Source organism: uncultured Faecalibacterium sp. (assembly GCF_900066275.1).
Taxonomy (GTDB): domain Bacteria; phylum Bacillota; class Clostridia; order Oscillospirales; family Ruminococcaceae; genus Faecalibacterium; species Faecalibacterium taiwanense.
In genome coordinates this window covers 1-57,299 of the sequence record NZ_FMFG01000015.1, presented here as the reverse complement: position 1 = coordinate 57,299, position 57,299 = coordinate 1, and the positions used below count along the sequence as shown (strand labels likewise).

The following is a 57,299-nucleotide window of genomic DNA, read 5'->3' as shown; positions in this document are numbered from 1 at the left end:
CTGTTGCCCGAAGGGCAATAGGGCGGGCGATGGAATGGCCCGATTCGTGTCTGAGGAGAAAGCTACCGGCACACCGCCCTTTTGCATCACTGCAGTGCATCCCGCAGCTTGTTCAGCAGCCGCAGCAGCTCGGTATTTTCCTCCGCTGTCAGCAGCCCAGCCACATAGTCGTCGGTCTGGTGGAAGCAGAGCATCGTCTTTTCGTGGAAGCAGATGCCCTCTTCGGTGAGCACCAGCTGCTTGAGCCGGGCGTCCTGCGGCACGCTGCGCCGCTCAATATACCCCTTGCGCTCCATCAACTGCAGGATGTTGGTCACGGTGGAGCGGGTGATAGAGAACTCCCGCTCAATGTCCCGCTGGAACACGGGGGTGTCCCGGTGGCGGTAGAGATACCCAATGATCCACCCGTGCATGGGGGTGGCCTGCTCCACGTCATTTTCGCGGGCAAACTGGTTGATCTTGCGGAAGATCAGGTTGTCCACCCGGCGGATCTGCGCCGGGATGACCTGTGGGCCTTCCCAAGGGGGATCGGCGTGATTGCAGCACTCGTTTTTGGTTTCGTCACACATCATGGTTTTGTCCTTCATGGTTGTTTTGGCATTGAACAGTTTCAAATAAAACTGTTTGATAGCATACATATTATACAGCAGTCAAAGTGAATGTCAAGGGGAAGGAAACGATTTTAAATGCCCTCCGCTTTGCTCTGGGCATAAAATAATGAAATATTATTTTTTATATTGCAAACCAGCCAAGCCTGCGGGCTTGGCTGGTTTGCTTTTTCACGGAAGGGGCCGTAGTTGCAAGCGGCATATTTTCCGGTTGCGCGGTCATTTCCGAAGGAAATAAGCGCAACAGGTGGAGTTTACCTTTTGGGCCATTCCTGTGAAAATGCAACAGCAGACAGCCTGCAGGCTGTCTGCTGTTGCCCTATTATAAAAATATTTTTCCGCTAAATATGCCCAGAGCGAAGCGGAGGGCATTCTAAATTATTATTCCAGATTGTGTTTTTTGCAGAACTGTTTGCTCACCCAGTACATCCCGCCCCACAGCAGAACGGCCAGCACCAGATACAACGGGTTCTTCATGGAACTGACCAGCGACTGCCCAAACACTGCCATCATGGCAATCATCACGCCTTTGCCCAGCAGCATGGTAATGAGATAGCGCTTTTCGTCAAAGTCCGAGATGCCAAAGGCCAGATGCATAAAGGAGCTTGGCGCGAAGGGCAGCAGCGCGAGCATGAACAGCGACGAAGTGTCAAAGCGGTTCACCCACTGCTGAGCCTTTTCCAGCTTGGGCGAGCGGGAGGCAAACTTCCAGAAGAAGCACTTGACCACCCGCCGCCAGAACAGGAACATGATGCTGCCACCCAGCGCCACACCGGCCCAGCTGTACAGAAAACCCAGAATGCCGCCGTGAGCCGCTACATTCAGCGCCACAATGGCAATGAGCGGAAGCGGCGGAAAAAACGACTCCACCATGGCCAGCGTGATGGGGGCAATGGGGCCAAGGTTGCCAAAACTGTCCAGCAGAGTTTCCCAGAACTCCAGCGTTCCCAGCTGGCTCAGCCAAAAGTTCATTGTGCACATCCATCCCTTCCGCCTGCGCTTTCCCATCCGCAGGTTCCTCTATCCGTAGTATATCCATATTGTATGACACAAGCATGAACACAAAGCGACATTTTTTTTGCCCTGTGCACAGCCTCCTTGGGATACTACGAAGCTGCCGGTGCTGTTTTACTCCGCAGCCTGCTTTTCTGCGCGGGCCTTCATGCGCTCCAGCTGGGCGGTGCGCTGCTTTTCCCACCGGGCAAGAGAAGCGTCGTCCGGGATCTGGAGACAGCGGGCATAGCTCCAGTGCAGGCCGTCGCGGCGGGCCAGCTTGTAGCGCTGGAACACACCCTTGCCTGCGGCATTGCTGCTGCCGGCGCAGTGGGGGCACTGGCTCAGGGTATACCAGCTGTTGCTGCCCTTTTTCAACCATACATCATCGGGCTTGAGCGGTGCGCCGCACTCCGGGCAGCTCATGGTGTAAATTTTGGGGTCGGTGCGCCAGGTGTACTGCTCCACATAGCCGCGGAAGACCTCAAAATCCCGGTAGTCGCCGGGGGTGGGGCACAGGCTGGCCCGCAGGGATTCCTCCTCAGTGGGGTAGGCCGCAAGACCGGCCCGCAGGTCGAGCATCCGGCAGACATCGGCGGTGTACAGCGTGTCGGAAAGGGCATCGTGGAACTGCCGCTCCATGGGCAGCCCTAAGCGGGTGACGACGCTTTCCAGCGTCATGCCCTCGCCCTCTTTGCGGGGATGCTCCCGCAGGAACACCTGCTGCAGGTCGTACCAGACGGTGGGCTTTGATTCGTCGATGTTGCACAGGTACAGGTTCTGCTTGAGCACCGGTACGTCATCCATGCCCCACTCGGCAAATTCGGCATCCGGGCCGCACCACTGCATAAAGCGGCGCAGGCCCTGCACGATGGGCTCACCCTTGTCCAGATCGGCCTGCGTCAGGCCGGTGACTTTAGCAATGTGATGCTGCAGCTTACGGAAGATGCGGGGCCGCAGATGGATGGAAAAGGTGTCCAGCACGTTGGCATCCTCGTCGATCTTCACGGCACCGATCTCCACGATCTCGCCCCGGAAGGTCTGCTGCACGCCATGGTAATTAAAGGTATACGGCTGGTAGCCGATATTCCATTCCAGATCAAATAAAACCAGATTGCGCGGCATTGTTTTGTGTTCCTCTCGTTACTTTAAAATAAACTTCTCCACGGCCTCGGCCACACCGTCGTGGTCGTTGTCGGCGGCAGTCACATAGTCGGCTACGGCCTTTACCGGCTCTTCGGCGTTCTGCATGGCCACGCCCACACCGGCGTACTCGATCATGGAGCGGTCGTTCAGGCCGTCGCCGCAGGCCATCAGGTTTTCGCGGCCAAGGCCCATGTGCTCCAAAAGGGCGGCAAGGCTGCCGTCCTTGGCAACGCCCAGCGGCACGGCTTCAATAAAGAACGGGCTGGAGGGGTACAGGTCGATGCGGCCGTCAAACTGTTTTTTGCCGGCGGCCCACACCTCGTCCCGGCGGGCGGGGTCCAGCGTGATGAGCATTTTGCAGATGGGGTAATCCACATACTTTGCCAGATCGTCCACGCCGGTCATGGGCAGCTTGCAGGTAAAGCACTCGCGCAGTGCCCACTTGTCATCCGGGTGCTCGGTGACAACGCCCTCTTTATTATAGGTGATAATGGTCACGTTCTGTGCGGCGGCAAAGGCGCACAGCTCGGGTACGTACTGGGCATCCAGCTGTTTCTGGTACAAAGTCTCGCCGGTGCGGCAGTCGATGATCTTGCTGCCGTTGTAAGAAAGGATGCAGCCGCCCTTTTTATCCAGCCCCAGTTCCTTTGCCAGCGGCAGCACGCCCGCGGTGGGACGGCCGGATGCCAGCACGATGGTGACACCCTTTGCAATTGCGGCATCCAGTGCGGCGCGGGTGCGGGGTGTAACTTCCTTCTGGCTGTTGGTCAGGGTGCCATCCAGATCCAGTGCCAGAACTTTGATCTCTGCCATATAAAATCCTCTCAATTTATATAAAGGTAAAAAAGCACTTACTCTCTTATTGTACAATGAAATGCCATCATCTTTCAACCCTTGCAGAGACGTTTGTGGAAAAAGTGGTGGCACTTGAGCAGGATTTTACATCCCTTTCCGGCTTTTTACGTTGGCGCGGATGCAGCCGCACCGGTTTTACCAAAGCTTTGCGGCGGCATGGTTTTTCCCCGCAAGGCGGTGCGCTACAATAAAAGCGTTCCCACAAGAAGAAAAACGGGGCCTGAGGCAGGCCCGCAATGTTTGATTGAATGAAAAGAGAGGATCACGTCATGAAAGAAAACAAGATCTCCCGCCGCAGCTTTCTCAAGTTTGGCGCAGCTGCTTCTGCCGTCGGCATGATGGCTGCTGCACCCGTTGCCGCAAACGCAGCACAGCCGGATGCGGATGCCGCAGCCGACGAGGAGAACTGCCTGCTGGGCCTGTTCCAGAAACCCAAGTACATCTTCCTGTTCATCGGTGACGGCATGGGCACTGCCCAGATCCAGTCTGCCCGCTTCTACAAGGGCACCGTGGACAACAACGGCGCTGTGACCGAGGCCGACCTGAGCTTCACCAGCTTCCCCACCGTGGGCAGCGTGACCACCTACGACAGCACTTCTTTCTGCCCGGACTCCGCTTCCACCGCAACCTCCATCGCCACTGGCCACAAGACCGAGAGCGGTGTCATCAATATGTGCCCGTGGACCCGCGATGTGCCCTATGAGACCATTGCCGAAAAGCTGCACGCCCAGAAGGGCTACAAGGTGGGCGTCATCTCCTCGGTCAATATCGACCACGCCACTCCCGCCGCCTTCTACGCTCATCAGAAGACCCGCAAGAACTACTACCAGATCGGTGTAGAACTGGCAAACTCCGGCTTTGAATACTTTGCCGGCGGCGAGTTCCAGAAGGTGAACGGCGACGGCACCGGCCCCAACAACCACGAGGTGGCTGCTCAGGCCGGATACAATGTGGTCACCACGCAGGCAGGCGCTGCCGCCCTGACCGCAGGCGCAGGCAAGACCCTGATCATTGCCGAAAATCTGGCAGACGGCAAGGCCATGAACTACGCCATGGACGCTGCTGCAGGCGAGTGGCAGCTGACCGACTACGTGAAAAAGGGCATCGAGCTGCTGGATAACCCCAAGGGTTTCTTCCTGATGACCGAGAGCGGTAAGATCGACTGGGCCTGCCATGCAAACGATGCTGCTGCTTCCATCCACGATGTGCTGGAGATGAGCAACGCCGTGCAGGCTGCCGTGGAGTTCCAGCAGAAGCACCCCAACGAGACCCTGATCCTCGTCACCGCCGACCACGAGACCGGCGGCATGGCCATCGGCTACAAGACCACCAACTACGACACCTTCCTGACGAACCTGACCCACCAGAAGATGTCCTACGCAAAGTTTGATTCTACCTATGTGCAGAACTACATCGCCAACAAGACTCCTTTTGAAGCTGCCATGCAGGATGTGAAGGCAAACTTCGGCCTGACCCTGCCCACCGACCCGGATGCCGCCAACGCCGGCAAGCTGCTGCTGACCGACTACGAGGTGCAGAACCTGCGCACCGCCTACGAGCGCACCCTGAAGGTCGGCTCTGCCAGCCAGAAGGACATGTCTCAGCAGGACTATGAGCTGTACGGTACCTATATCCCCTTCAGCATGGCAATCTGCCATACCATCAACCACAAGTCCGGCATGGATCATACCACCTACGCCCACACCGGTGCCATGGTGAACGTCTACGCCAACGGCGTGGGTGCGGAGAAGTTCGGCGGCGTGTTCGACAACACCGAGATCTTCCACAAGCTGGCCGACCTGACCAAGGTCAAGTAAAGCTTCACCAGACTGATTTTCCACATTTTTCCCGGATAAAATAAAACCTCCCCGTTCTGGAACCGCAGCGACTGCGGCCGGGCAGGGAGGTTTTGCGTTGATTATGCTGTTTGCCTTTGCGGCTCCGCGGGTGAAAAAACAAATCGGGAAAGTCCGCAGACTTTCCCGATTTGTAATTTAGAAAATGATTCCGCTGAATATGGCCAGAGCAAAGCGGAGGCCATTCAAAATTTAATTGTTGATCTCCGGGAAGCCCTCCAGCTTGCTGGTGCAGTGGGGGCAGCGCACTGCCTTGATGGAGATCTCGCTCTGGCAGTAGGGGCACACCTTGGTGGTGGGGGCTGCCGGTGCAGCAGGCTCTGCGGGCTTCTTGTGCAGGGCGTTGATGGTCTTGATGACCACAAACAGCACAAAGGCCACGATCAGGAAGTTGATGATGGCATTGATGAAGGAACCAATGCCGATCATCACGTCACCCACATGGATGCCGACGTCCGAGAAATCGGCGTTAAAGAACAGGCCGATGGCAGGGTTGATGATGTCGTTCACCAGTGAGTTGACGATCGAGGTGAAGGCACCGCCGATCACAACACCGACTGCCATATCCAGCACGTTGCCGCGCATGGCGAAGGCCTTGAATTCTTCAAAAAACTTTTTGATGCCCTTGATCTCTTTTTCTGCCATAAGAAAATCCACTCCTTTACTCCCTTTATGCCGCAAGGGAACGTATTTGCGTCTATGATAGCGGATTTTTGGCGTGATTGCAAGGGAAAATGACAGCCTCAGCCCTCTTTTGGCAAAAAATAAAACGGGAAAGCCCGCAGACTTTCCCGTTTTGCAAGGATGAAACAGTTTTTACTTTTCCGGTGCAGCAAAAGCGATGGGGGTAGCACCTGCAGCGGCATCCACACTCAGCAGGGAGATGGGAGCGACCTCGTAGTGCAGGGTCTCAAAGCTCTGGGTCTGGCCGTCCTCGGTGGTGAACTCCAGAATGTAGGTCACGTCGGACTGCTTGTCGGCCTCCACATCGCGGGTGATGACGATGTTCTCACCGTCAGCCAGACCGTTCTCGCCGGCCAGATTGTCGCCCTTCTCGTCGCTGCCTGCATCGTACAGGTACAGCTCGGTGACGGTAGAACCGGTGGTGTTGTACACGGTGTACTCAGCGGTGGTGGGCTCAGCTGCTTCGCTGGCTGCAGCCTCAGAGCTTGCAGCCTCGGAAGAAGCGGCAGCAGAAGAAGCTACAGAAGAGGAAGCGGCGGTGGAGGATGCAGAAGAACCGCAGGCGGTCATGCCAACAGCCAGTGCTGCAGCGGCAGCAACGATCGCAATGTTCTTGAGTTTCATGTGAAATATACTCCTTTGAAATTTCTTCGTATTCAGATCAACCAACAGGGTGTGATGGATGATGAAGACGATTATACGGGAATTTCGACAAAAAATCAAGACGCCTATGTGCATTTTGAACGATGAAACAGGAATTGTTACCAATTTGACATGAAATTGGAACATTTTAACATGAGCTGACATGAAGCAAAGTTTTGTAGGAAAGGCCGCTTGCCGCTTTGTAAAAAACAGCCCCATGCAGACTTTGGCCTGCACAGAGCTGTCTGGTCGGAAGGTTGAAGAAGACGCAGTGCCCAAATGGCTTTACTTGGGCTGGCGGCCGATGTAAGCCAGAATGCCGCCGTCGGCGTACAGGATCTGGCCGTTCACAAAGTCGGAAGCGTGGCTTGCAAGGAACACGCAGGGGCCCACCATGTCGTCCGGCTCACCCCAGCGGCCTGCGGGGGTCTTGGCGGTGATGAACTGGTCGAAAGGGTGGCGGCTGCCGTCCGGCTGCACCTCCCGCAGAGGTGCGGTCTGGGCGGTGGCAATGTAGCCGGGGCCCATGCCGTTGCACTGGATGTTGTACTCGCCGTACTCGGAAGCGATGTTCTTGGTGAGCATCTTCAGTGCACCCTTGGCGGCAGCGTAGGCGGAGACGGTCTCGCGGCCCAGTTCGCTCATCATGGAGCAGATGTTGATGATCTTGCCCTCGCGCTTTTCCATCATGTCCGGCAGAACGGCCTTGGAGCAGTTGAAGGCACCGCCTACATGCACATCGATGACCCGCATAAAGTCGGCGTGGCTCATCTCGATCATGGGCACGCGCTTCATCAGGCCGGCATTGTTTACCAGAATGTCCACAGGGCCGACCTCGGCCTTGATCTTTGCAACCATGGCGTTCACAGCGTCCTCATCGGACACGTCGGCCACATAGCCGTGTGCGTCGATGCCGGCTGCCTTGTATGCTGCAAGGCCCTTTTCAAGGCTTGCTTCGGAAGAGCAGTTGAAGCAGATGGCGGCACCGCACTTGGCCATGCCTTCGGCGATGGAAAAACCGATGCCGTGGGCACCGCCAGTGATCAGAGCCACCTTGCCCTGCAGGTTGAAAGCGGAAAGATCCATGATTTTCTCCTTCTCAAGTTAAATTTTTAGCAAAAAGCCCCGTACCGGTGGACCCGGTACGGGGCTTGTGTATGGTGCTTTTTAGCGCAGGTCAGTGGTAGCGATGTTGTCCATGTCGTCAAACTCCATGTTCTCGCCGCCCATTGCCCAGATAAACGTATAGTTCGAGGTGCCTACGCCGCTGTGAATGCTCCAAGAAGGGCTGATGACAGCATCCTCGTTGTGCATCACGATGTGGCGGGTCTGGGTAGGCTCGCCGCACATGTGGAACACCACCTGCCCCTCGGGCAGTTCAAAGTAGGTATAAATTTCCATGCGCCGCTCGTGGGTGTGGCTGGGCATCGTGTTCCAGTTGGAACCGGATTCCAGTTCGGTCATACCCATGCTCAGCTGGCAGGTCTTCAGCACATCCGGGTGGATGAACTGATTGATGGTGCGCTTATTGCAGGTCTCGACGCTGCCCAGAGGACGGTGATTTGCATCGGCCATCTTGATCAGGCGGGTCTCGTAAGAGCAATGTGCGGGAGCGGATACCATGTAGAATTTGGCGGGATGCTCCGGGTCGGCGGAAGCAAAGGTGACTTCCTTGGTGCCCTTGGTGATGTACAGGCAGTCCTTGTAGCCCAGCTCGTACTTCACGCCGTCGGCCACCACGATACCGGTGGAATCCTTGCCGATGTTGAACATGCCGATCTCGCGGCGCTCCAGAAAGTAGTGGGTGCCGAAGTTTGCCCACACATCGATGCCCTTGTCGATGGACACGGTCTCGTGCACCGGCATGCAGCCCAGCGTGACCATACGGTCCACATGGCTGTACACAGCAACGACCTCATCGGCCTTGTACAGGCCGGTGATGAGCATTTCGTCCCGCATTTCTTCAGTGGTATAGCGCTTGAAATCCTTCTGGTTGCAGGAGTAGCGGATATCCATTGTGGACTCCTTCCTGCAATTAGCGCTGGATACGGCCGGAACCGTCGCCGCCAGCCAGCTTCTCGACCTCGGACACGGTCATCATGTTGTAGTCGCCCTCGATGGAGTGCTTCAGAGCAGAAGCAGCAACAGCGAACTCAACAGCTTCCTGAGTGGTCTTGCCGGTCAGCAGGCTGTAGATCAGGCCGCCGCCGAAGGAGTCACCGCCGCCAACGCGGTCGATGATCTTCAGCTCGTACTTCTTGGAGAAGCAGTACTCATTGGAAGCAACATCATACAGCATTGCGCTCCAGCCGTTCTCGGAAGCGTTGTGGCTCTCACGCAGGGTGATAGCGACCTTCTCGAAGTGGAACTTGTCAGCCAGCTGCTTAGCCACGCTCTTGTAGCCCTCAGCATTCAGCTTGCCGCCGTAGATATCGGTAGCCTCGGCCTCAATGCCGAACACGTCCTTTGCGTCCTCCTCGTTGGAGATGCACACGTCAACATACTGGCACAGATCGGTCATGGCAGCGCGGGCCTGCTCACGGGTCCACAGCTTGCCGCGATAGTTCAGGTCGCAGCTGATCTTCACGCCGTGAGCCTTAGCAGCCTTGCAGGCCTCGCGGCAGATCTCGACGACATTCTCGCCCAGAGCCGGGGTGATGCCGGTGAAGTGGAACCAGTCCACGCCCTCGAAGATCTTATCCCAATCAAAGTCGGAGGGCTGAGCCAGCTGGATGGCACTGTTGGCACGGTCGTAGATGCAGACGGAACCACGCTGAGAAGCACCCTTCTCGTTGTAGTAGATGCCAACGCGATCGCCGCCGCGGGTGATCATGCTGGTGTCAACGCCGTAACGGCGCAGGCTGTTGACAGCGGCCTGACCGATTGCGTGTGCGGGGAGCTTAGTGACGAAAGCTGCGTCCAGACCGTAGTTGGCCAGAGAAACAGCAACGTTTGCCTCGCCGCCGCCGAAGCTGAACTCCAGGCTGTTAGCCTGAACGAAACGCTCGTAGTTGAACGGCTGCAGACGAACCATCAGTTCGCCAAAAGTAACGACTTTCATTGGTTATTCTCCTTTTATTTACAGGTGTTTATGACCTTCTGCTGCGGGGCATCCCCGGCGCAGCAGGGCTTTCACGGATAGGGGAGCCGGAGCTCAGGCCTGAACCAGGTGGAATGCGAAGCCGCCGATCTCGTCTGCAAAGTAGCAGGCGATGGTCTTGCCGTTCTTCACGACCTTGCTGTCCAGATCGAACTTGGCGCCGCGCTGAGACAGGTGATAGATGGCACGATCCACGTTGTTGCAGCCGATGGCGATGTGGCCATTGGTGCCGCGGCCGACCTTCTTCATGATCTCGAACTCCTTGTTGCCGACAAAGATGCTGGAGTTGCCGGGAGCGACCTTCATGTTCAGCAGGCTGCCGATGAGGTTTGCCAACTTCATGGCCTCTTCCTCGTTCTCGGTGTTGATGCCAATGTGCATCAGCTTCAGGCCCAGCATGGTGTCAACAGCTTCCTTGCTCTGAGCGGTGATCTTAGCCCAGTCGCCAGCCTTGATCACGTCGCTCTTGCACATCCAGGTACCGCCCACAGCGAAGATCTGGTCATAGCCCAGATAATCGTTGACGTTCTTTGCGTTGACACCGCCGGTGCACATCCAGCGTGCGCTCTTCAGGGCAGCGCCGATGTTCTTCAGCATGCCGACACCGCCGTTTGCCTCAGCGGGGAAGAACTTCAGGGCCTCGCAGCCCATGTTCATAGCCTGCTGCATCTCGCCTGCAGAGCAGGTGCCGGGCATCATGATGCCGCCCTTGTCGATAACGTGCTTGCAGACCTCGGGGTCAAAGCCGGGAGCAACGATGAAGGAAGCACCAGCTGCCATTGCACGGTCAGCCTGCTCGGTGGTCAGGACAGTGCCTGCGCCCAGCAGCATCTCGGGCATCTCCTCGTGGATCTTGCGGATGCACTCCTCAGCGCATGCGGTACGGAAGGTGACCTCAGCTGCGGGCAGACCGCCGTCAGCCAGAGCCTTGCACAGGGGCAGGGCTTCATCAACGCTGTTAAAAGCGATAACAGGGATAATGCCGATCTGATAGACCTTTTCTACGATGGGATTCATAAATGCATTTCTCCTTTTAGTTTGAACTCTCTTGGTGCGCGTGGGCTGCCGTTTGGGCATGGTGCACCCACTGTGCGCTCATATTATTAGTATAAACGACGGAAATGAGTTTGGAAATGCTCAACAAGCACAATGTTTTGCATAATAGCTTGTATACATTGCACAAAAATGACGAATGACCTGAAAATTGGGGCTGTTTTGACCCTGTTTGCTCAAATACCAAGCCTGCCGAACAGCTCTGCAACGCCGTCGTGGTCGCAGTCGGCTTCGCTCACAATGCTGCCAATGGCCTTGATCTGGGGCATTCCGTTGGCCATAACAGCGGCGATCCCTGCCTTTTCCAGCATGGCGCGGTCGTTCTCGCTGTCGCCCACGGCAAGGGTGTTCTCGTGGGGGATGCCCAGCAGGTCGGCCAGAGCCAGCAGGGCACTGCCCTTATCCACACCGGCAGCGGTCACTTCAATGTTATCCGGCGAACCCTGCACCACGGCCACGCCCGGGATAGCCTGAAACTTTGGCAGGGCAGCGGCGGTCTTTTCGGTGCTGTCGAAGAACATGCACAGTTTTTCAATCTCGTGCGCATGGCGGGACATCCAGCTCTCGATGCCGGGAATGACGGTAAAGCGGCCGTCGGTCAGGTTCTGCCGCGCCTCGGAGGAGAGAAAGTGGGCGGTGCGGGAGGTGAGCTTTGCAATGCCCTCCGGAGTCTTGATGGCAAGGCCGTCGCTGAATACGCTCAGCTCGCCATCGTACTGCTGGAACAGGTCAAAAGCTTCCCGTGCCACTTCTGTCGGCATCAGGCGGTGCAGCAGGCAGGCGGGTTCGCTGGTGTGGCGTTGGGCAGCGTTGGCATAGCGGCTGTGCACAGCACCCATGGGGTCATCGCCAAGGTCCCACACGGCGGCACCGTTGGAGGTGATGGCATACCGGATGCCGGGCAGCTTTGCCACAACAGGCGGCAGACTGGCCAGTGGGCGGCCTGTGGCGGGCACCACCACCACGCCATGCTCTACAGCGCGGGCAATGGCTTGACGGGTGGCAAGGGTGACCTCGTTGTTCCGGTTCAGCAGGGTGCCGTCCAGATCCAGCGCGGCAAGGCGGACAAGGGGAAAGCTTTGCAACATAATGACTCCTTTTATAATAGGTACGCTCAAAAACAGAGCGCAAGTTTACAACACTCTTTTTATTTTATCGCACCGGAAAGGTTTGCGCAAGATGGCGTGATGTGGTATAATCATATCTTATCACATTGAAAATATAGGAGAAATACCATGAATCCCAAACAATTGTGGAGCCGGCGCCGTCCGCACCTGTGGTTCCAGCTGTACTGGGTGGTGTATCTGATCTGGTTCTTCTGGCTGGATCTGACCATCAAAGATCCCAAATATATCATCCACGCCCCGCTTGATGACCGGATTCCCTTCAATGAGTGGTTCATCTTTCCGTATTGCAGCTGGTTTGTGCTGCTGGCTGGTGTGACGGCCCTGCTGTGGTGGTGCGACACCCAAAGCTACGATAAGCTCTGCCTGACCATGTTTTCCGGCATGACCTTCTGCCTGATCCTGTACATGCTGCTGCCCAACGGTCTGGATATCCGCCCCACAGTGGATGCGGTGGGCCGCAGCAACATTGCAATGAGCATCATGCAGCTGATCTGGAGGGCGGACGCCTCGGTCAATGTGTGCCCGTCCATCCATTGCCAAAGCTCGGCCTGCATGGCACTGGCGTTCAGCCACAGCAAGCTGGCAAAGGAGCGCCCGGCCCTGAAAATTCTGGCCTGGGTGTGGGCTGCACTGATCTGTGCGTCCACCGTGTTCACCAAGCAGCACTCCATCATTGATGTGGTGTGCGGTCTGGCCGTGGCCTTTGTGTGGGTGCCGGTGGTGTACCGTTCCGCTAAAAAGTAAACGCAGCAAAAGCCCTTCACCCGGAGGGCTTTTGTGCTGCCATGGGGCCTGTCTTGACAAAACAGAGAAAAATGTTGGCGATTTTTAGTTGCAGCCACACTTGACAGCCGCCCTGTGGTTGGGTAATATGGTCTTGATAACTTCAATACTAGTATATCAATTTTTGCTTTACACCGGAGGTTGAAGGGAGAGAGACCACATGTCATTACTGAGTGCGCGCGAAACGGCATACCAGACGATCCGCAGCCGGATCATCACGATGGAGCTGAAGCCCGGTGATCCGCTGAATGACCGGGAGCTGGCCGAAGAGCTGGGCATCAGCCGCACGCCCATGCGGGAGGCTTTGCTGATGCTCAATCTGGCCCGCATGGTGGACATCAAACCGCAGAGCGGCACCCATGTGGCACCCATCAACCTGAAGTTGATGGAGATGGAGCAGTTTGCCCGCTATACACTGGAAAAAGAGATCCTGAACCGGCTGCGCGGCCGTGTGACACCCCGGCAGGAGGAAGAATACCGCAGCAACATTGAGACATACCGTGTGCTGGAAGCGGATATGAGCCAGCCGGACCGCACTGCCCGTATGCTGGAGCTGGATAATGCATTCCACCGCAAATCCTTTGAGTTGTGCGGCATGGAAGCTCACTACGACCACATGCTGGCCAGCCTGCAGCATGTGGAGCGCATCCGCAAGTTCAGCCTGCAGACCGAGGAAAACAAGTCGGTCTGCTCCTCGCACACGGCAATTCTGGAAGCACTGCTGCACGGCAGCGCGGACGACGTGAGCGAAGCGCTGGAAAGCCACCTGAGCCGGTATAAGCAGTCGGTGGCGCAGGCCCGCAGCGTCCACCCGGAATATTTTATTGATGAATGAACTTGAGGGAGAAACCACTGGAAGAGGGCAGGTTCCTCTTTTTTGCATAAAATATAAAAAAATTGAATTACTTGAATCACGTTATTGACCAAAACAGCGTTTTGCGGTAAAATCGAGGTGCAACAGGCATGGTATCATGCCGGTTCCCGACGCAGTGTGCCGTGGGGCGCGGCTGTGCGATCCCTTTACAGAATAAGGAGGTCTTAAGCAATGAAGGCCAAACGATTGATAGCTCTTGCACTGGCAGCAGTGTTCATGCTCAGCGCGGCAGCAACGCCGGTGTTTGCCGCAGCAGCTCTGCCGCAGGAAAATGCAACGCTGGAGCAGCAGAATGATATGGTTTCCATCCGGCTCAAAGCCACGGGCGACCTTGTTTATGGCTCCAACTACAAGCTGGAGGTGCAGACCAACCCTGCCGATACCCAGTATATCGGTGTTGTGGTGGGCGTTGGCGGCGAAGCGAATGGCTATGTGACGCTGGTGCTGTCGGATAAGATCCGCACGCTGCTCAAGATGATCCCGCTGCCCAAGAAGATGTCCAAGACACCGGATCAGGCAGAGGAGTTCAATGTGTACAGCTACCTCAAGCAGCTGATCGACGGCAACGATGTCAGCGTGCTGCTGCGGGTGGCCGATGAGGCCGTCTCGGTGATGGATGTACTGCACTTCTATGTGCCTACCATCGATCAGGTGTCCAACGGCCTGCGCCTTGCGCTGAACCTGATCCGCAAGTATCTGCCGGAGGGCGCGTTCAGCCGCATTTATCTGGACGAGCAGCCGGTGGATGCCGGCAACTATGTGGCCGGTGCACTGGCGCTGGAAAGCAGCGATATGAACACCGCAGGCTTTGCCATGTTCAAGATCAAGCCCAAGACAAACGGCGTGCGCATGTACTGGGCACAGCAGGCCGAAAAGCCCATGACCGCCGAAGAGCTGCAAAGCTTCAATGAAGCGGCTGTGCTGGAAGTGGATGGTCAGGTGGTGCCCACCGATAAGATCCGCTACAGCTACAAGAAGTCCGGCTGGGGCTGTGATGCCACCAGCGAGCTGCCCACAGAGCCGGGCACCTATGTGCAGACGGCAGAGATCGGCGGCAATTACTCCTGCAGCAAGATCAGCCGCAACATCACCGTAAAGTGATGCCATAAAGCAAAAACAAGACCCCGCACCAGAAGGTGCGGGGTCTTGCTGTATCTTATGAGAAAAACGGGATCACATGCGGAACCGGAAGCCCCAGCCGCCGCAGCAGCAGTTGCAAAGCAGGTTCAGCAGGATCATGCTCCAGCACCACTGCATCAGGCCGCCGGGGCTGGTGTAGGTGGCCTGTGTGGTGCGGTAGGTCTGGCCGGGGTTCTGCATCCGGCGCAGGTGCATCTGGTACTCGGTGTTGCCCGGGTCCAGCTGCACGGCACGGCGGGCATCCTGCAGCGCATCGATGCGGTTGCCCAAGCCCTGATTTGCGAGGGAGGAAAGATAATACCACCGGGCATTGCGGCCGGTCATGCCGTCCAGCACGCGGCGGGCCTCCGCATAGCGGCCATTGGCCACAAAGTTGCGGGCGGCCTGCATCTCCGGGCTGTCGGAGCCGGAATAGCTTGCGCCCTGCTGGCCGTAACCCTGCTGGTAGCCGCCAAAGCCAAACCCGAAACCGAACGGGTCAAAGCCATCGAATCCGTCAAAACCGCCGTAACCGTTCTGATAACCCTGCTGCTGGTAGTTCTGCTGGCCGTAACCCTGTTGTTGGTAGCTGCCGTAGGGATTTCCGCCCATCTGGGGGCCGGTCTCGCCCTTGGTAATGGCATCGTAAGCCGCCTGCACTTCCTTGAAGTGCTCCTCGGCGGTAGGATCGTTGGGGTTCAGGTCCGGGTGCCAGCGCTTGCACTTGGCGCGGTATGCTTTTTTGATCTCGTCATCGCTTGCGCCGCGCGAAACGCCCAGCACCTCATAGGGGTCTCTCATGGATATACTTCCTCACGTCTCATTTCGCGCAGCCACAGTGCCGCGCAATGTTTATAGTCTACCGTATTGCCGTGGAAAAATCAAGACAAAGCCGCCATTCAGCCACGGCTGCGGGCCTGCTTGGCTGTTTTGCAGTTGTATTTGAGCCATACGCCGGAGTAAAGGATGTTGCGCAGCAGGTCTGCGTCCTCCACGCAGGGCAGGCGTTCAAAGCTCTGGGCACACTGCGCCAGCAGCAGCTCAAAGATCTCTTTCATTTCTTCCTCATAGCCGGGCTGCTGACTGAGTGCTTTCAGCGGATTGTAGGCCCCCTTGCGCTGGTCGTGCTCCAGATCGTCATAGGCATCCAGCAGGTAGATGAACTTGCCCAGATGGAAGCCGATGCTGCGCAGCTCCGGCGACCAGTGATCCTGCCGGTAGTCGAACAGCTCTGCCATCAGCTCGCCAAAGCAGCCGGACACGGCATCCAGATCTTCGCTCCCGGCAGCTTCATATTCTGCCAGCCTGTCCAGACAGGTGCGGATGGCGCTGCACTGACGGGGCCAGCGGCTCTCGGCAGCCTGCTTACAGCCGGTAAGCAGCTTTTCATATCCAAGGCCCAGCAGGCTGCGGTCGTCCTTCCACTTATCCTCGGCGTTGTAGTAGTGCAAGGCTACGCTCAGATCTGCACAGTAATCGGTGGGGGAGGCCGCCCGCCATTCCACACCGCCCAAGGGGTGGATGGGGCACCGGTCGTGGCCGGAAGAAGCTTCGGTCTCACCCTCGTACAGGCTGCACAGCAGCAGGTTCAGGAAGGTGAGGTCATAGCTCAGCGTAAAGCGGCCCCGCAGGCCGTGCAGTGCGTCGATGCGGCGGCACAGCCCGCAGTAGGCGGTGCGGTATCGCTTTTGTGCTTCGTCCGAAAGCGCGGCCTGATTGGGCACAACATAACCAAACATGGCCGCTCAGCTCTTTTTGATGAACTGGGTGCCGCAGCGCGGGCAGGAGATCTGGATGCGGCCGCGGCCACGGGGCACACGCAGCTTCTGGCGGCACTTGGGGCAGCGGTAGTAGTGGTAGAGCTTGCGGTTGGCCCACTGATCCTTCAGACCGCGGAACTTACGGTCTACGCGGTCCTTCAGGGCATAGTACTGGTAGTTCTCCTCCGTGCGCTTGGAAATGTTGCGGCTGAGCGAGCGGTAGTAGCACAGCACCAGCAGCACCAGACCCAGCCATGTGAACAGGCTGAAGCGGGTGAGCAGCGAGATCAGCAGCAGCACGATGGACGCGATGCTCAAAAACTGGTTCAGGCCATCGGTACCGTAGCGGCCGATCATAAACTGACGGAATTTTTCTCTCATAACTCCTGCATCCTTTGTTTTGGAATCAAAGCGGGCGCGCCCGCCGTTATTTTACAGTTCTTAGGATACCAGTCAACCATGATGAAATTTTGAACAGAGTGCAAATCTATCATGAAGGGACGGAAATTAAGCTTCCCGGCAACGGATGGTCACCACGGCATCGGTATCCAGCGCACCTTCCATGCGGCAGTGCAGCACGGCGCGGCCCGCTTCGCCGGTGGTGGCAAGGTAGGTGCCCGCCATGCCGCCGCGCAGCGGCACCACGCTGGGACCAATGATCTTCAGCGGGCCGTCCACGCTCAGCTGAACGGCTTCGCCGCAGTAGGGCAGCAGGCTGCCGTTCTGGTCGATGGCGCGCAGGCTGACAGCGGCGCAGTCCCAGGTGGGGCCGTCAGTGAGGATGGGGTTGTGCACGGTGCATTCCAGCCGGACGCTCTGCACCGGTTCCCGCACCACGGTGCGCACGGTGCGGCCATGCCACACGGCTTCAAAACGGTAGGCTGCGCACGGTGTGCCCAGCACGCCGATGTATTTGTAATACATGCGGGCTACCTCGTTCCAGCTCAGCCGCAGCGAAAGCATCCGCGCCTTGGAAAGCGGCGAAAGCTCCATGGCATCCCGGCGCATCTCGTTCAGGATAGCGGCTGTCATCTGGGCGGAGGCCGGGTCCATGCCCTCGTACTTTTCCAACAAAGAACCCACAAAATCGTTGATCTCAATGGGCGGATGCGTCATGGCGGCAAAACGGCCGTGCCGGTCAGGCGTGAACTCGGCAATGTAGTCGTTGCCGCGGTACAGCCGCACGCTTTCGGCGTTGGTGAACACCCAGCAGGCTGTGGGAACGCCGCCGGGCAGGTCGCCCAGTGCCATGCCGGAAGAGACTTCCAGCACGATGTCCGAGGGGGAACGCGGCGTTTTCTGGCTTGCATATACCGCCGCCGAAAGCTTCGGGTTGCGGAACATATCCATCACACCGTGGTAGCAGATGCGGTCGCCGCTGCCAAATTCCCGGTGGGTGTTGTAATCGGCCATGCACCAGCCAAAGCTGCCGGCCACGCCCTGCTGCGCAATGGAATCGTTGATCCCGGCGGCATAGCGCAGAGCCTGCACCAGCCGGTGGGTCTCGTCGTCAAAGGGCTTGGTGGGCAGCTGCTGCCCGCCGAACTCGCTGATGAGGTAGCCTTTGCGGGGGTCGGAAGTCACCGCGGCGCGGGCTTCGCAGGCGGCACCGCGCCCACGGTAAGAGTAATCGTTGTAGGCGTAAACATCCTCCAGCAGCTGGCTCTTGCGGTGGTTCCGCGCGCCTGCCGTGGGGCGGGTGGGGTCCAGCCGGTGGATGGCCTCGTTGGTGCGCTTATAAAACGCTTCGTCGTCGGCGCTGCCGTTCACACGGGCACCCCACAAAAAGATGCTGGGGTGGTTGCGGCACTGGCATACCATTTCGCGGCAGTTCTGCAAGGCCTGCGCCTTCCAGCTCTCGTCGCCGATGTACCGCCAGCCGGGCATCTCGGTGAACACCAGCAGGCCCAGCTCATCGCAGGCATCCAGAAACGCAGGGCTCTGGGGGGAATGGCTGGTGCGCACTGCGTTGCAGCCAAGGTCTTTTTTCAGGATCTGAGCATCCAGCCGCTGGATGCTGTCCGGCATGGCATAGCCCTGATAGGCGTAGCTCTGGTGGCGGTTCAGGCCCCGCAGCTCCACGCGCTGACCGTTCAGGTACAGTCCGCCTGCCACGAACTGCACGGTGCGGAAACCGAAGCGGATGGTCTTTTCGTCCAGCACACGGTCCGGCAGACCGGCAGAGCCGGGACGGATCAGCTGTACGGTGAGGGTGTACAGGGTGGGATGCTCGATGCTCCACGGGTGCACACCGTTCAGCACGCCGGTGATGGGCAGGGAAAGCTCGCCGCTGTAGGCGGCGCGGCTGCCGGAAGGGCTGCAGATCTCGGCCTGCAGTGTGCAGCCTACCGTCTCACCCACGGTGGAGGTATAGATGCGGAAATCGCCCTCGGCCTTTGCCTCGATGAACACATCCCGCAGGTAAGCGGGCTCCTTGATGTCCAGACTGACGGCACGGTAGATGCCGCCGTAGGTCAGGTGATCGATCTGCCCGCCAAAGGGAGGAATGTTCAGATCCTCGCGGCTGTCGCAGCGCACAGCCACCACGTTTTTCTGACCCAGATGCAAAGCGCTGGTCAGATCTACCGTGAAGGCGGTGTAGCCGCAGGCGTGGTGGAACAGCCGCCGCCCGTTGCAGAACACGGTCGCGTCATGGGCAACAGCACCAAAGGTGAGCAGAACAGTGCGGCCTGCCCACTCTCTGGGTGCAAAAAACTCCCGCCGGTAGCCGCACAGGTACTGGTATTCATTTTCGTTGCAGTAATTGTAGGGCAGCACCCGCACAGTGTGGGGGATGCGCACCGGTTCCAGTTCCAGTCCGCACTCCGGCCGCACCAGTGCCGGGTCGAACCGGGGCGTGAACAGCCAGCCTTCGTTCCAATCGTAGTGTTCCATACAAGGGTCTCCATCCTGCTAAAATCACTTTACATCTTATAGTAACACAAACTTATGAACGAAAAAAGAAGCGGAAGGCGCTTTGGAAAAGGTTTTTTGCTGTTTTTGGCACGAAATGGCGTGGACTGCAAAGAAAAAGAGGCTCAGAGCAGCTTACGGACTGTTCTGAGCCTCTGGATCAGAAATTGATTTTCCGATCAGCGGATAAAATTGGTCATGGGGCGCTTGGGGTTCTGCGGGTGTTCAAAGCCAGCGGCCCTGCCTGCTTCGATGCAGTGCAGCAGCCATGCCATGTTGCGGCCCAGCTCCTGCATTACGGCGCAGCCCTCGGCATCCTGCAGCACCTGCTCGGCGTTGGAGCCGTGCACCATGGCCCAGTAGGAGCCGTTCACCAGCGGCATGTGGAAGAACTGCGGGTACTTTACCAGCTGGTCCAGCGTGGTGGTGGTGCCTGCACGGCGGGCCGAGCAGCAGATGGCGGCGGGCTTGTAGGCCAGATATCTGCCGCCCGCGTAGGCAAGGCGGTCCATGAAGCTGGTCATGTTGCCGGATGCGGATGCATAGTGCACCGGGCTGCCGAACACGAAGCCATCGGCGGTTTTGGCCTTCTCGATGGCCTCGTTGACCACGCCGCCAAACACGCAGCCGTTGCCTGCGGCACAGCCGCCGCAGCCGATGCAGCCGCCCACGGGTTTGCCGCCGACATGCAGGATCTCAGTGTCCACACCGGCATCGTTCAGTTCCTTTGCAATGAGCGAAAGGGCGGTATAGGTGCAGCCTTTTTCGTGCGGGCTGCCGTTGATGAGCAGAACTTTCATGGGAATACTCTCCTTTTATGCCAGAATGCGCCGCAAAAGCCCGGCGCTGCCGGTTTTATTGTAGCACAAACCGCCAGACGGCGCAACGCGCGGCCCTTGACAAGAATATGCAGTTGGGTGATAATAAAGTGATACAAAAAACGTGTTTGCAGCCACATCTTCCGGCTGCAAGGAGGAGGAAAGAGAACATGCGCGTGATCGCAGGAGAAGCCCGGGGCCGCAGTCTGGAGGCCCTGCCGGGGACCGACGTGACCCGGCCCACCCTTTCGCAGGTAAAGGAGGCGATGTTCAGCATCGTCCAGTTCGACCTGCCCGGCGCACGGGTGCTGGACCTGTATGCGGGCAGCGGCCAGCTTGGCATTGAAGCACTGAGCCGCGGCGCGGCGCGCTGCGTGTTTCTGGACGAGAACCGCGAGGCGGTGAACATCATCATGCGCAACTGCAAGGCCTGCGGCGTGTTCGACCGCAGCCGCGTCAATATCGGCGAGGCTGCGCGGTATCTTTCCGCCTGCCGCGAGCAGTTCGACATCGTACTGCTGGACCCGCCCTTCCGCAATGGTACACTGGAAAAGATCCTGCCTGCGGTGGATAAATGCACCGCGCCCGGCGGCATCGTGCTGTGCGAGAGCGAGACCGGCATCGTGCTGCCGGCCGAGGCAGGCGGCCTGACCCTGAAAAAACAGTACAAGTACGGCAGGGTGCTGCTGTGGAAATACACAAAGCCCATGCAGAACACAGACCCTGCCGAGAACGAACCGAAGGGAGAAGCACTATGAACGTGAACGAACTTTTGGATACCATTGAGGATGCACTGGAGGAAGGTGCCAATGTGCCCCTTTCCGGCGGCAAAAAAATCGTGGATGTGGAGCAGATCCGGGATTATCTGGACGAGATCCGCGCAAACCTGCCCGGCGAGCTGCGGCAGGCCCAGCAGATCGTGAACGACCGCGCTCAGATCGTGGAGACGGCCAACGCACAGGCGCAGGCCATTGTGAAAAAGGCTGAGGAGCGGGCGCGCATTCTGGTGAGCGAAGCCGAGATCGTGAAGGCTGCACAGCAGCGCGCCGGGGAAATCACCACTGCAGCCCAGAACGAGGCCCGCACCCTGCGCCAGACCGTGACCGACTATTGCGACAACATGCTCAAGAACACCGAGGAAACAATGGTGGAAAATGCGGCACAGGTAAAGAATGTGCGCGCAAATCTGCGCCAGAACGCCAAGAAAAACGGCTGAAGACAGCCTTTTTCACACACAAATTACACATACGGCAAAAACCAAAGTTCCTGCAGGCAGAAATGACGGCCGACAGGGACTTTTTTTGTTGCATTTTGCGGCAAAAACGGGAGCACAAACCCTTGCAATCAGGGGCCTGATTTGTTAAAATAAAACTGTGTTATCGGGTAAAAGTGTGCGCTGTGTGCACAGTGCCCGGAACACGGAAAGCTTATGAACTGAGAAAGGAGGCCGCAGCGATGGAACTTGAAACACAAGCAGCCTTTGACCCGGCCTCGTTTGAGCATATCCCCGTTCTGCTGAACGAGTGTCTGGAGGGGCTTGCCATTGATCCGGCCGGCACCTACCTTGACGGCACTGCAGGCGGCGCGGGACATTCCCGCCAGATCGCCTTGCGGCTGGATGCAGAAAAGGGCGGCAGGCTGATCTCGCTGGATCAGGACCCGGACGCGGTGCAGACCGCGCGTGCCCGCCTTGCGGGCCTGCCTGCCACGGTGGTGCAGATCAACTTCCGCTATGCCGGACAAGCTCTGGAAAGCCTTGGCATCGACAAGGTCAACGGCGCGCTGCTGGATCTGGGCGTTTCCAGCCATCAGCTGGACGATGCGGCCCGCGGCTTTTCCTACCGTGCGGATGCACCGCTGGACATGCGGATGAGCCAGCAGGGCGAAACGGCAGCGGACCTTGTGAACACCGAGAGCCGCGAAGAGCTGGCACGCATCCTGCGGGATTACGGCGAAGAACCTTTCGCATGGCAGATCGCGGGCAGGATCGTGGAGGCAAGGGAGAATTCTCCCATCGAAACGACCCTGCAGCTGGCAGATATCGTGGCCAGCGCCATGCCCCCGGCGGAACGCCGCAAAAACAAGAACCCTTCCCGCCGCACCTTTCAGGCGCTGCGCATTGCAGTGAACCATGAACTGGATGCGCTGGAAGAAGGCTTGGATACCATTTTCGATCACCTTGCGCCGGGCGGCCGGCTGTGCGTGATCACCTTCCACTCGCTGGAGGACCGGCTGGTGAAGAACAAATTTCGCCGCTGGTCCACCGCGTGCACCTGCCCGCCGGAGTTTCCGGTGTGCGTATGCGGCGGCAAGGCCAAAGCGAAGCTGATCACCCGCAAACCCATTGAAGCAAACAGTCAGGAATTGGAAGAGAACCGGCGCAGCCGGTCCGCCCACCTGAGAGTTTTGGAAAAATGCTGAACGGCAGAAGCCGTTGTGTGAGGAGGAGAGCAAACCATGGGTCAGGCAGCATATGATTATAACGCGGTACGCCGCAGAAAAGCCCCGCAGACACAGCGCAAGGCAGATCTGCGGGTAGCAAAGGGCGGCAAGCGTCGGCTTTCGCCGCTGCAGGCAGCGGTGCACAACGCCATGCATCTGGTAGCAGCAGCACTGCTGGTGGGGTTTGCCATCAGCCTGCTGTGGAGCGAGTCCAAGCTGGTGGAGCTGAACGACCAGATTCAGGACGCAAAGGCTCAGCTGGTCAGTGAGCAGAGCCAGTATACTTACTATAACAGCACCCTGAACAGCAAGACCAACATTACCAGCGTGGAAGAGACGGCCGGCAGGCTGGGCCTGATGAAAATTGATCAGAGCCAGATCACCTACATCCGTTTGGGCGAGAGCGACACGCTGGAGCGCACCCAGTCCGCTGTGCGGCAGTGGACCGACTTTATCTACAACGGTGCCGTGAACATTCTTGGCACTGTAAAGTGAACCAAATACGGGAAAGCGTGCGGCAGCGCACGCTTTTTCGGTTTATACACCCTGTTTGCAGGGCAGTTCCAAATTTGACAAAAGCGCGGCAGAAGGCAGCAAATGCCCGCTGCCGCAGGAGCATACCATGTGGAAATTCTTCCGAAAATTCATCAAAAAAATAAAAGGCCCCTGGCCGGAAACCAGCACCGGTGCCCGCATGAACCCCAGAACCAGTCTGATCTGCGGCGGTCTGGCCCTTGTGGTCATGGGCCTTGCTGCGGCCCGTGTGACCTACAGCCTGTATGATATCCAGATCAAAAACGGTGACACCTACCGCCAGCTGGCCGCAAAGCAGCAGCTGCTGGATACCACCATCAAGGCCACCCGCGGCGAGATCTACGATACCTCCGGTATCACGCTGGCCTCCACCAGCGTGGTGTGGACCATCTGGGCCGACCCGGACAACAGCAAAATCTTATATACCACCACCGGCAAGGATGAGGAGACGGTGCGCACGCTGGACACTGCCATGTGCGCCGAGGTCAGCCGGGAACTGACCCTGCGCCTGCTTTCCGGCGACGGCGAAAGTCTGGACGCGGTGGACACTTCCTCGGAAGCGTACCAGACCCAGTACCAGAAGGTTTACGATGCACTTTCCAAGACGGACACCAAGTATCAGGTGCTGGCCACCAAGGTGAACAACGCTGTCAAGCTGTCCATCGAATCCTACGTTTCCCAGTTCAACAAGGCACACAAGCGTGCCACGGAGACCTCCCGCAAGGGCAACATCTCGGTCGGCAGCGAGAAGAGCTTCCAGCGCAATTACCCCTACGGAGCGTTTGCAGCGGCAGTGCTGGGCTTTACCGATGCGGACGGCATTGGTACTTACGGTTTGGAAAAATCCTATCAGTCCACGCTGGCCGGTGTGGATGGCCGCACCATTACCCAGCGCAATGCCTACGGCAACGCCATTGCGGACGAGAATGCCACCACCTTTGCAGCCAAGGATGGCTCCAATCTGGTGCTTTCGCTGGATGTGAATGTGCAGGAGATCGTGGAACGGTATCTGAACGAAGCCATTGCAGCCAACACGGTGGAAAACCGCGGCTGCGCCATCGTGATGAACGTCAAGACCGGTGCCATCCTTGCCATGGCTTCCAAGCCGGATTTTGACCCCAACGACCCGCTGGACTACAGCGCAAATCTGGATTACCTCAACGAGCTGGTGCGCGCTGAGCCGGAGCTGTACGGCATCTACAAAAAGGATGAGAACGGCAACGAGCTGAAGGATGCAAACGGCAACCGCATTCTGGACGAGGAGGGCGATTACTCCGGCTACTTCCGCGATATTCAGTGGAAAAACAAGGCCATCACCGAGTTGTACTACCCCGGCAGTGTGTTCAAGGTGATCACCTCGGCCATGGGCGTGGACTCCGGCCTTGCAAACATCAACACCACCTTTACCTGCGCCGGTGCTTACGGCGTGGCAAAGGAGACCTACCACTGCGCAGGCCACAAAGCCCACGGCACCATCACACTGGCCGAAGCTCTGCGCCAGAGCTGCAATATCTACTATATCCAGCTGGGCCAGCGCGTTGGCTCCCAGACCTTCTATAACTACTTCGATGCCTTTGGCTTTACCAGCCGCACCGGCGTGGACCTGCCCAGTGAGACGGGCTTCATGCAGTATTATAAGGCCAACCAGCTGGGCGAAGTGCAGCTGGCTTCCTCGGCCTTTGGTCAGGCAATGGCCATCACCCCGCTGCAGATGTGCACCGCTGTGGCTGCAGCCGTCAACGGCGGCTATCTGGTCACGCCCCATGTGGTGGATAAGATCACCGATGCAAATGGCAACGTGATCGAGGAGATCGGTGCCAATGTGCGCCGTCAGGTCATCAGCGAGAGCACCAGCAATGTGATCCGCCAGATCATGGAATATGAGGTGGGCAACGGCACCGGCGGCGGCAAGTATGCCTATGTGTCCGGCTACCGTATCGGCGGCAAGTCCGGCACTTCCGAACAGTTGAACATGGACCGCCGTGCCGACGGCGACTACAAGAAGGTGGCATCCTTTGCCGCTGTCCTGCCTGCCGACGACCCGGAGATCATCGTCTATGTGATGCTGGATGACCCCAACAACGCCAGAACGGACTACTCGTCCCTGCTGGCAGCGCCCGTTGTGGGCAACATCATCAGCGAGATCGCACCTTACCTTGGCATTGCCGCCGACGGCGAGGATCGCAGCCAGACTGTGGTCACTGTGCCGAATCTGGTGGGCACCGAGTGGAGCAGTGCGCAGGTGCAGCTGAACATCAAGGGCCTCAGGCATCAGCTGGCCGAAAGCACCACCAGTCAGGCGGCAGCAGCTGTCACCTACCAGTATCCGCACGCGGGTGCAAAGGTGGCCTACGGCACCACCGTGTACCTGTATACCGATACCTATGAGGGCAGCCATACCGATGTGCCGGATGTGACCGGCAAGAGCGCGGACTTTGCCCGCCAGATGCTGTCTGCCGCCGGATTGAACTGTGTGGTGGAGGGCAATGCGAACGGCACTGTGCAGGCCCAGAGTGCAGACCCCGGTTCCAGTGTGCAGCGCGGCACCGTCGTGACCATTACCTGTGGATAAGAGAGAGTATCCTGCGATCCTGAATAAACAGAGAGGGGACATGAACAATGGAAAAAATTTCTGCAAGTAAGCTTCTGGCAGGGCTGGTGCCCGCAGACTTCATCCGGGAAGAGGTGCAGGTGGAACTGGTGACCACCGACAGCCGCGAGGTGCGGCCCGGCTGCATTTTTGTAGCGTTCCCGGGTGAAAAATTTGACGGCCACGATTTTGCGGCCAAAGCACTGGAGAACGGTGCTGTTTATGTGGTGGTGAACCACCCGGTGGAGGGCGTGCCTGCGGAAAAGGCCATCCTCTGCCCGGACAGCTACCACGCCATGATGGTGATGGGCGCGAACTACCGCAGCCAGTATCACCCCAAGATGGTGGGTGTGACCGGCAGCGTGGGCAAGACCACCACCAAGCAGATGACCTACGCCGCCCTTGCAGGCTTTGGCGAGACCATCAAGACCGAGGGCAACCAGAACAATGAACTGGGCATGCCCCGCACCCTGATGCGGCTGGAAAGCAGCACTGAGTATGCCGTGATCGAGATGGGCATGAGCCATGCGGGCGAGATCGACCGTCTGGCCCGGGCCGCACGCCCGGATGTGGGCATCATTACCTGCATCGGTGTGTCCCACATCGGCAATCTGGGGAGTCAGGAGAACATCTGCAAGGCAAAGCTGGAGATCTGCAACGGCCTGCCGGAGGGTGCACCGCTGGTGCTGAACTATGATGATAAGTTCCTGCGCGCCGCAAAGCTGCCCGCCCACGTGAAGCCGGTATGGTTCAGTCTGGCAGATGAGAACGCTGATGTGTGTGCACTGTCCATCCGGCAGGAAGAGGACGGCATGAGCTTTGTGCTGGAAGATCAGGAAGAGGGCACCTTTGTGGTCAAGATTCCGGCCATGGGCAAGCACAATGTGGCAAACGCTCTGGCTGCTTACTGCGCCGCCACCCGCTTGGGCTGCGACCCGCGCGGTGTCATCAAGGGGCTTTCCAATTTTGAGCAGACCGGCCGCCGCCAGAAGGTGGTGCACAGCAAGGGCGTTACCGTCATTGAGGATTGCTACAATGCAAACCCCGACAGCATGAAGGCCGCGCTTGCCATGTTCAAGGAATTCCACTGCAAGCGCCGCTTTGCCCTGCTGGGCGATATGCTGGAGCTGGGCGAGCTGTCCCGCGAAGCCCACGAGGAGCTGGGCCGTCTGGCTGCGGAGAGTGATCTGTACTGCCTTGTGACCTACGGCGAAAACGCAAAGCGCACGGCTGTGGTGGCTGCGGCCAAGGGGGTCAAGACCCTCCATGCCAACAACTACCGCGAGGCAGCGGATGCTCTGCTGAACCGGATAGAGCCGGGCGATGCCCTGCTGGTGAAGGCAAGCCGCGGCATGGCGCTGGAAAAAGTGCTGGAAATTTTCTACGCAGAGCAGAAAGATGCCGAAGAATAACCCTTTGGCATGAATTTGGAGATTGAAAAATGATTCGTTTCGCCTTGGTCGTCGCGTCGGTGCTGGGTTTTGTGCTGACTGCGGCGCTCGGCAATATGATGGTACCGCTGCTGCGGGAGCTGCAGCGTGCGGCACGCGGTACACAGCCGGACAGCGATGCCCCGGACAGCCCGGTGCCTACCATGGGTGGGCTGTGCCTGATGGTGGGCACCCTTGCCGCTGTGGGCGTGGGCTGGCTGGCCGCATGTGCTGCACAGCCTTCCCTGCTTGGCAGCGACCGGCAGATGACCTCCCGCCTGCTCATTGCACTGCTGGGGTCGCTGGCCTTTGGCGCAGTGGGGCTGGCCGATGATCTGGCCCGCATCCGCAGCCGCTACCCGAACGGTTTAGGCCTTGGCCTGCGCCGCACACAGCGCCTTGCACTGGAATGCATCGCTGCAGTGCTGGTGCTGGGTCTGCTGGCGCTGAATGGGTGCCTGCCTACAGGGCTGATCCTGCCGGGAGCAGGCTATGTGGAATGTGCGCTGGCACCGCTGCTGTGGGCTGTGCTGCTGGTGGCGATGGCCGAGGCGGCCCGCGTGGCCGACGGTGCCGACGGCACGGTGTGCGGCGCGGCCTTTGCGGCCATGCTGGGCCTGATGATGCTGGAAACACAGCTGGGCTGGTTCCCGCTGGCAGTATTCCCGGCGGCACTGGCCGGTGCACTGATGGCCTTTCTGCTGTGGGATTTTCCACCGGCAAAGCTGCACCCCGGCCGGTGCGGCTGCTTGTATGCAGCGGGAGCCATTGGCTGCATCCCGCTGTGCATTGGCTACGCAGAGCTGAGCATCCCGCTGGCACTGCCCTTCTGGGTGGAGGGCGGCATGGTGGTGCTGCAGGTCCTGTTCTGCCGCTGGAAGGGCAGGCCGCTGTTTGCGGCGGCACCGCTGCACCGCTGGCTGGAAAAGCGCGGCATGAGTGCAGTGAATATTTTTTACAGCCTGTGCGCACTGAGCGTGTGCGGGCTGGCGCTGGCCGTGCGTCTGGCACGCTGGGTCTGAGCGCCTGATTCTGAAAATAAGGGGGCGTGGCAATGGCAGCCACCCGCAGACAACATAAAAACCAAAAAGAAAGTGCATGGGTGCCGCCGCTGCAGCGGGACCCGGGACCATGGAACCGGCTGCTGCTCAACTGGCTGGCAACGCTGGCCATTATCATGGTGTTCGGCCTTGTAATGCTGTACAGCGCAAGCTACACCACCGGCTACCTGCGCATGGGCGACAGCCTGCACTACATCAAGCAGCAGGCTATCTGCATGGCCATTGGCATTGGCTGTATGGTAGTCATGAGCTATGTGGATCACCGCTTTCTGCGCTGGGCGAGCAAGCCGCTGTACTGGGTGGTGCTGGCCATGCTGGCCGTCACGCTGACCTTTGCACCGCTGAACGGCTGCCGCCGCTGGATCCGTCTGGGCGGCCTGACTCTGCAAACCTCTGAGGTGGCAAAGTTTGAGATGATCCTGCTCTCGTCCCATCTGGCGGCAAGTGCGCCGCAGATCGGCCGGTTCAGCCCGTCGCTGAGAGAAAAGATCAAGCCAAAGGATTGGTTGTTCATCCGCATCGTAAGGCAGCTGATCGTGCCGGTGCTGCCGCTGGTGCCGGTGGTGCTGCTGCTGTTTTTAGAGCCGCACATGTCCGGCATCCTGCTGACCACCGCCATCGTGGGCACCATCCTCATGCTGACCGGCTGCGGCGGTGTATTGACATGGTGCGGGGCCGCGGCGGCGGCTCTGCTGCTGAAACCGGCTCTGACGCTGGTGGAATCCATTGGCTATCTGCAGGACCGCCTGAACACATGGTCCGATGATCTGGAAGCGCTGAACGACCAGACCAAGCAGAGCTTGTACGCCATCGGCTCCGGCGGACTGAAGGGCCTTGGCCTTGGCAACAGCGTGGAAAAGCAGCTCTGGCTGCCGGAAAGCACCAACGACTTCATCTTCAGTGTGGTGTGTGAAGAGTTGGGCTTCATCGGTGCGGTGCTCATCATCGTGCTGTTCATACTGCTCATAGCGCAGGGCCTGATGATCGCCTATAAGGCCGAGAACCAGTTCTGCACCATGGTGGGAATTGGCATTATGGCGCAGATCGCCTGGCAGGTGTTCTGCAACATCGCCGTGGTCACCAACACCATCCCGAATACCGGCATCAGCCTGCCGTTTTTCTCGTCCGGCGGCACCAGTCTGATCTTGCTGCTGGCAGAAATGGGCGTGATGGTGAACATTGGGCGCAACGGAGAGCGGGCGGCGCAGCAGAGGGCGGCGGCCCACGCACAGCGGCAGGCTGCAAAGGCTCAGCGTGATGCGGAGCTGAAGGACCGTACCATCAATCTGGACGATGCCCGCCGTGCGCGCAATGAACTGTAACGACTGTTTTGAGGGCGCAGGCCAGTGGGGAGCTCCCCGATGACCTGCCCAGATGCACTAATAATAGAGGAGGAATCGTCATGCGAGTTCTGATCGCTGCCGGCGGCACTGCCGGCCATATCAACCCGGCACTTGCCATTGCAGGTGCTATCAAAAAGGCAGACCCTTCTGCCGAGATCCACTTTGCCGGCCGCAAGGAGGGCATGGAGTACCGTCTGGTAGGACAGGCGGGCTATCCCTTCCACCATATCGAGATCACCGGTTTCCAGCGCAGGCTGTCGCTGCACAACATCAAGCGCAACATCGTTACGCTGTGGAATCTGGCCCTCTCTGGCCCCAAGGCAAAGGCCATTATGAAGGAGGTCAAACCCGATCTTGTGATCGGCTGCGGCGGCTATGTGTCCGGCCCGGTGGTGCGCTGTGCCGCCAAAATGGGCATCCACACCGCCATTCATGAGCAGAACGCCTTCCCCGGCGTGACCAACAAGCTGCTGGCACCGGATGTGGATCTCGTGTTTGCCGCCGTGCCTGCTGCTGTGGAAAAGCTGGGCGCACCTGATAAGACCATCGTGGTGGGCAATCCGGTGCGCCCGGAGGTGTTCACCAAGGCAAAGGACCGCGATGCCATCCGCGCTGAGCTGGGCGCGGGCGACCGCACGGTGATCCTTTCCTTCGGCGGCAGCCTTGGCGCACGCCGCGTCAACGAGGTGGTGGCCGACCTGTGTGCATGGGAACAGCACGAGAAGAAGCCGGTGCTGCATCTCCACGCTACCGGCCAGTACGGTGTGCAGCTGTTCAAGGATCTGGAAAAGGAAAAGAACTTCGCGGAAGGCGACGGCCTTGTGGTGAAGGAATACATCAACAATATGCCGGAACTGCTGGCTGCGGCAGACCTTGTCATCAGCCGCGCCGGTGCGCTGACGCTGGCCGAGCTGGAAGCTGTTGGCCGTGCAGCCGTGCTCATCCCCAGCCCCAATGTGGCTGAGAACCACCAGTACTTCAATGCCATGGAACTGCAGAAGGCCGATGCCGCTGTGGTGATCGAGGAAAAAGATCTGACCGGCGAAAAGCTGGTGAGCACGGTGTCCGACATGCTGGCACAGCCCGGCAAGCTGGCTGAGATGGGCAAAAATGCCCGCAGCCTGTCGGTGGATGACAGCCTTGACCGTATTGCAGACGCTCTGATGAAACTGGTGCAGAAGTAAAACAAAACCTAAACCGGAAAGGAGGTGTGCGCCATGCAGCAATACCGCAATAACAGAAACAACGGCAATATCTACGACCTGCGGAAAGACCTGCAGCATACTCCGCCGCCTTCACAACAAAAAGGATCTTCCGGCAGTGCGGACGGGCGCTATGGCTTCAACGGGGAACCGCTGAGCTTTGCGCCGGACCGCACCGCCAATGGTACGGTGCGCCGCACCCGTACCGATAATAGCATCGAGTTCCCTTCGCAGCCGCGCCGCACCGAACAGAGCGGCACCCGGCGCACCAGCGGCCAGAACCGGAACCGTACCGCGCAGCGATGCCGCACGGCCCAGCCGGAACAGCGTGCATCCGGCACGGCCCGCAAGCCGCAGCAGCGCCGTTCACAGGGACAGAAGCCGCGCAAGACAGCGGCTCAGGCAGCGCAGCAGCGCTACAAAAACCAGCGTCTGCGCCCGGCACAACAGCAGCCACGCGACCCGGTACAGCGGGAAAAACGCAAGAAGCGCCGCCTAACCCGCGCTGCACTGAAGCGGCGGCGGATGCTGCGGCGGCTGATGGCCTTTGTGACCCTGCTGGCCGTGATCGCCGCCGGTGTTTACCTGACCATGACCATGCTGTTTAAGATCGGCACCATTCAGGTGCAGACGGCGGACGGCACCGTGGTGCAGGAGGTGGGCGGCTATTCCAGCAGCCAGATCCTGCAGGCACTGGGTGTGCAGACCGAAGAGAACATTTTCAGCTTTGACCCTGCCGCCAAGGAAGCGGAACTGGAAAAGCAGTTCCCGCTGCTGGAATCCATCAGGGTGGTTCGGGATTACCCCAACACGGTGGTGGTGCAGGTGACCGAGGCGGTGCCTACCTATGCCATGCAGACGAAGAGCGGCTGGCTGACCCTCTCGGATCAGTTCAAGATCCTGGCCTGCGAGTCTGCCCAGCCGGAAGAACTCAAGACTCTATACGGCGGCGAGCCGGTGTCGGTGACACCCGGCGACCAGCTGACCTTTGCAGCGCAGGCAGACCCGGCGGCATCGGATGCATCCGGTTCGGCAGCAGCTTCGGCAGCGGTGCAGACGGACGACCGTCTGGATGCGCTGAATGAGCTGCAGGCAAAGCTGGAAGAGTATGGGATGCTGGACGATGTGACCCGCATGGAATTTGCGGACACCGACCAGATGGCATTTTTGTATCAGGATCGTGTCAGTGTGCTTCTGGGTACACGGAACGATCTGGATTATAAGCTGGACCGCGCACGCTATGTGCTGACCAATGCCGACGGCAAGGGTTGTGCCCCTACCGACACCGGCAGACTGGATTTCAGCCATGTCAGCGCGGGCAGCACCCGTAAAATTTACTTTGCACAGGGCCAGCCGACCCTGCCCTCCGGTTATGTTGTGCCGGAAAAGACCGTGCCGGAAGAGCCTGACACCTCTGCTGCCGAGGATACTGCGGCAGACGGTGCAGAGGATGCCGCTGCGGCCCAGCCTGCGGACGATACGGCGGCAGCTGCGGAAGAAACACCGCTGACCGACCCCGCCCGCATGACCACAAATAACGAAGAAAACCCCATGTGACAAAATGTTTTGAGGAGCGTGTGCAGTATGAAACTGGAACAGTTATTGGAAGGCGTGCCCTTTACCCTTGCGCAGGGCAGTCTGGACACCGAGATCTCGGATATCATCTACGACAGCCGCAAGGCGGCACCGGGCCTTTTGTTCGTGTGCATCGTGGGCACCCAGCGTGACAGCCATGAGTTTGCCGCCGACTGTGCGGCAAAGGGTGTCAGCGCACTGGTCATCCAGCACGACATCGACCTTTCCACCCTGCCGGGCGTGACTGTGGTCAAGGTGGAAAGCAGCCGCTATGCCATGGCTCTGATGAGCGCGAACCTCTTCGGCAACCCGTCCCGCAAGATGACCATGATCGGTGTGACCGGCACCAAGGGCAAGACCACTACCACCCACATGATCAAGAGCGTGCTGGAAGCTGCAGGCCGCAAGGTGGGCATGATCGGCACCAACGGCATTTATTATATGGGCCGCCACAAGGAAACTGCCAACACCACCCCGGAAAGCTACGAGCTGCAAAAGACCTTTCGAGAATTTCTGGATGCAGGCTGCGACACCGCGCTGATGGAAGTTTCCAGCCAGGGCCTGATGATGGACCGCGTGGCCGGTGTGCACTACAATGTGGGCGTGTTCACCAACCTTTCGCCGGATCACATCGGCCCCGGCGAGCACAAGACCTTTGAGGAGTACCGCAGCTGGAAGGGCCAGCTGTTCAAGCGCTGCGACGTGGGCGTGGTGAACATTGACGATGAGAATACCGAAGCACTTCTGGAAGGCCACACCTGCCGCCTTGTCACCTATGGCCGCGCTGAGCAGGCGGACTACCGCGAGACCGGCTTTGAACTGCTGCGCACCCACGATTTTCTGGGTGTGAAGTTCCATGTGACCGGCAAGGACGAGATGGATGTGAAGGTGAACATGCCCGGCGAGTTCAGCGTGTACAACGCGCTGGCAGCTCTGGCGGTGGGCAAGGTGCTGGGCCTGCCGGATCAGGCCATCCACGACGGCCTTGGCAAGTGCGTGGTCAAGGGCCGCGTGGAGCTGGTGCCCATCAGCAAAAAGTTCACCATCCTGCTGGACTACGCCCACAACGAGGTGTCCACCGAAAGCCTGCTCACCACTCTGCGGGCCTACAAGCCCCACCGTCTGGTGGTGGTGTTCGGCTGCGGCGGCAACCGCTCCAAGCTGCGCCGCTACGGCATGGGCGAGATCTGCGCCAAAATGGCCGATTTCTCCATCCTTACCGAGGACAACAACCGCTTTGAAAAGGTGGAGGACATCCTTGCTGATATCCGCGTGGGCATGAACAAGGGCAACCCGGACGCAAAGTTTGTGGAAATCCCCGACCGTCTGGATGCGCTGCACTACGCAGTGGATCACGCGCAGGAGGGCGACCTGATCGCCGTCATTGGCAAGGGCCACGAAACCTACCGTGACCGCGAGGGTGTCAAGACTCCGTTCCTGGAGCGGGAGCTGCTGGAAGAGTACGCACAGCAGATCGGGCTGGAATAACAGATAAAAAATAACGCCGTGTCGAATGTTCAGACACGGCGTTATTTTTTGCGGTAATTATGCTTTCAGCTGCGGAGCCTTGTTCTCCGGCAGGAGATTGGTCATGCTCTTCAGGCTGATGCCGATGGTGGAGAGATTATGCAGCATGGCAGAGGAGGCCGGCTGCAGGATGCCCAGAGCACCCAGCGCGATAAGGGCCGAGTTGAAGGTGAGCACGAAGCGGTAGTTTGCGTGCACGCGCTTTTGCAGAGAGTTGGCGATGGCCTTGAGGGCCACCAGCTCCTCCAGACTGTCGGCTTTGATGGTCACGTCTGCGATCTCGCGGGCGATGGCAGCGCCGGAGTTGATGGCAATGCCAATATCGGCAGCAGACAGGGCAGGCGAGTCGTTGATGCCGTCGCCGATCATCACCACGGTGTGGCCCTCGGCCTTGGCCTGCTGGACGAAGTTTGCCTTATCCTCGGGCAGCACCTCGGCAAAGAAGCGGTCCACGCCTACCTGCTTTGCAATGGCGGCGGCGGTGCGCTCGCTGTCGCCGGTCATCATGACGGTGTTCCGGATGCCCAGCGCACGCAGTCCGTTCAGCACAGCGGCGGCTTCCGGGCGCAGCGGGTCGGAAATGCAGATCACGCCCACCAGCTGCCCGCTGGCAGCCATGTACAGGTGCGAATACGCGGGCTTGAGGGCATCGAACTTCTGCTGCTCGGCTGTGGGGATGGTACACTTTTCATCCTCAAAGACGAAGTGGTGGCTGCCGATGACCACGCGCTGGCCGCCCACGCGGCTTGCAATGCCGTGGGCCACGATGTACTCCACCTCGGAGTGCATCTCCTCATGGGAAATGCCGCGCTCTTTGGCGGCACGCACCACGGCGTTGGCCATGGAATGGGGGAAGTGCTCTTCCAGACATGCGGCCAGCTGCAGAACTTCGCGCTCGTTGCAGCCGGAGAAGGGCACGACCTCCACTACCTGCGGGGTGGCACGGGTGAGGGTGCCGGTCTTGTCGAACACGATAGTGTCGGCCTGAGACAGCGCTTCCAGATACTTGCCGCCCTTGACGGTGATGTGGTAGCTGCCGCACTCGCGCATGGCGGAAAGCACTGCCAGCGGCATGGAGAGCTTGAGCGCGCAGGAGAAATCCACCATCAGGCAGGAGATGGCGCGGGTGGCGTTGCGGGTGAGCAGATAGGTGACCACCGTTGCGCCCAGACACCATGGCACCAGCTTGTCGGCCAGCACCAGCGCACGGTTCTCGGTGCTGGACTTGAGCTTTTCGGATTCCTCGATCATGGCCACAATCTTGTCGTAGCGGTTGGAACCGCCCTCGGCCTTGGCGATAAAGACGCACTCGCCCTCCTCCACAACGGTGCCGGCATAGAGAGTGGAGCCCTCTGCCTTGCGCACCGGCATGGCTTCGCCGGTCAGAGCGGCCTGATTCACCATGGCTTCGCCTTCCAGCACGGTGCCGTCCAGCGGGATCATGTTGCCGCTGCGCACGACCACCTCATCGCCGGAGCGTACTTTGGTCAGAGGCACCAGCACTTCGGTGCCTTGGCTGCGCACCCACACCTTGTCCACGTTCAGGGCCATGCTGCGGGCCAGATCGTCCAGACTCTTCTTGCGGGTCCACTCTTCCAGCAGAGAGCCCAGATTCAGCAGGAACATGACAGAACCGGCGGTGCCAAAGTCGCCGCGCAGCAGCGAGACGCCGATGGACAAAGCGTCCAGCACCTCCACTTCCAGCCTGCGGCTCAGCACGCAGCGCACACCCTTCCAGAGAAAGCGGATGGAGCGGAAGGCGGTGTAGGCAGCGTCAAGGGGTGCGGGCAGGAACAGCTTGCGCAGGCAGCGGCCTGCCACCAGATCGAACATTTTATCCTGATATTCCCGGTTCAGCCTGCGGCTGTCGGCGGAGGTGACAAGGGCATCGTTTTCGGCCACATCGAACTTATAGCCTGCCAGAATGGCAATGGCGGCGGTGCGCTTGCCGGTATAGGTAATGACCACATCGCCGGTGCGCTCGTAAACGGCGGCATGGACAATGGCATCTTTGTGGTTCAGATATGCTTCCAGCACATCGGCACGGTGCAAAGTCATGCGGACTTTTTCCACATGCACACGCATCCGGCCTTTGCCTTCATGCAGAATGGTACATTTCATATATCAAATATCCTTCTCTATCTTTTTGCCGCAGCGTCAGACTGCTATACCCTGCACGCCTGCGGCCCCACTCTCACAAAAAAGAGCCGCCCGAAGGCGGCTCGAAAGCCACGTTGGGGCTTTCAGTGCTTTACGAACCGAAAATTACTCAGCGGTCTCTTCGGTGGTCTCCTCGGCGGCATCCTCGATCACAGCAGCCTCGGCTTCAACAGCACGAGCCTCGTTGATGGCCTTTGCATCGGCCAGAATGTCACCGGCCTGCTCCTGGACCTTGCTGACGGTCTCCATGGTGGAGTCCTTCATGCGCAGCACGGCAGCGGTGGTCTGGGTGTAGACCTTCTTGGCATCCTTGCTGGACAGCAGCTTGAAACCGGCAGAGCCGAACAGAGTACCGGCGGCGAACAGTGCGATCTTCTTGATATCCATAGTAACTTCCCTACCTTTTCTATTTCCTGTCAGAGGCCCTCGCAGGACCTGTAAGATGAATATACCGGCCCAAAAGCCGGAGAACAGGGGGACATTTCCCTTGTTTTGAGCCTATTGTAGCACAGAATTTTCCATTTTCAAGGTTTTCTTTGAATGTTAATACATGTAAACTTTTTACGTTGTGTAGTTAGAAAAAGCTATCTCTAACGCGTTTTTTGAGACAAACTACAGTTTGTAAATGGAAACTAACCGGCAGATGGGACGAGAAAGAATTTCCAGCTTGTAAAAAATCCTGGTTTGGAAATGTAGGTTGCCGCCACGGCCCTTCTCTGTGAAAAAGCAACCCGGAAAAATCCGCAGACTTTTCCGGGTTGCTAAAATAAAAATCGTTTTCCGCTGAAGATGCCCAGAGCGACGCGGCGGGCATTTTAAACCGTTTTGCTTTACAGGATGCGCACCCGGATCACAGCGGGGATGGCAGCCAGCTTTTCGGCCAGCTTCTTGTCCACAGCACCGGTAGCATCCAGCATGGTGTAGGCCATGTTCTTTTTGCTCTTGTTCACCATGTTCTCGATGTTCAGACCGGCTTCGGTGGTCAGAGCGGTGATCTGGCTGATCATGCCGGGCTCGTTTTTGTGGATGATGCAGATGCGCTTGCCGCCGGCTCTGGGCTGGTTGACCTCCGGCATGTTCACCGAGTGGATGATGTTGCCGTTCTTCAGGTAGTCGCTCAGCTCCTTTGCAGCCATCACGGCGCAGTTGTCCTCGGCTTCCGGGGTGGAAGCGCCCAGATGGGGGGTGCACACGATGCCGGGCTTGCCCAGAATGGCCTCAGACGGGAAGTCGGTCATATAGCCGGACACCTTGCCGGTCTCCATGGCTTCCAGCAGGGCTTCGGTGTTGACCAGTTCGCCGCGGGCATAGTTCAGGATCTTCACGCCGTCCTTGCACAGGGCAAGGGTCTGGGCGTTGATGGTATCCTTGGTGGTGGGCAGGTAGGGCACATGGATGGTGATGTAGTCGCACAGGGGCAGCATGTCGTTCAGGTTCACGCAGTGGCGTACCTGACTGCTCAGGTTCCAGGCGGCGTCAATGGAGATGTAGGGGTCGTAGCCGTAGACCTCCATGCCCAGCTCAATGGCGCAGTTGGCCACGCGGGAGCCGATGGCACCCAGACCGATGACACCCAGCGTCTTGCCCTTGATCTCGTTGCCCACGAACTGCTTCTTGCCCTTTTCCACGGTCTTTGCCATGGCAGGGTCACCGGTCAGGCCATGACACCACTGGGCGGCAGCAGCCACATTGCGGCTGCCGGCGATCAGCATGCCGATCACCAGCTCGGCCACAGCATTGGCGTTGGCACCGGGGGTGTTGAACACCACGATGCCCTGCTCACTACAGCGGTCCAGCGGGATGTTGTTCACGCCGGCACCGGCGCGGGCGATGGCCAGAAGATTGTCGTTGAAGGCGGTATTCAGCATGTCGGCGCTGCGAACGAGGATGCCGTCCGGGGTATCGGTGTCCACAGCCACGTCAAACTGCTTGTTGTTCAGCTTTGCCAGACCCACCGGGCTGATGGCGTTCAAAGTTTTGATCGTATACATATCTGAATTCCCCTCTTATGCATTTGCCTTGCGGAACTTCTCCATGAAGTCCACCAGCTTGTCCACACCCTCGGCGGGCATTGCGTTGTAAATGGAAGCGCGCATACCACCTACCAGACGGTGGCCCTTCAGGTTCACGAAGCCTGCTTCTGCAGCTTCGGCGCAGAATTTCTTGTCCAGATCTGCATTGGGGCTGGTGAAGGTGACATTCATGGTGCTGCGGTAGCGGTGCTCCACAGGATTCGTGAAGAAGCCCTGACCGTCCAGATAGTCGTACAGCACTTTGGCCTTGGCTTCGTTGATCTTCTGCATGTTGGCAAGACCGCCGATGTCGTTTTCCAGATACTTGAGCACCAGACCGGTCATATAAATGCACCAGCAGGGGGGCGTGTTGTACATGCTGTCCTTGTTCAGCAGAGTGGTGTAGTTCATCATGGTAGGCACATTGTCGGCGGCATGGCCCAGCAGGTCGTCGCGGACGATGGCAATTGCCATGCCGGCGGGAGCTACATTCTTCTGCACGCCGAAGTAGATGCAGCCGTACTTGGTCACATCCACCGGCTTGGAGAGGATCATGGAGCTCATGTCGGCTACCAGAGGCACACCCTCCACCTGCGGCACCTCGACAAACTGAGTGCCGAAGATGGTGTTGTTCTGGCAGATGTGGATGTAGCTGGCATCCTTATCATAGTTGATGGCGTTCACGTCCGGGATGTAGGTGAAGTTCTTGTCCTTGCTGGAAGCAACGATGTTCACCTCGCCGAACTTGGCGGCTTCCTTGGCGGCAAGGTTCGAGAAGTTGCCGGTGACAAGGTAATCTGCTTTGCCGGTGGTCATGAAATTCAGCGGGACCATGGCAAACTGCTGGGTGGCACCGCCCTGAAAGAAACCGACCTTGTAGTTGTCGGGAATATTCATTACCCGGCGCAGGGTGGCCTCGGTGTCCTTGATGATGGCATCGAACCACTTGCTGCGGTGGCTCATCTCCATCACGCTCTGACCGCTGTCGCCATACTCGAGCAGCTCTGCCTGTGCCTGCTTGAGCACCTTCTCGGGCAGCATGCTGGGGCCTGCGCTGAAGTTGTAAACTCGTGCCATAATGAACTCTCCCTTTCCTGTATCGCACAGCACCGCGGTTTTCTGTGGTGCGTTCTGTTGATTGCTGTAGCCGTAGTATACCGGTTTTGCAGGGATGAAAACAAGAGCATCTTTGCACAAAGATACGGCGCAAAAGCCCCTGTGCGGGCACAAAGCACACAAATGTCCTTGATAGAAAAACAAAAACAAAGACAAATGTAAAATAGAGCTGAAAAAGCCTGATTTCATCGGCGTTTCCGGCTCTTGCACTTTGGCGCAGAAATTGGTATAATAATAAAACAAAGACAAACGTAAAAGAAAAAAGATGCCAAAAGGAGGGAGAACAGCAGGATGTATGGCATCCCGGACAGTGTAAAGCCGCTTTCGGCGGCAGAGGAGCAGGTGATGCTGGCGGTGTGGGCCTGCCGTGCGCCCGTCACCCGGCGGGACATCGACGCAAAGCTGCGCGCAAAGGGCTGGGCACCGGCGACCGTGCTCAACTTTCTTTACCGGCTGGAAGAAAAGGGTTGGGTGAAAAGCGGCAAGGACGGCAACCGCAATACCTACACTCCGGCCATCACTCAGCGCGCCTATAATGTGTGGAGCATGCGCGAACGGCTGGACACCCTCTTTGGCGGCGACCTTGCGGCGGCGGTGCGCGCGCTGGTCAGCGAGAGCGGCTGCGGCCAGAGCGAGCTGGAACAGGCCATGAAGGTGCTGGAGGAAAAGCATCTGGAAGCGGAAGAATATGATCTGTATGACCCTTATGGGTAAAAAGGAGAGCGGAAGATGGATTGCAAACTGCGTGCCAAAAACTGCGGCGGCTGCCCGATGCTGGGCATGGACTACGCCGCACAGCTGAAACAGAAAGAAGAGACCGTGAAAAAGCTGCTGGGCAGATTCGGCCCGGTGGAGCACATCCGGGGCATGGAAACGCCGTACCACTATCGGAACAAGGTGATCTCCACCTTTACCACCGGCTGGGGTGGAAAACTTACCTCCGGCATCTACGCGGCAAACAGCCACAAGGTGCTGCCGGTGGAAAGCTGCCTTTTGCAGGACGAAGTGCTGGATAAGACCATGCTGGCCGTGCGTGCGGCAGCGGGCACCTGCCATTACCAGCCTTTCAATGAGGATAAGGGCACCGGCCTTCTGCGTCACTGCCTGCTGCGGCGGGGTGTTATGACCGGGCAGGTGATGGTGGTGCTGGTGACGGCTCAGCCGGTGCTGCCGGGTGCCAAGAACTTTGTCAAAGCCCTGCTGACCGAAGCCGGAAAGCAGGGCGTGGCCATCACCACCATCGTCCAGAACGTGAACGACCGCAAAACCAGCGTGGTGCTGGGTGATATGGAAAAGGTGCTGTACGGCAAGGGCTTCATTCTGGATACCCTCTGCGGCAAGACCTATGCCATCAGCCCACGCAGCTTTTATCAGATCAATCATACCCAGACCGAAGTGCTGTACGGCCTTGCGGTGGACGCGGCGCATCTCACCGGAAAAGAAGTGGTGCTGGATGCCTACTGCGGCATCGGAACCATCGGCCTGACCGCCGCCGACCATGCAAAGCAGGTAGTGGGCGTGGAGGTGAACCGCGAAGCGGTGCACGATGCCATAGGCAATGCAAAGCACAATGGCGTGAAGAACGCCCGCTTCTTTGCCGCAGATGCCACCCGGTGGATCGGCGAAGCCGCTGCGGCTGGTGAACGCACAGACGTGATCTTTATGGACCCGCCGCGGGAGGGCTCTACGCCGCAGTTTATCGATAGCGTGGCCCGCATGGCCCCGAAACGTGTGGTCTACGTGAGCTGCAACCCGGTCACGCTGGCCCGGGATCTGGAGCTGCTGACCCGGAAGGGATACAAAGTGGAGAGCAGCACGCCGGTGGATATGTTCCCTCACAGTGAGCATGTCGAAGCGATAGTTTCGCTACAAAGAGAAATCTAGTGGAAATCATCCGCTTTACGTTGTTTTCTCGTCATGTTGTGTTCGATGGCGAGGGCGATAAACTCCGCAATAAACGCATTGAAAATCACATCACCGTTTCGGTGGTAATTGATATGGAGTGCGGAAACACAAAGAATTGAATATCTAACAATCGGCATAGCCGCAGACTTTAACAAAAAGCCTGCGGCTTTTTCTTTGCCCAAAAACAGAAAGGAGGCATCCGTGAAATGGCAGTTTTTCGGGTAGAAAAGAACAGCGGCTACACGGTCATGTCAAACCACCACCTGCGGAACCGGGCCTTGTCCCTGAAAGCCAAAGGCTTACTCTCCCAAATGCTCTCCCTGCCGGAAGATTGGGACTACACCCTGCAAGGGCTGGCCCGTATCAACCGGGAAAGCATCGACGCGATACGGCAGGCCATCCGGGAACTGGAACAGGCGGGCTACATCCAGCGTTCCAGAGAACGGGACGAGAAAGGGCGGCTGCGTGGTGCAGACTATGTGATTTTCGAGCTGCCGCAGCCCGTTCCTGCATCGGTTTCACCTACATTGGAAAATCCAACGTTGGAGAATCCCACGCAGGAAAACCCTACGTTGGAAAATCCAATGCAATTAAATAAAGATAAACTAATTACAGAAAAACAAAAGAAAGAGGGATTAAATACCGATTCCATTCCTATCCATTCCCCAAACCCCTTGCCTTTGGACGAGGACGAGGCAGCGGCACCGCCGCCGGAACGGACAGGAAGCCGAAAGGAAACGGCCTATCAAATCTACCGGGACCTGATTTTGGAGAACATCGAGTATGACACCCTCATCCAGAATCCCCGGATAGACCGGGAGCAGCTGGACGAGATCGTGGACATCCTGCTGGAAACGGTCTGCACCAACCGCAAGTCCATCCGGGTGGCCGGGGACGATTACCCGGCAGAGTTGGTCAAGGCCAAGTTCCTGAAACTGGACAGCCATCACATCGAGTTCGTCATGGACTGCCTGCGGGACAACACCACCAAAGTCCGCAACATCAAGCAATACCTGCGGGCCATGCTGTTCAACGCCCCCAGCACCATCAACAGCTACTATGCGTCCCTTGTGGCGCACGATATGGCGCAGCCCGATTGGGGCCGCCCGCCCAACACCTGACCGAAAGGAGTACCCATCCATGAGAACACTTTACCTGCGGCGGCTGGTGGTTCCACCCTAGCTGCCGCTCTGAATTTTCTGCAACAAGGAGGGATTCATATTGCAGGAAGAAGTCACCCAGAAAACTATTGCCCTGTCCATGAAAACGGGCAAGCTCACCGCCCAAGCGTTGCAAGCTGCCCTGAAAAAATATTTGCAGCACCGGGCCAAGGGGCCAAAGCTGCACCACGGCAAGCAAAGCCTGAAACAGCTGAAAGCCCACGGCGCGGCCCTGACCAACATTGAAGTCACGGAAGCGAACATCGGGGCGTTCAAGCCCTGCGCCAAGAAGTACGGCGTGGACTTTACCTTACGCAAGGACAAGACCACCCAGCCGCCCCACTACATCGTGATCTTCAAGGCCAAGGATGCGGACAATCTGGAACAGGCGTTCCTGGAGTTCACGGCCAAAACACTCTCCAAGGAGCAGCGGCCCTCCATCCGCAAAGTGCTGGCGGTGGCTAAGCAGAAAGCGGCCCAGCAACCGAAACACGCCAAAGAAAAAATCAAGCAAAGGGGGCTGGAACGATGAAGCCTGAACTAAAAAAACTGCTGGTGCTGAATCTGCCATATCTGCTGTTCGTGTACCTGTTTGCCAAATGCGGGCAGACGTACCGTCTGTCGGCGGGCGCGGATGCTTCGGCCAAGCTGCTGCACCTAACGAGCGGCATCTCCGCCGCCTTTGCAAGCCCGCTGCCCAGCCTGCACCCGTTTGACCTGTGTGTGGGCGTTGTTGGGGCGGTGGCTGTCCGTCTCATTGTGTACAGCAAGGGCAAGAACGCCAAGAAGTACCGCAAGGGTGAAGAATACGGCTCTGCCCGGTGGGGCACCGCCAAGGATATTGCCCCCTACATCGACCCCAAGTTTGAAAACAACATCCTGCTGACCCAGACCGAACGCCTGACCATGACCGGGCGGCCCAAAGACCCCAAGACGGCCCGGAACAAGAATGTGCTGGTAATCGGCGGCTCCGGCAGCGGCAAGACCCGCTTCTATGTGAAGCCCAACCTCATGCAATGCTTTCCCACTTCCGACTATCCCACCTCATTCGTGGTCACAGACCCGAAAGAGACTCTGGTTCTGGAAACGGGCCAAATGTTCCAGCGGGCAGGCTACCGGGTGAAAATCCTGAACACGATAAACTTTTCCAAGTCCATGAAGTACAACCCGTTTGTTTACATCCACTCGGAAAAGGATGTGCTGAAGCTGGTGAATACTCTTATCGCCAACACCAAGGGCGAGGGTGAAAAATCGGCGGAAGATTTTTGGGTGAAGTCGGAACGGCTGTTCTACACCGCACTCATTGGCTACATCTGGTACGAGGCCCCGGCAGAAGAAATGAACTTTACCACCCTGCTGGAAATGATAAACGCCAGTGAAGCCCGTGAAGATGACCCGGAGTTTCAAAGCCCAGTGGACCTCATGTTTGAGCGGCTGGAACAAAAAGACCCGGACCACTTCGCCGTCCGGCAGTACAAAAAGTTTTTGCTGTCGGCGGGCAAGACCCGTTCCTCCATCCTGATAAGCTGCGGTGCCCGTTTAGCCCCATTTGACATCCGGGAGGTGCGGGAGCTGATGGAGAACGATGAAATGGAACTGGACACCATCGGGGATGAAAAGACCGTGCTGTTTTTGATTATGAGCGACACGGACACCACCTTCAACTTCATTCTTGCCATGCTCCAAAGCCAGCTTATCAACCTGCTGTGTGACCGTGCAGATGATAAATACGGCGGTCGGCTGCCTGTCCATGTGCGGCTGATTCTGGACGAGTTTGCCAACATCGGGCAGATTCCCAACTTCGACAAGCTGATTGCCACCATCCGCAGCCGGGAAATCTCGGCATCCATCATCTTGCAGAGCCAGTCGCAGCTGAAAGCTATCTACAAAGATGCGGCCGATATCATTTCGGACAACTGCGATTCTGTTCTCTTTTTGAGTGGGCGGGGTAAAAATGCCAAAGAGATCTCCGATGCGCTGGGGAAAGAGACCATCGACAGTTTCAACACCAGCGAAAACCGGGGTTCTCAAACCTCCCACGGACTGAACTATCAAAAATTAGGAAAGGCGTTGATGTCAGAGGACGAAATCGCAATCATGGACGGCGGCAAATGTATTTTGCAGCTGCGGGGCGTGAGGCCGTTCTTCTCGGAGAAGTTCGACATCACCAAGCACCCGCACTACAAATACCTTGCGGACGCGGACAAGAAAAACACCTTTGATGTGGACAGGTTCTTATCCACCCTGCGCCGGAAGCGGCATCAGGTGGTCGCACAGGACGAAAGTTTTGACCTGTACGAAATCGACCTGCCGGACGAAAATTCAGCCGAATAATTTTTATTTTGAGTGCCGCAGAACAAGCGGCAGAAAGTGAGGACCTTATGGAATTTTTCAACAGCGCAGTTGATACTTTGCAGACCATCGTGGTCGGTCTGGGCGGTGCCCTGTGTGTCTGGGGCGGCATCAACCTGTTGGAGGGTTATGGACAGGATAATCCCGGCAGCAATGCTCATGTGCGGTAAAGTAACACACAAAAATTTGATAGACAATCGCCCATTATTCCGTTACTATTCTTCAATATGGATTGAGAAAACCTCTCTGATGCAGTATAATAAAGTATCAGGGAGGTATCTCTATGAAGGAAAAAATACTAATCATTGAAGATGATTTCACGATACAAACACAGCTTAAAACTCTTTTGTCTGGGAATGGATATGAAGTATTTGCAGTTACGGATTTTTCCCGAACAATAGAGCAGTTAAAAGAAGCTGCGCCACATCTGGTTATTCTGGATATAAAACTTCCGGGTAATAACGGTTTTGAAATATGCTCTCAAATTCGCACCTTTTCAGATATTCCGATTGTATTTGTAACAAGCAGCAATACAGATATGGACGAACTGAACAGCATTATGCTGGGTGGAGATGCTTTTATCACAAAGCCTTATAATCCCGCTATTCTTCTTGCTAAAATTGCGGCATTGTTAAAGAAAGCCTACCGTTCCCCGCAAACAGAAATTTATATGTGGAAAGAAGCTACCCTACATTTGGAGAGTAGTATGATAGAGTACAAAGGACAGAAAGCAGAATTGACAAAGAATGAATTGAAAATCCTCTACTACCTTTTTAAGAATGCCGGAAAAATCTGTTCCAGAAATGATATTGTGGATTTTCTTTGGGACAATCAGCTTTATGTTGATGATAATGCCCTAAGTGTCAATATGACCCGTATTCGCGACAAACTGGCGACAATCGGCCTTGTAGATTTCATTAAAACAAAACACAGGCAGGGATATACATTATGAGTGGAAAACAATATCTAAAAAATCAACTCTCCGTCATTTTAATCAATCTGCTGGGTATGCTTGCCCTTGCCTTGTTCTTGATTGTAAGCGATAATCCAATCCAAACAGTCTTGTTTATCCTTGCTATCTGGTTGATTGTCCTTGTTTTATCTTTGCTGACTTTTTATTTCTCACGAAAAAAGTATCTGAATAAGTTGCTTGGTATGGCGGAGCAATTAGACGAACGATATTTACTTCCAGAAATCATGAAAGTGCCGGAAAAGGCTGACGAACAAGTTTTTTATCAAATTATGAAAATGGCTGAAAAATCCATGTTGGAACGGATTGGCGAAGTGCAGAGGGAACGCAGGGAATACAAAGAATACATTGAACAATGGATACATGAAGTAAAAACACCAATTACAGCTATGAAGTTGTTGTGTGAGAATAACCGTTCTCCCTTTTCCAGAGAGGTATTGGCAGAGTTAGAGAATATCAACCAATATACAGAACAGGCCCTTTACTATGCCCGAAGTGAACATGCTGAAAAAGACTATTCTATTCGTGAGGTCAATTTATGTGATGTTGTGCATAGTGCAATCGCAGATAATAAGTATCTTTTGCGTCAAAGCAATATGACGATTCAGATAGACGATATAGAAACAAAAGTTTACACTGATGAAAAATGGGTGCGGTTCATCTTAAATCAGATTATCGGTAATGCAATCAAATACCATGCAGAGCAGCCTATTTTGCACTTTGGGGCGACAGAAACAAATGACGGGATTGTGCTATCTATCCGTGACAACGGGATAGGTATTCCTAAAAGTGATTTACCCCGCATTTTTGAAAAAGGATTTACAGGTCAGAATGGGCGAATCGGGAAAAATTCTACTGGAATTGGATTATATCTTTGCAAGCGTCTATGTGATAAACTGGGAATAGGACTTACTGCTTATTCCGAAAACAAAGGAACAACGATTTCACTTACCTTTCAAATGAATGATTTTATTATCGGAGTGCAGGGCTGATAGGTTCTGCACTTCTTACATTTTTGTAAGAACTGTGTAAGAAAACTTGATACAAAAAATTAGAAACTCCATTTACAATAAAGATATGGAACAGTTAAGGAGGTTTATCAGATGAATACGATTTTGAAACTGGAACATATCCAGAAATATTATGGCAATGAAGGGAATATTACCAAAGCCATTAAAGACATTAGCTTTTCTGTGGAAGCTGGTGAATTTCTGGGCATTATGGGCGCTTCCGGCTCTGGAAAGACGACTTTGCTCAACTGTATTTCCACGATTGACACCGTGAGCGCAGGACACATCTATTTGGGAGGAACGGATGTTACGGAGATAAAGCCCAAGGCCATTGCCCGGTTTCGCAGGGAGAATCTTGGCTTTGTGTTTCAAGACTTTAATCTGCTGGATACCCTGACGATTTCTGAAAACATTGCATTGGCATTAGCAATCAATAAAGTCCCTGCCAGGAGTGTAGAACCCCGCATTTTGGATATAGCCGGAAAGCTGAATATCAGCGATATTCTAAACAAATATCCTTATCAGGTATCGGGCGGTCAAAAACAGCGTTGTGCCTGTGCAAGAGCAATTATCAACAATCCGAAACTCTTATTGGCAGATGAGCCAACAGGAGCATTAGACAGCCATTCCTCACAAATGCTGCTGTCTACCATTCAAAGTATCAATGAACAGCTTAGGGCGACAATTCTTATGGTAACCCATGACGCTTTTACCGCCAGCTATGCCAGCCGTATTCTTTTTTTGAAAGACGGAGAAATCTTTATGGAACTGCGCAAGGGCAACGACAGCAGAAGTGATTTTTTTGATAAAATTCTGAATGTCCTTACCATGATCGGAGGGGGACAGAGCCATGTATGCTAAACTTGTTTTCAGAAATGCAAAGAGGTCTGTAAAAGACTATCTGGTTTACATTGTCACAATGACAATCTGTGTTACCTTGTTTTATGCGTTCTTGTCTATTTCCAGTAGTTATTATAACCCGGATATAGGCAGCGAGTATGATTTTACTCTATTAAGTGACGGAATGAAAATTGCAATCTGCATGATAACATTGCTGTTGTTATTTTTGATACGGTTCGTCAATCATTATATGCTAAGACGGAAGCAAAAAGAGTTTGCTGTCCAGTCCATTATGGGAATGGAACAAAAAAACATTGGCAGGATTTTCTTTGCAGAAACACTGATTATGGGTATGTTTTCCATTTTGATTGGTATTTTTTGCGGTGTATTTTGCTCTCAATTCATTACCGCAATGCTCCTTACTGCTTATGGAAAGCCTTATGAAATCTCATGGACATTATTCCCGGATACCGTTTTGTTGACAGTGGTATTTTTTGTGGCAAGTTTTTTTGTGGTAGGAATTTTCAATACCCGTACCATTCAGAAAACAAAAATTATTGATATGCTTTCCGCAGAGAAAGAGAACGAACCAGAGCTAAAAAAGAGCCGCTTCATTTCTGTTGTAGTAGTCCTCTTTGAAGTATTTACCGTATGGGGATTGATTACAGGAATACAAAAGGTCTGGTTTTATTATGACACCCGCTTTGCGTTTCCGGTGAAGCTTATGTTTTGGGGAAATATTCTTTTTCCGCTGCTTACTTTGCTGTGGTCGATATTTTGCATAATTAGAAAGAAAAAAAGAGAATGTTTCATTGCTGGTTTGCTGATATGTTCTGTATTGAATGCTTTTATAGCAGCCAGTGTTGCAGCATTAACAAATAAATATTATCTGACTTTAGGTGGTGGAACGCTCAATCAATATCTGCTTTTTGTTGTGATTGACTTACTTTTCTTCATTTGTGCCTTCATTTATCTTACCAGTGGTTTGATTGTAGCATGGAAAGTAAAATCGCCGGAACATAGATACAAGGGAGAAAACCTGTTCTTTTTCGGGCAAATTATATCAAAACTAAATACAACCAGCAAAACAATGACGCTGATTTGTATAACCCTTGTCCTTGCAATCTTCATGTTTATTGCCGCCCCTATTTTGACGGGCTGGGCTTCAGGTTATTTGGATATGCGCTCTATGTATGATGTGCAGGTATATTCAAGATATAATAACGTATATGAAGAAGAAAATCTGCCGCAAGACAGTTATGAAATTATTACTGAGTTTCTGACAGAGCACAAAATAGATACAGTTTATGATTGCACGTTCAATCTATATCTGTCAGAGAAAGATGATTTTCACAACAGACAGAAATATGATTTTCCGATTGTAGCAATTTCTTTGAGTGATTATAACACTATACGGGAAATGCTGGGTTACAAACAGATTTCTCTGGGGGAAGATGAATTTACAACACAATGGAAAGCCATCGCCACCGAGGAAGAACGGGATAGCTTTTTGAAAGAACACACCAGCATTATGACAGACGCAGGAGAATTGACTCTTTTCGGGCAGTCCTATTATGAGGATCCGATTGGAGAAACAGCGTACAATTCCTATACAAATGTATTGTATGTACTTCCAGACAATATTTGTGAAAAGCTGTTGCCAGTAATAAAAAACCGGTATATTACAACAACGGAAAATATCTCCTATGAAAATGCAAGGAAACTGGAAAAACTTTTTACAGAGAAATATCCCGAGCAGGCAGAAACCGGGGCTATTTATGGCGTGCGTTTTAGCACACTGCAAATCAATAGTTCCATAGCAAATAACTTTATTTTACAGACTGCAATGATTTATGGTGCTGTCGTACTGATGGTTATATGTCTTACGGTACTTTCCCTGCAACAGCTTTTAGACGCAGGACAATATAAGTATCGTTTCTCTGTACTCCGAAAATTGGGGGTGGAAGAAAAGCATATCGGAAAACTTATCTTGCAACAATTAAGTGTTTGGTTTGGGCTTCCAATTATCACAGCAATTATTGTAGCTGCTGTTGTAATAGCTTACTTTATCCAAACCATATCAGCAGAAATTTCAGCCTATATTGGATTCACTGCATTGATGTTACAGATTGTGGCAACCGTGGGAATTTTGCTACTTTTATTGATTTGTTACTTCATAAGCACATGGGTTATTTTTAGGCGTTCTGTTAATCCATAGTGAGTGCAATTTATAGCAAACCCAGCCGAGCCAGTCAATGGCAAGTAAATGGGCTACGCCCACCGTTGACAGCCCCGACTGTCCTTGCTGGTGGGTAATCAAGGGGCGACAGCAAAAAGTGCTGCCGCCCTTTCCCATAATCGAAGAAAGGGGGATTTTCCATGACTGAATACGAAGCCTATCAAGAACATATCCGCTATACCCATGATACCTATTGCCGGATTGTTATTCGCCATGCGTCCTTTGACGCGGCCCGTATGCTGGCAGCGAGGTGGAAACGGGAAATCTCCCTTGAATACTTGACCGAAGAAAAGTTTGTTCCACTAAGCACCATATCCAAAAGGCGGAAGCAAAGGCTGACAAGCTGGATTCAGCCCGCGCCGCTCTGCCGAAAAAGCGCGTCCCGGTCAAGGGAAAAGTCTACGATGCTGTTAGCGGCAAGGCAAAATCCACCCTGCGTTTTGAGCAGCAGGACAAAGGCCCACCCAGCCTGAAACCAAACCCGGCCAGCCGCCCGCTATCGGAAGCATTGCTGTTCGCTCACGGAAAAATCCATGAAGTCGAACACGAAAATGTGGGTGTGGAGGGTGGCCACAAGGGTGAAGAACTGGTGGAGCATCAGACCGCCAAAGCCATCCGCAGCGGCATCCGGCACCACAAGATGAAACCCTACAAGGCCGTGGAAAGGGCAGAGCGTCAGCTCATGTCTGCCAATGCAGAATACTTTTACCAGAAATCCTTGCGGGACAATCCGCAAATTGCACAGGTGGCCAGCAACCCCATTTCCCGGATGTGGCAGAAACGGCGTATCAAACAGCAGTATGCCAAAGCTGCACGGCAGGCCGGACAAGCCGCCGCGCAGGGTGCAGCCGCCACCGCAGAGAACGGTTTCCGGGTAACAAAGCTGGCGGCCGAGGGCGGCGAACGGGTAGCCGAATTTGCGGCCCGGAACTGGAAAACCATTCTGATCGTGGCGGTGTTCGGTCTGCTGGCTCTGCTCTTGATAACCGGCCTGCAGTCCTGCACAGTAATGGCGGGTACCGCCGGAACCGGCGTGACGGCATCTACCAGCTGCGCAATGAAGATTCCACCCGCGATTACCGTTTTGAGCCCTACGACCGCCTGCAGGCCGCTGGCCGGACCGTGGACAAGGCCAACTATACGGAAGTATACGCCGCGCCGCTGGCTGCGGGTACCACATTGGAGGACATCTACCGTACATTCAATGTGGACCATCCGGCAGATTTCAAAGGACACTCGCTGTCCGTTTCGGATGTGGTAGTGCTGCACCAGAACGGACAAAATACCGCTCACTACTGCGATAGTGTGGGCTTTCAGCAGGTGCCAGAGTTCTTGCGGGAAAACCCGCTGCGCACCGCAGAACTTTCCACCGAACAAAACGAAAACATGATTGACGGTGTGCTGAACAATGCGCCCTCTTTAGGTGAGTTGGAAGCCAAAGCAAAGGCCGGAGAACAAATCTCTCTGACGGACCTTGCCGCCGCAGTCAAGGCCGAGGAAAAGGCACCGAAAGCCAAAAAGTCCCGCGCAGCTAAACCGAAAAAGCCGTCTATCCGGGCACAGCTGGATGCCGTGAAAAAGGAACAGAGCAAGCAAACGCCGCCACGGGAAAAGACAAAGGAATTGGAGGTATAAGCCGTGCAAAAATTTGAAAATATGGATGTGATCGCTGCGCTGGAAGCCATTATGCACCAGAACACCGCATACTATCAGAGCGATTTTGCCTATGACATCAAGATGCTGCGGGAGGCCGCCCGCAGCGACCAGCCGGAGGATAAGCTGTTGTTGTGGCTGTCCCGGCCTTCTGGAACATTCTGCTTCCGGGAACGGGATGTGTTGCTCAAAGATACCCAAGCCTACAATACATGGAAATTTTGCGGTGAACAGACCCATGACAGGATTCTTGCCTATGCAGTGGAGTTGACCGGTGCGGCCAACGGAACCGTGCAAGGCAATCTGTATGAACTGGACTACCAGCAGCATTTCCAGCATATCCGGGAAGCCGCCCTGCCCGTGGGTGCCAACCGTCTGATCTACGAAAGCGGGATGCGGGAGATTGGCCCGAAAGAGCATTTCGACAGCCGCCCGGACAAATATTTCGGAGAGTTCGTGCGGTATGAAATGCAGCCCCGTGACCCGAAACTTCTGCAAGCGGCCATCCGGCAGGAGCAGCGCAGCCGGGAACCGGCACGGCCCGGTGATTTCAAAGAACATCTTGCGGAACTGCACACTGGGCTGATCGAGGCCGAGGCTCAGCGCATTGCAACCGATATGAAGCGGCTGGCTGCTCCCAACAGCCCAGACAAGAATCATTTTATGGTGGAGGTATCGCCTTATTTCACCAAGCTGGCATCCAGCCGGGACACGGACCAGCTGCTTGCCATGCTGCCGTACAAGTCCCTGCACCTGTCCAGCGTGAAAGACCGTTTTGGCATCTACGCGCTAGTTGACAAAAACGAGAACCGAGGTAAGAACATTCGCAAACCCCGTGCTTCTGTCCGCAAGCAGCTTTCCGAAACAAAACAGGCCGCCAGCCCCAAAAAGGCAGCGGCCCGCAGCAAACAGCACGAAATGGAGGTCTGACCATGAATTTCAGCGTGGAAGAAGAAAATTTGATCTGTATGTACCACACTTCTGACCGCCGCCGGACGATGGCGCGGATGCTGGCCGCCCGGCCGGATATGGACACTGAAATGCGGCAACTGACAAAAGGCACCATTGCGAAGTTGGAGCGCATGACCGATGCAGACTTTGACGGACAGAGGTTTGATTTTACGGGTGAATAATACCGCCAGCTTGACAATCGCACATTATTTTCAATCAAAGTAATGTGTCATTGTCAACGCAGAAATAGCCGGACACGGTGGCCTTGCGGCTGCTGTGTCCGGCGTTTTTATTTGTATTAAAGATCGAAAAGGGAAATCTGGCATTGTTTACACGATTTAACCTTTCGCTCTTTTATTATATCGTCTGGCCCTATTTCGCCAAAAAGAAGTGGAGAATTAGGATTGTGCTGATGAAAATTCTTATCAACTGTTTTCAAACTATAATTAGCATAGCAATATAAACAGCCATTTTTACAAGTATTATATGCGCCAATGTCTATACTGGCAATGCAACCACATTCAAGTCGTTGATTCGGGTCTTTTTCAACACATAAATTGTAGTGTCCCAACCTTTCAAGGCGATTTTTATCAATGCAATGTGCATGCTCAACCCCAAAACGTTTGAAATCAGTTGCTTCTGCACAAGTATCTATATAAAGTCCGTGTTCACCTGCTATTTCTGAAAAGCGCTGGATGAGTTCAATTTGCTGTTGTATGGTTTCCTTTTGAAGGTTTAATGGTTGAGTATTTCGGGCTGTATTCCGGTACAAATCCAAGAAACTCACTGTACATTTTTCAGTGTAATCTTCCAGTCTTGATGCCAAAAGGTTGAAATACTTACAATGGTATTCCATTGTATAGTGCTCATTGAAAAAAATAGGGTCATATCTCCATACTACACGCTCTTTTCCAATTTCTCTTGAAAGTCTTTGAAATGCAGGTATTATAATATCATTTTTCGAGGGAATGTTAGGTTCAACATCTTTGTTATAGGCATTCAAAGTAAACTGAAAATAATAATTATATTTTTCAAGCTCTGAAAGTCGTTTGAACATTGGCATCGGATTTTTTGTCCATAGAACTATTCCATCAACTACATTTGGAGATAAATTGATTCTCCCAATTTGATGAATATTCATAGGATTACGAACCAAAACATATTCATCTCGAAGCCGATTAAAAAACCATTCTGAATAGTAAGTGGGAATATCAGTCCGCCGACTAGCACTTATTACCATGACTTTTAATCCTTCCTTATAAGCATCTGTGCACTTGCACAAGTATTAAAAGGGTTATAGTCTTTCAGAGGTGACAAGTCAAATAGATTCTTATTTTCTTTGAATTCTATTCCATAAGGATATGCACTTTCTTTAAAAAAATGCCCTCTTACACAATGCACTCCGACTAATTTTTGGTGTAATTTTTCAAAGTAATCTCGACCTCCACCTCTTGAATTATTCAAATTGATGTCGTTAATGATAATGTACGTTCCCGCTTCACATTTTTCATTATAATAACTGGAAAATTTATCAATGAATTCTTCGATACGGCAATGATCAGTATGTTTATTCATGTCAGAAAAAACATATTGAAACACGATAAGATTTGGCCGCCATCTCCCCTGTGAGATGTTGTCTATAACTTCACACATATCACGGTAATGAAAACTAATTCGGATTTGATTATTATCAAACGATTTTATATCGTTGTGAATAAAGTTCCATACATCTCTACTGTTATCAACACCGCGGTAATCTAGTATTTGATAGCACAGTTTCCCTGAAACGCGAAGATAGTCAATCGCAAATAAATCAGTACAAGGGCCACAGCCAAACGACAGGACCTTCAGATTCTTTTCACTCGATAAAGAGGGCATCCATTCGAGTGCATATATAATTTCGGATGTATATCGATATGAATACTTACACATATAGAAATCCGCCATGTGTGTACAGTCATATTTCCTTTTTGGCGCATTAGTTTCTGCATGACTTGGATAATGAATGTACTCCAAACATTTTGCACAATCACCAGGACAAAATTGTCCATACGAGCAGTCATCACACCGATTATTAGATTTACAATTATGCCTTTCATCGCAATTTTCAAGGATAGTATCAATAATCATGATATAACCTCTTTCTACCCAAAATCAAATTCTCCCGGCTTGAAAAACAACCTTTATTAGAGTTTATAGTATGCTTTCATTCATGATTCTTTGAATCGCATTGCAGGTATCATCAAAAGAAATATCCTTTGCATAGTCATATTCCATGCCATACTTGTTCCACTGTCTGCGGAGTGTATCGCTATCCCGGATTTCCTGCATAATCTCCGAGTACTGCGTTAAGATTTTAGAACTGCCGCGTTTTTCCGTTGTCCGTTCCAGTGCCCGCCGCAGCGTTGCCTTATCGCACTCGGCTCCGCGCAGGGCATATAGAATATAGATGTCATAGTAATCTCTCGGACGGGTGTTTGCAATATTGCGGGACAGTACGGTTTCCAGCTTTTCGGCCAGAACTGTTTCGAGATTGTAGGCCAGAACGCTGATTGTGCGGTCATCGAACAGCATTGAAAAGGTGTACTCGATCTCGCGGGGCGTTATCATATCGCCAGTGGTGACATCCACCGTCAGCGGAACGCTGATCGGTGGGTAGTTGGCTTTCAGCGATACCCGGATTCCGGGGTAATCGTCTGTTTCCCGGATGTCCGCAACGCCCACAACTTCAAACTGTACATCATCGTCAATCTGGACTGCACACACATCTTTGAAAATGGAAAGGATGGCTTCATGGGTCAGCGTAAAGCCCTTGATGGTCGTGTCCAAATCCATAGTGGCCCGTGTGTCCAGACCAACGATAGCCGACACCAGAAAGCCGCCTTTGATGATAAAGTTATGCTTATACGGTGAAAGCGAAATGCGTTCCAGCAGTCTTTCCAGCATATAGTTCTGCATCACAAGTTGCGCGGAAATATGCTTCTCGGCTGCTTTCTTTTTAATATAGGCTTTTAACTGCATCGGATTTTTTGTAATCATAATAAAATCTCCATGTAGCGCAGAACCTTTGGCTTCACACGAAGTCGTTCTGCGTACTGCATCAATTTGTGAATGTCTTTGTCTTTGGATGCGGCGTAACGCTTCATGGCTGCACCAACAATTTGAATATCGCTTCCGCTGCCGCGCAGGATGTCGCACAGCGTCCGTTCCAAATCGTAAACACGAATGGGATTGCCGGATGGTGATTGGATTTCAATAATACCAAAGTCATAATTTTCTGGAATAGCACGCTTGACGATCAAATCTTCCTGCTTCAAAGACAGTGCGTTGTAACCCTTGGGAAAGGTCATAGTGTACCTTGCCGGAGTGCGGTCAGAATAGCCCAGCAGATAGAGAGCAGTATCATGTGAATAGATGCCGCGACTATACTTCCGCTGCAACAGGTAAAAATCATCTTCCCATGCACTGCTCTGTACATACAGGCCGCGCCCGAAACGGTATAGTTCCCCGCTCTCGACAAAATCATGCAGATAGCCCCGATGTAAGCCGGCTTTCGTCAGCTGTGCGGCCGTAATGATGCCATTGGGGGCAGACTGCACCATTTTTTTTACTTTGCCCATGTTGTTCATGCTATCACCTCACTTGATATTCACACATTATATTATAGAGAAATAATGTGTGTTCGTCAACAGTGAATTGACAGTCGCACATTATTTTGGTTAAAAGTAATGCGTCATTGTCAAGCAATGCTCACAGGGTCTTGTCCCTCTCCTGCCTATGATTCGAGAACAGAACACCGTCCACATTCTGCTTGATGATGCCATACTCCTGCATCTGGCGTTTGGCTTCGGTGTACTGTCGTTGCAGCTGGTCTTTCTGCTCGGCCAATAGCTTATACTCGGCTTTCAGGGCGTAGAGGTCAGGCAGTTTTGGGAAGCCCTGCTCTTTCAGGGCCTTGGCTGCGGCCTCATAGAGAATCAGGGTCCCTTCGTGCCTGCGTCGGAACTGCTTTTTGTCAGCGGTCCGCTGGTACTCCTGCACCAATGGGCGCAGCTCCTTACAGGTAGTGGCATCCTTTATCAGAACTGCCATTTCTGCAAGCCGACGTTCGGCCGCTTTCAGCGCAGCGGCAGCTTCGGTGCTGGCGGCGGTGATCTCGGCCACACGATTTTCCAGATCCGGGTAGCTGTCTATTTCATGCTCCGTCAGAAAGTTCAGTGTCCGGGCTGCCTGTTTTAGATTGTGGAGCTTTGCCCACTTCTCATACCCCGCAGACTGCTGGGCCTTGGTGCTGTTTTCCAAATCAATCCGCAGAGAAATTTTGCGGTTTTCTTTGGGCTTCCGCTCCACGAACCGTCCTTTGATGCGCTCGGTGATGGCTTCCTCGGTATAGGCTTCTCCCAGCGTTTTGCAGCGGGTGAAGCGTTCCTGTCCGGGCGCACGGAACGAAACATACTTGCCCCGCTTGACCTCATAGCCCTGCTCCTGCAGGAGCCGCAGAAAATCGTCAAAATCCTTGGCCTGCGGGATGGCTGCATCTATGGCAGCTTTCAGCTTCGCCTTCCAGCTCGTACCCTTGCGGTGTGCGTCCCACTCGGCATAGCTCTTGCCTCTGTCTAGGCCGGGCATTACCACGGACAGGCCATGTTCCTTACACAGCCGGTCACTGGTGCGCCGGATGTAGGCATAGCTCTGCCGGTTAGAAACATATTTGCGCTGATTCACCATGTCCACAGCGCAAAAGATGATGTGGTTGTGGACGTGCCCTTTGTCAATGTGCGTTGTCAGCACATAGGGATATTTTCCTTGCAGCACTTCATCCGCAAGCTGCCGGCCAATCTCGTGGGCCTGCTCCGGCGTGGTTTCGCCCGGCGCAAAAGACTGTATCAGGTGGTG

The 57,299-nt window shown here is 55.2% G+C and carries 55 protein-coding genes and 1 pseudogene; 31 read left to right on the top strand and 25 right to left on the bottom strand.

Annotated elements, in window-relative coordinates; translation table 11 throughout:
* Nucleotides 1-86: 86 nt before the first annotated feature.
* The 4 genes from QZL71_RS07200 to QZL71_RS07185 form a co-directional block, all read right to left on the bottom strand.
* Nucleotides 87-572, bottom strand: coding sequence for a MarR family winged helix-turn-helix transcriptional regulator (locus QZL71_RS07200; RefSeq protein WP_223388226.1), 486 nt, complete (start codon nt 570-572; stop codon nt 87-89).
* A gap of 417 nt (nt 573-989) precedes the next feature.
* Nucleotides 990-1,580 (bottom strand): TVP38/TMEM64 family protein, encoded by a 591-nt coding sequence (locus QZL71_RS07195; protein WP_294648372.1) that lies wholly within the window; start codon nt 1,578-1,580, stop codon nt 990-992.
* A gap of 156 nt (nt 1,581-1,736) precedes the next feature.
* Nucleotides 1,737-2,726 (bottom strand): 3'-5' exonuclease, encoded by a 990-nt coding sequence (locus QZL71_RS07190; RefSeq protein ID WP_120020727.1) that lies wholly within the window; start codon nt 2,724-2,726, stop codon nt 1,737-1,739.
* A gap of 18 nt (nt 2,727-2,744) precedes the next feature.
* Nucleotides 2,745-3,560: a Cof-type HAD-IIB family hydrolase gene (locus tag QZL71_RS07185; protein WP_097774324.1), complete on the bottom strand. Its 816-nt coding sequence runs from the start codon at nt 3,558-3,560 to the stop codon at nt 2,745-2,747.
* A gap of 95 nt (nt 3,561-3,655) precedes the next feature.
* Here QZL71_RS07185 and QZL71_RS07180 point away from each other — a divergent pair, with 95 nt between their 5' ends.
* Together QZL71_RS07180 and QZL71_RS07175 are read left to right on the top strand one after the other, a co-directional pair.
* Nucleotides 3,656-3,793 (top strand): hypothetical protein, encoded by a 138-nt coding sequence (locus QZL71_RS07180; RefSeq protein WP_154255525.1) that lies wholly within the window; start codon nt 3,656-3,658, stop codon nt 3,791-3,793.
* A 78-nt stretch (nt 3,794-3,871) separates the two neighbouring features.
* The gene (locus QZL71_RS07175) at nt 3,872-5,419 is read left to right on the top strand and encodes an alkaline phosphatase (protein ID WP_294648371.1); all 1,548 of its coding nucleotides are present in this window, start codon (nt 3,872-3,874) and stop codon (nt 5,417-5,419) included.
* A gap of 231 nt (nt 5,420-5,650) precedes the next feature.
* Here QZL71_RS07175 and mscL read toward each other — a convergent pair whose 3' ends face one another.
* From mscL to QZL71_RS07140, 7 genes are all read right to left on the bottom strand, one after another.
* Nucleotides 5,651-6,103: a large conductance mechanosensitive channel protein MscL gene (gene mscL, locus QZL71_RS07170; protein WP_294648370.1), complete on the bottom strand. Its 453-nt coding sequence runs from the start codon at nt 6,101-6,103 to the stop codon at nt 5,651-5,653.
* Between the two features lie 171 nt (nt 6,104-6,274).
* On the bottom strand, nt 6,275-6,766 hold the full coding sequence (locus tag QZL71_RS07165; protein ID WP_294648369.1) for a cytochrome C: 492 nt from the start codon (nt 6,764-6,766) through the stop codon (nt 6,275-6,277).
* Nucleotides 6,767-7,069: 303 nt separating this feature from the next.
* Nucleotides 7,070-7,870, bottom strand: a complete 801-nt coding sequence (locus QZL71_RS07160) for a gluconate 5-dehydrogenase (protein ID WP_097774328.1) — start codon at nt 7,868-7,870, stop codon at nt 7,070-7,072.
* 81 nt (nt 7,871-7,951) lie between these two features.
* Nucleotides 7,952-8,800, bottom strand: a complete 849-nt coding sequence (gene kduI, locus QZL71_RS07155; RefSeq protein ID WP_005944042.1) for a 5-dehydro-4-deoxy-D-glucuronate isomerase — start codon at nt 8,798-8,800, stop codon at nt 7,952-7,954.
* A 19-nt stretch (nt 8,801-8,819) separates the two neighbouring features.
* On the bottom strand, nt 8,820-9,845 hold the full coding sequence (locus QZL71_RS07150; protein WP_005944043.1) for a sugar kinase: 1,026 nt from the start codon (nt 9,843-9,845) through the stop codon (nt 8,820-8,822).
* Between the two features lie 93 nt (nt 9,846-9,938).
* Complete coding sequence (gene eda, locus QZL71_RS07145) at nt 9,939-10,901, bottom strand: bifunctional 4-hydroxy-2-oxoglutarate aldolase/2-dehydro-3-deoxy-phosphogluconate aldolase (RefSeq protein WP_154260708.1); 963 nt, start codon at nt 10,899-10,901, stop codon at nt 9,939-9,941.
* Nucleotides 10,902-11,113: 212 nt separating this feature from the next.
* Nucleotides 11,114-12,025, bottom strand: coding sequence for an HAD-IIB family hydrolase (locus QZL71_RS07140; protein ID WP_097774331.1), 912 nt, complete (start codon nt 12,023-12,025; stop codon nt 11,114-11,116).
* Between the two features lie 147 nt (nt 12,026-12,172).
* Here QZL71_RS07140 and QZL71_RS07135 point away from each other — a divergent pair, with 147 nt between their 5' ends.
* From QZL71_RS07135 to QZL71_RS07125, 3 genes are all read left to right on the top strand, one after another.
* A complete protein-coding gene (locus QZL71_RS07135; RefSeq protein WP_005944050.1) occupies nt 12,173-12,808 on the top strand; it encodes a phosphatase PAP2 family protein in 636 nt (211 codons plus the stop codon).
* 199 nt (nt 12,809-13,007) lie between these two features.
* Nucleotides 13,008-13,682 (top strand): GntR family transcriptional regulator, encoded by a 675-nt coding sequence (locus QZL71_RS07130; RefSeq protein ID WP_294648368.1) that lies wholly within the window; start codon nt 13,008-13,010, stop codon nt 13,680-13,682.
* A 210-nt stretch (nt 13,683-13,892) separates the two neighbouring features.
* Nucleotides 13,893-14,822, top strand: coding sequence for a hypothetical protein (locus QZL71_RS07125; RefSeq protein ID WP_294648367.1), 930 nt, complete (start codon nt 13,893-13,895; stop codon nt 14,820-14,822).
* A gap of 72 nt (nt 14,823-14,894) precedes the next feature.
* Here the strand turns inward: QZL71_RS07125 and QZL71_RS07120 are convergent, their stop codons facing one another.
* The 5 genes from QZL71_RS07120 to QZL71_RS07100 form a co-directional block, all read right to left on the bottom strand.
* A complete protein-coding gene (locus tag QZL71_RS07120) occupies nt 14,895-15,641 on the bottom strand; it encodes a J domain-containing protein (RefSeq protein ID WP_005944056.1) in 747 nt (248 codons plus the stop codon).
* Between the two features lie 98 nt (nt 15,642-15,739).
* Nucleotides 15,740-16,579: a DUF5685 family protein gene (locus tag QZL71_RS07115; RefSeq protein ID WP_097777430.1), complete on the bottom strand. Its 840-nt coding sequence runs from the start codon at nt 16,577-16,579 to the stop codon at nt 15,740-15,742.
* A gap of 6 nt (nt 16,580-16,585) precedes the next feature.
* Entirely contained in the window at nt 16,586-16,981 is a 396-nt protein-coding gene (locus tag QZL71_RS07110; RefSeq protein WP_005944061.1) for a hypothetical protein, read from the bottom strand.
* 126 nt (nt 16,982-17,107) lie between these two features.
* The gene (locus QZL71_RS07105; RefSeq protein WP_294648366.1) at nt 17,108-19,495 is read right to left on the bottom strand and encodes a glycoside hydrolase family 2 protein; all 2,388 of its coding nucleotides are present in this window, start codon (nt 19,493-19,495) and stop codon (nt 17,108-17,110) included.
* Between the two features lie 197 nt (nt 19,496-19,692).
* On the bottom strand, nt 19,693-20,313 hold the full coding sequence (locus QZL71_RS07100) for a flavodoxin family protein (protein ID WP_005944067.1): 621 nt from the start codon (nt 20,311-20,313) through the stop codon (nt 19,693-19,695).
* Between the two features lie 188 nt (nt 20,314-20,501).
* Between QZL71_RS07100 and rsmD the strand changes: the two genes are divergently transcribed.
* From rsmD to QZL71_RS07045, 11 genes are all read left to right on the top strand, one after another.
* Nucleotides 20,502-21,089, top strand: coding sequence for a 16S rRNA (guanine(966)-N(2))-methyltransferase RsmD (rsmD, locus tag QZL71_RS07095; RefSeq protein WP_044953972.1), 588 nt, complete (start codon nt 20,502-20,504; stop codon nt 21,087-21,089).
* The gene (locus tag QZL71_RS07090) at nt 21,086-21,547 is read left to right on the top strand and encodes a hypothetical protein (protein ID WP_005944071.1); all 462 of its coding nucleotides are present in this window, start codon (nt 21,086-21,088) and stop codon (nt 21,545-21,547) included. The genes rsmD and QZL71_RS07090 overlap by 4 nt, the downstream gene beginning before the upstream one ends.
* Nucleotides 21,548-21,786: 239 nt before the next feature.
* Entirely contained in the window at nt 21,787-22,752 is a 966-nt protein-coding gene (gene rsmH, locus QZL71_RS07085) for a 16S rRNA (cytosine(1402)-N(4))-methyltransferase RsmH (protein WP_097777433.1), read from the top strand.
* 36 nt (nt 22,753-22,788) lie between these two features.
* On the top strand, nt 22,789-23,268 hold the full coding sequence (locus tag QZL71_RS07080) for a hypothetical protein (protein WP_005944079.1): 480 nt from the start codon (nt 22,789-22,791) through the stop codon (nt 23,266-23,268).
* Nucleotides 23,269-23,395: 127 nt separating this feature from the next.
* Entirely contained in the window at nt 23,396-25,879 is a 2,484-nt protein-coding gene (locus QZL71_RS07075; RefSeq protein ID WP_294648365.1) for a peptidoglycan D,D-transpeptidase FtsI family protein, read from the top strand.
* A 47-nt stretch (nt 25,880-25,926) separates the two neighbouring features.
* Nucleotides 25,927-27,309, top strand: a complete 1,383-nt coding sequence (gene murF, locus QZL71_RS07070) for a UDP-N-acetylmuramoyl-tripeptide--D-alanyl-D-alanine ligase (protein ID WP_097774337.1) — start codon at nt 25,927-25,929, stop codon at nt 27,307-27,309.
* A 29-nt stretch (nt 27,310-27,338) separates the two neighbouring features.
* Complete coding sequence (locus tag QZL71_RS07065; protein WP_294648364.1) at nt 27,339-28,349, top strand: glycosyl transferase family 4; 1,011 nt, start codon at nt 27,339-27,341, stop codon at nt 28,347-28,349.
* A gap of 32 nt (nt 28,350-28,381) precedes the next feature.
* Complete coding sequence (locus tag QZL71_RS07060) at nt 28,382-29,710, top strand: FtsW/RodA/SpoVE family cell cycle protein (RefSeq protein ID WP_120120852.1); 1,329 nt, start codon at nt 28,382-28,384, stop codon at nt 29,708-29,710.
* An 80-nt stretch (nt 29,711-29,790) separates the two neighbouring features.
* Entirely contained in the window at nt 29,791-30,915 is a 1,125-nt protein-coding gene (gene murG, locus QZL71_RS07055) for an undecaprenyldiphospho-muramoylpentapeptide beta-N-acetylglucosaminyltransferase (RefSeq protein ID WP_044953976.1), read from the top strand.
* Between the two features lie 33 nt (nt 30,916-30,948).
* Nucleotides 30,949-32,490, top strand: a complete 1,542-nt coding sequence (locus QZL71_RS07050; protein ID WP_249235467.1) for an FtsQ-type POTRA domain-containing protein — start codon at nt 30,949-30,951, stop codon at nt 32,488-32,490.
* 27 nt (nt 32,491-32,517) lie between these two features.
* Entirely contained in the window at nt 32,518-33,996 is a 1,479-nt protein-coding gene (locus tag QZL71_RS07045; RefSeq protein ID WP_249235468.1) for a UDP-N-acetylmuramoyl-L-alanyl-D-glutamate--2,6-diaminopimelate ligase, read from the top strand.
* Nucleotides 33,997-34,053: 57 nt separating this feature from the next.
* Here QZL71_RS07045 and QZL71_RS07040 read toward each other — a convergent pair whose 3' ends face one another.
* From QZL71_RS07040 to serC, 4 genes are all read right to left on the bottom strand, one after another.
* Nucleotides 34,054-36,156 carry a heavy metal translocating P-type ATPase gene (locus QZL71_RS07040; protein ID WP_294648363.1) on the bottom strand — a complete coding sequence of 701 codons (2,103 nt, stop codon included), beginning with the start codon at nt 36,154-36,156 and terminating at the stop codon, nt 34,054-34,056.
* A 144-nt stretch (nt 36,157-36,300) separates the two neighbouring features.
* On the bottom strand, nt 36,301-36,582 hold the full coding sequence (locus tag QZL71_RS07035) for a DUF6110 family protein (RefSeq protein WP_005944105.1): 282 nt from the start codon (nt 36,580-36,582) through the stop codon (nt 36,301-36,303).
* A 443-nt stretch (nt 36,583-37,025) separates the two neighbouring features.
* On the bottom strand, nt 37,026-38,186 hold the full coding sequence (locus tag QZL71_RS07030; RefSeq protein ID WP_294648362.1) for a phosphoglycerate dehydrogenase: 1,161 nt from the start codon (nt 38,184-38,186) through the stop codon (nt 37,026-37,028).
* A gap of 15 nt (nt 38,187-38,201) precedes the next feature.
* Nucleotides 38,202-39,284 (bottom strand): 3-phosphoserine/phosphohydroxythreonine transaminase, encoded by a 1,083-nt coding sequence (serC, locus tag QZL71_RS07025; protein ID WP_294648361.1) that lies wholly within the window; start codon nt 39,282-39,284, stop codon nt 38,202-38,204.
* Between the two features lie 330 nt (nt 39,285-39,614).
* Here serC and QZL71_RS07020 point away from each other — a divergent pair, with 330 nt between their 5' ends.
* The 15 genes and pseudogenes from QZL71_RS07020 to QZL71_RS06950 all read left to right on the top strand — a co-directional run bounded on the left by QZL71_RS07020 (nt 39,615) and on the right by QZL71_RS06950 (nt 52,585).
* The gene (locus QZL71_RS07020) at nt 39,615-40,037 is read left to right on the top strand and encodes a BlaI/MecI/CopY family transcriptional regulator (protein WP_249235472.1); all 423 of its coding nucleotides are present in this window, start codon (nt 39,615-39,617) and stop codon (nt 40,035-40,037) included.
* Nucleotides 40,038-40,052: 15 nt separating this feature from the next.
* On the top strand, nt 40,053-41,207 hold the full coding sequence (rlmD, locus tag QZL71_RS07015; RefSeq protein WP_294648360.1) for a 23S rRNA (uracil(1939)-C(5))-methyltransferase RlmD: 1,155 nt from the start codon (nt 40,053-40,055) through the stop codon (nt 41,205-41,207).
* Nucleotides 41,207-41,347, top strand: a complete 141-nt coding sequence (locus tag QZL71_RS07010) for a hypothetical protein (RefSeq protein WP_166444378.1) — start codon at nt 41,207-41,209, stop codon at nt 41,345-41,347. Before rlmD ends, QZL71_RS07010 begins: the two co-directional genes overlap by 1 nt.
* 87 nt (nt 41,348-41,434) lie before the next feature.
* A complete protein-coding gene (locus QZL71_RS07005) occupies nt 41,435-42,349 on the top strand; it encodes a DUF6017 domain-containing protein (RefSeq protein ID WP_294648359.1) in 915 nt (304 codons plus the stop codon).
* Between the two features lie 100 nt (nt 42,350-42,449).
* Nucleotides 42,450-42,920, top strand: coding sequence for a PcfB family protein (locus tag QZL71_RS07000; protein WP_294648358.1), 471 nt, complete (start codon nt 42,450-42,452; stop codon nt 42,918-42,920).
* On the top strand, nt 42,917-44,722 hold the full coding sequence (locus tag QZL71_RS06995) for a VirD4-like conjugal transfer protein, CD1115 family (protein WP_294648357.1): 1,806 nt from the start codon (nt 42,917-42,919) through the stop codon (nt 44,720-44,722). The genes QZL71_RS07000 and QZL71_RS06995 overlap by 4 nt, the downstream gene beginning before the upstream one ends.
* 47 nt (nt 44,723-44,769) lie before the next feature.
* The gene (locus QZL71_RS06990) at nt 44,770-44,910 is read left to right on the top strand and encodes a Maff2 family mobile element protein (protein WP_044960906.1); all 141 of its coding nucleotides are present in this window, start codon (nt 44,770-44,772) and stop codon (nt 44,908-44,910) included.
* A 113-nt stretch (nt 44,911-45,023) separates the two neighbouring features.
* Entirely contained in the window at nt 45,024-45,692 is a 669-nt protein-coding gene (locus tag QZL71_RS06985) for a response regulator transcription factor (RefSeq protein WP_294648356.1), read from the top strand.
* The gene (locus QZL71_RS06980; RefSeq protein ID WP_294648355.1) at nt 45,689-46,702 is read left to right on the top strand and encodes a sensor histidine kinase; all 1,014 of its coding nucleotides are present in this window, start codon (nt 45,689-45,691) and stop codon (nt 46,700-46,702) included. Before QZL71_RS06985 ends, QZL71_RS06980 begins: the two co-directional genes overlap by 4 nt.
* Nucleotides 46,703-46,813: 111 nt before the next feature.
* Nucleotides 46,814-47,581, top strand: a complete 768-nt coding sequence (locus tag QZL71_RS06975; RefSeq protein ID WP_294648354.1) for an ABC transporter ATP-binding protein — start codon at nt 46,814-46,816, stop codon at nt 47,579-47,581.
* A complete protein-coding gene (locus QZL71_RS06970; RefSeq protein WP_294648353.1) occupies nt 47,571-49,778 on the top strand; it encodes an FtsX-like permease family protein in 2,208 nt (735 codons plus the stop codon). Before QZL71_RS06975 ends, QZL71_RS06970 begins: the two co-directional genes overlap by 11 nt.
* A 161-nt stretch (nt 49,779-49,939) precedes the next feature.
* Nucleotides 49,940-50,272, top strand: a complete 333-nt coding sequence (locus QZL71_RS06965; protein ID WP_294648352.1) for a hypothetical protein — start codon at nt 49,940-49,942, stop codon at nt 50,270-50,272.
* A 568-nt stretch (nt 50,273-50,840) separates the two neighbouring features.
* Nucleotides 50,841-51,434: pseudogene (locus QZL71_RS06960) on the top strand (YodL domain-containing protein); the annotation flags it as partial.
* A gap of 21 nt (nt 51,435-51,455) precedes the next feature.
* A complete protein-coding gene (locus QZL71_RS06955) occupies nt 51,456-52,382 on the top strand; it encodes a hypothetical protein (RefSeq protein ID WP_294648373.1) in 927 nt (308 codons plus the stop codon).
* 2 nt (nt 52,383-52,384) lie between these two features.
* Nucleotides 52,385-52,585, top strand: coding sequence for a transposon-transfer assisting family protein (locus tag QZL71_RS06950; RefSeq protein ID WP_055186549.1), 201 nt, complete (start codon nt 52,385-52,387; stop codon nt 52,583-52,585).
* Between the two features lie 116 nt (nt 52,586-52,701).
* Here QZL71_RS06950 and QZL71_RS06945 read toward each other — a convergent pair whose 3' ends face one another.
* The 5 genes from QZL71_RS06945 to QZL71_RS06925 all read right to left on the bottom strand — a co-directional run.
* Nucleotides 52,702-53,643, bottom strand: coding sequence for a DUF1848 domain-containing protein (locus tag QZL71_RS06945; protein ID WP_294648351.1), 942 nt, complete (start codon nt 53,641-53,643; stop codon nt 52,702-52,704).
* A 5-nt stretch (nt 53,644-53,648) separates the two neighbouring features.
* Nucleotides 53,649-54,533 carry a hypothetical protein gene (locus tag QZL71_RS06940; RefSeq protein ID WP_294648350.1) on the bottom strand — a complete coding sequence of 295 codons (885 nt, stop codon included), beginning with the start codon at nt 54,531-54,533 and terminating at the stop codon, nt 53,649-53,651.
* A gap of 63 nt (nt 54,534-54,596) precedes the next feature.
* On the bottom strand, nt 54,597-55,442 hold the full coding sequence (locus tag QZL71_RS06935; RefSeq protein WP_294648349.1) for a nucleotidyl transferase AbiEii/AbiGii toxin family protein: 846 nt from the start codon (nt 55,440-55,442) through the stop codon (nt 54,597-54,599).
* Nucleotides 55,439-56,032, bottom strand: a complete 594-nt coding sequence (locus QZL71_RS06930; RefSeq protein WP_294648348.1) for a type IV toxin-antitoxin system AbiEi family antitoxin domain-containing protein — start codon at nt 56,030-56,032, stop codon at nt 55,439-55,441. The genes QZL71_RS06935 and QZL71_RS06930 overlap by 4 nt, the downstream gene beginning before the upstream one ends.
* Nucleotides 56,033-56,153: 121 nt before the next feature.
* On the bottom strand, nt 56,154-57,299 hold a 1,146-nt coding region (locus QZL71_RS06925; protein ID WP_294648347.1), incomplete at its 5' end, for a relaxase/mobilization nuclease domain-containing protein.

Bases quoted from the DNA above. Each gene is read 5' to 3' on its own strand.
- QZL71_RS07200 (WP_223388226.1), bottom strand. From the start codon at position 572: ATGATGTGTGACGAAACCAAAAACGAGTGCTGCAATCACGCCGATCCC.
- QZL71_RS07195 (WP_294648372.1), bottom strand. From the start codon at position 1,580: ATGAACTTTTGGCTGAGCCAGCTGGGAACGCTGGAGTTCTGGGAAACT.
- QZL71_RS07190 (WP_120020727.1), bottom strand. From the start codon at position 2,726: ATGCCGCGCAATCTGGTTTTATTTGATCTGGAATGGAATATCGGCTAC.
- QZL71_RS07185 (WP_097774324.1), bottom strand. From the start codon at position 3,560: ATGGCAGAGATCAAAGTTCTGGCACTGGATCTGGATGGCACCCTGACC.
- QZL71_RS07175 (WP_294648371.1), top strand. From the start codon at position 3,872: ATGAAAGAAAACAAGATCTCCCGCCGCAGCTTTCTCAAGTTTGGCGCA.
- mscL (WP_294648370.1), bottom strand. From the start codon at position 6,103: ATGGCAGAAAAAGAGATCAAGGGCATCAAAAAGTTTTTTGAAGAATTC.
- QZL71_RS07165 (WP_294648369.1), bottom strand. From the start codon at position 6,766: ATGAAACTCAAGAACATTGCGATCGTTGCTGCCGCTGCAGCACTGGCT.
- QZL71_RS07160 (WP_097774328.1), bottom strand. From the start codon at position 7,870: ATGGATCTTTCCGCTTTCAACCTGCAGGGCAAGGTGGCTCTGATCACT.
- kduI (WP_005944042.1), bottom strand. From the start codon at position 8,800: ATGGATATCCGCTACTCCTGCAACCAGAAGGATTTCAAGCGCTATACC.
- QZL71_RS07150 (WP_005944043.1), bottom strand. From the start codon at position 9,845: ATGAAAGTCGTTACTTTTGGCGAACTGATGGTTCGTCTGCAGCCGTTC.
- eda (WP_154260708.1), bottom strand. From the start codon at position 10,901: ATGAATCCCATCGTAGAAAAGGTCTATCAGATCGGCATTATCCCTGTT.
- QZL71_RS07140 (WP_097774331.1), bottom strand. From the start codon at position 12,025: ATGTTGCAAAGCTTTCCCCTTGTCCGCCTTGCCGCGCTGGATCTGGAC.
- QZL71_RS07135 (WP_005944050.1), top strand. From the start codon at position 12,173: ATGAATCCCAAACAATTGTGGAGCCGGCGCCGTCCGCACCTGTGGTTC.
- QZL71_RS07130 (WP_294648368.1), top strand. From the start codon at position 13,008: ATGTCATTACTGAGTGCGCGCGAAACGGCATACCAGACGATCCGCAGC.
- QZL71_RS07125 (WP_294648367.1), top strand. From the start codon at position 13,893: ATGAAGGCCAAACGATTGATAGCTCTTGCACTGGCAGCAGTGTTCATG.
- QZL71_RS07120 (WP_005944056.1), bottom strand. From the start codon at position 15,641: ATGAGAGACCCCTATGAGGTGCTGGGCGTTTCGCGCGGCGCAAGCGAT.
- QZL71_RS07115 (WP_097777430.1), bottom strand. From the start codon at position 16,579: ATGTTTGGTTATGTTGTGCCCAATCAGGCCGCGCTTTCGGACGAAGCA.
- QZL71_RS07110 (WP_005944061.1), bottom strand. From the start codon at position 16,981: ATGAGAGAAAAATTCCGTCAGTTTATGATCGGCCGCTACGGTACCGAT.
- QZL71_RS07105 (WP_294648366.1), bottom strand. From the start codon at position 19,495: ATGGAACACTACGATTGGAACGAAGGCTGGCTGTTCACGCCCCGGTTC.
- QZL71_RS07100 (WP_005944067.1), bottom strand. From the start codon at position 20,313: ATGAAAGTTCTGCTCATCAACGGCAGCCCGCACGAAAAAGGCTGCACC.
- rsmD (WP_044953972.1), top strand. From the start codon at position 20,502: ATGCGCGTGATCGCAGGAGAAGCCCGGGGCCGCAGTCTGGAGGCCCTG.
- QZL71_RS07090 (WP_005944071.1), top strand. From the start codon at position 21,086: ATGAACGTGAACGAACTTTTGGATACCATTGAGGATGCACTGGAGGAA.
- rsmH (WP_097777433.1), top strand. From the start codon at position 21,787: ATGGAACTTGAAACACAAGCAGCCTTTGACCCGGCCTCGTTTGAGCAT.
- QZL71_RS07080 (WP_005944079.1), top strand. From the start codon at position 22,789: ATGGGTCAGGCAGCATATGATTATAACGCGGTACGCCGCAGAAAAGCC.
- QZL71_RS07075 (WP_294648365.1), top strand. From the start codon at position 23,396: ATGTGGAAATTCTTCCGAAAATTCATCAAAAAAATAAAAGGCCCCTGG.
- murF (WP_097774337.1), top strand. From the start codon at position 25,927: ATGGAAAAAATTTCTGCAAGTAAGCTTCTGGCAGGGCTGGTGCCCGCA.
- QZL71_RS07065 (WP_294648364.1), top strand. From the start codon at position 27,339: ATGATTCGTTTCGCCTTGGTCGTCGCGTCGGTGCTGGGTTTTGTGCTG.
- QZL71_RS07060 (WP_120120852.1), top strand. From the start codon at position 28,382: ATGGCAGCCACCCGCAGACAACATAAAAACCAAAAAGAAAGTGCATGG.
- murG (WP_044953976.1), top strand. From the start codon at position 29,791: ATGCGAGTTCTGATCGCTGCCGGCGGCACTGCCGGCCATATCAACCCG.
- QZL71_RS07050 (WP_249235467.1), top strand. From the start codon at position 30,949: ATGCAGCAATACCGCAATAACAGAAACAACGGCAATATCTACGACCTG.
- QZL71_RS07045 (WP_249235468.1), top strand. From the start codon at position 32,518: ATGAAACTGGAACAGTTATTGGAAGGCGTGCCCTTTACCCTTGCGCAG.
- QZL71_RS07040 (WP_294648363.1), bottom strand. From the start codon at position 36,156: ATGAAATGTACCATTCTGCATGAAGGCAAAGGCCGGATGCGTGTGCAT.
- QZL71_RS07035 (WP_005944105.1), bottom strand. From the start codon at position 36,582: ATGGATATCAAGAAGATCGCACTGTTCGCCGCCGGTACTCTGTTCGGC.
- QZL71_RS07030 (WP_294648362.1), bottom strand. From the start codon at position 38,186: ATGTATACGATCAAAACTTTGAACGCCATCAGCCCGGTGGGTCTGGCA.
- serC (WP_294648361.1), bottom strand. From the start codon at position 39,284: ATGGCACGAGTTTACAACTTCAGCGCAGGCCCCAGCATGCTGCCCGAG.
- QZL71_RS07020 (WP_249235472.1), top strand. From the start codon at position 39,615: ATGTATGGCATCCCGGACAGTGTAAAGCCGCTTTCGGCGGCAGAGGAG.
- rlmD (WP_294648360.1), top strand. From the start codon at position 40,053: ATGGATTGCAAACTGCGTGCCAAAAACTGCGGCGGCTGCCCGATGCTG.
- QZL71_RS07005 (WP_294648359.1), top strand. From the start codon at position 41,435: ATGGCAGTTTTTCGGGTAGAAAAGAACAGCGGCTACACGGTCATGTCA.
- QZL71_RS06995 (WP_294648357.1), top strand. From the start codon at position 42,917: ATGAAGCCTGAACTAAAAAAACTGCTGGTGCTGAATCTGCCATATCTG.
- QZL71_RS06990 (WP_044960906.1), top strand. From the start codon at position 44,770: ATGGAATTTTTCAACAGCGCAGTTGATACTTTGCAGACCATCGTGGTC.
- QZL71_RS06985 (WP_294648356.1), top strand. From the start codon at position 45,024: ATGAAGGAAAAAATACTAATCATTGAAGATGATTTCACGATACAAACA.
- QZL71_RS06980 (WP_294648355.1), top strand. From the start codon at position 45,689: ATGAGTGGAAAACAATATCTAAAAAATCAACTCTCCGTCATTTTAATC.
- QZL71_RS06975 (WP_294648354.1), top strand. From the start codon at position 46,814: ATGAATACGATTTTGAAACTGGAACATATCCAGAAATATTATGGCAAT.
- QZL71_RS06970 (WP_294648353.1), top strand. From the start codon at position 47,571: ATGTATGCTAAACTTGTTTTCAGAAATGCAAAGAGGTCTGTAAAAGAC.
- QZL71_RS06965 (WP_294648352.1), top strand. From the start codon at position 49,940: ATGACTGAATACGAAGCCTATCAAGAACATATCCGCTATACCCATGAT.
- QZL71_RS06955 (WP_294648373.1), top strand. From the start codon at position 51,456: ATGGATGTGATCGCTGCGCTGGAAGCCATTATGCACCAGAACACCGCA.
- QZL71_RS06950 (WP_055186549.1), top strand. From the start codon at position 52,385: ATGAATTTCAGCGTGGAAGAAGAAAATTTGATCTGTATGTACCACACT.
- QZL71_RS06945 (WP_294648351.1), bottom strand. From the start codon at position 53,643: ATGGTAATAAGTGCTAGTCGGCGGACTGATATTCCCACTTACTATTCA.
- QZL71_RS06940 (WP_294648350.1), bottom strand. From the start codon at position 54,533: ATGATTATTGATACTATCCTTGAAAATTGCGATGAAAGGCATAATTGT.
- QZL71_RS06935 (WP_294648349.1), bottom strand. From the start codon at position 55,442: ATGATTACAAAAAATCCGATGCAGTTAAAAGCCTATATTAAAAAGAAA.
- QZL71_RS06930 (WP_294648348.1), bottom strand. From the start codon at position 56,032: ATGAACAACATGGGCAAAGTAAAAAAAATGGTGCAGTCTGCCCCCAAT.